We start from the raw sequence: 56285 nt of genomic DNA, 5'->3' as shown, positions 1-56285 counted from the left end.
GTCGACCCAGCGGGTCAGCTCGTACCGGTCCTCGGGCACCTTCGGCGGGGTCCCGTCGGGCGGCTCGGGCCGCCCGTCCCAGTCGGTGACGGCCGCGGCGGCGAACAGGTTCGCGGTGCCCACGTGCGCGGCGAGTTCGGCGAGGGTCCGGTCCTCGTCTCCGTGCTCGATCGGCGCGTCCAGGTCACCGCCGGCCAGGCAGGCGCCGAACGCGTCGAGCTCGCGCCGGAAATGGCGGAGAAACGACGCAGCATCCATACCTCCCAGACTATCCACGAGTGTGACCCGGCGCTCCCTCCAGGTCCCTCGGCTTCGGCCCGACTGCCACCTCCTTTCGGCGCACGGCGTTCACGACCTTCGATGTAATCGGTCAGATTGCTTGGGCCGGAACGGGAACGACGGCTCCGGTGCCGGTGAGTGCGGCCGAGTCGAGGTACCGCACCTCGTAGACGCGCTCGGTGAACTTCCACCCGTTCTCGGTGCGCGCGTACCGATCGTGGTAGATCGCGATGTTCTGGTGCCCGCTGCCGTCGTTCAGCTCCAGCAGCTCCTGGATGTAGGCGCGGCCGTGCGCGGTGTCCCCCTCCAGCACGATCACGCCCGGGTGCGAGGTCTGGATGAAGTACCGCCACTTCGTGGGCGCGAGCCGCCCCCACGCGAGCATCTGCTCGCGCCCTTCGAGCTCGACGGGGATGTTCGGCATCCGGAGCGCGCCGTCCTCGGTGAACAGCGAGGCGAGCCGGTCGTAGTCGCGCATCATGGTGCAGTCGGCGAACTCGGCGCGCAGCGCCTCGATCGCGACGCGGTCCGCGACGGCCTGCATGTCAGTCATCTCAGGGGTCCTTCCGATCAGGTTCACCCCTATGACGGGACAGCCCCCCGAAATGTGACATCCCCGGACTGTCGGACCCGTCACGCACAATTTCCCCATGACCGAGACTCCCGCCGCGGACCCGACCATGGAGGCCATCGGGCAGGCCGTCATGCGCGGCCAGAACGGCGACACCGCAAGCGCCCGAGCCGAACTGCTCGACCTCTGGGCCCGCATCGGCGTCACCGGCGACCCGCTCCACCGCTGCACCCTCGCCCACTCCCTGGCCGACCTCTACGACGACGCCGCCGAGGCCCTCGCCTGGGACGTGCGCGCCCTCGACGCCGCCGACGCCGCCACCGACGAGCGCGTGCAGGCCCACCACGCGGGACTCCAGCTCGCAGGCTTCTACCCGTCGCTCCACCTCAACCTCGCGGACGACTACCGCCGACTCGGCTCCTTCGCAGCGGCGCAAGCGCATATCGACGCCGCCGAGCAGGCCGCCCCGGCGCTTCCCGAAGGCCCCTACGGCGACCTGATCCGCGGTGCCGTCAAGGAAGTCGCGGCGGCCGTTGCCGAGAAGGACACCGCCCCAAGGGTTTCCGCCCCGGGGAGCGGCTGACCTCCGCTACTTGAGGTCGGCGGCCGAGGGGACGACCACGCCGTACGCGTCGGCGATCGTCGCCAGCGCGCTGCGGTGCAGCTGCTCGGCGCTCACCTCGGCGACGGCGCTCGCGAGCGGGCGGGTCGCGCAGACGACATGCAAATTGTGGCGGCCCTCATGTCACCCGTACGGGTAGCGGGAGTTGGTCCCTGTCATACAAAGCATCTATCTTCGTATGTGTGGGCAAACAGGTCGTGCAGGTGAAATTGCTGCCGACGCCGGAGCAGGCGGCGGCGCTGGCCGCGACGCTGCGCGCGGTCAACGAGGCCGCGAACTGGACCTCCGCGACTGCCTTTGCGCACGGGGTGCCGCGCGAGTACGCGCTGCGCCAGCACACCTACACCGAACTGCGCGATTCGGGGGTTCGGCTCGCAGATCGCGCAGCTGGTCATCAAGAAAGCCAGTCACGCCTACGCGACTATCGCGGCGCTCATCAAAGCCGTTCGGCTGCATGGCAAACGCGCTGCGAAGGCGACATCGAAGCCGGTGATCTTCCGGGCCGATGCGGCGCAGGCGTTCGACGACCGGTGCCTGTCCTGGGACCACGGTGCGCGGACGGTGTCGATCTGGACCGTGGCCGGGCGGATGCGCGGCATCGCCTTCACCGGACAGCCCGACCAGTTGCAGGTGTTGAAGGAGCACCGACATGGCGAATCGGATCTGGTCCGCCGCGATGGCACCTGGTACTTGTGCGCCACGGTCGACATCGCCGACGCCGAGGCGAACACCGACCCGATCGACTTCATCGGCGTCGACATGGGCATCGTCAACATCGCGACCACCTCCGACGGCGACAACCACTGCGGTGCCGGGTTGCGGCGTTACCGCAAGCGGATGGCGAAGGTCCGCGCCGAACTCCAGGCGAAGGCCACGAAGTCGGCGAAGAAGAAACTCAAGGCCCGTTCGCGTCGTGAGGCGCGGGCGGTCAAAGACACGAACCATCGGATCGCGAAGCAGCTCGTAGCGTCGGCTGAACGCACCGGGAGGGGTATCAGCATCGAAGACCTTGCCGGTATCCGCGACCGGGTACGGCTCCCAGCCGCCCAGCGAGGCGAGCTCAACTCGTGGTCCTTCCACCAACTCCAGACCTTCATCGCCTACAAGGCGAAACGGGCCGGAGTCCCTGTGGTCGTGATCGACCCACGGAACACCTCTAGGACCTGCCCGCGGTGCGGGCATGTCGCGAAGGCCAACCGGCCGAACCAAGCCTCTTTCGCCTGTCGGCGGTGCGGTCTCGCTGGACCCGCCGACCAGGTAGCCGCGATCAACATCCGCGACCGCGCACGAACTACATGGGCTTTCGTCAATACGCCTAATGTCGCCGACACGCCGCAGCCAGCGACGGACACGAGCGACAAGCCAGCGGCTATGGCCGATGGCAGTTGACCGTGTCGCTGGGCCCGGTGTCGACGACGCGGCGCGTGGAGGTGCTGCGGCACTTCATCACACGGCATCTGGCCGAGCCGCTGACGGTCCCGCAGCTGGCGGCCGAGGCGCACGTGAGCGAGCGGCAGGTGACGCGGATCTTCAAGGCGGAGTTGGGGATGACGCCGCGGGCGTACATCGAGTCGGCGCGGGTGGAGGCGGCCCGCAACAGGCTGGAGACCACGGACGACACGCTGGAGCGGGTGGCGGCGGCGTGCGGGTTCGGCACGACGGACACGCTGGTGCGGGCGTTCCGGCGGATCCTGGACACGACGCCGACGGGCTACCGGAACCGGTTCCGGATCGCGGTGTGAGCGCCGGACCGGCGGAAGGGTCGCAGCCCGTCCGCCGGTCGCGGTGCAAGCGGGTCGCGGCGGGGGAGGCCGCCGCGACCCGGGTCAGGTGGTCGTCAGCAGGCGCTGACGACGCGGATGCTCTCGATCCAGTCGTTGCGGTCCGGCTCGAGGTCGCTCAGGTTGCGGATGTCCACACCCGGGCCGAGGCAGAAGTAGGCGCCGGTGGCGCCGTCGTTCGCGTAGAGGCGGAGGATCTTGTTCGACTCGTTGGAGATCGAGGAGATCTCGTTGTCGCCGTTCCACCAGTCGATCTCGTAGGTGGAGCCGACGGCGCCGACGCGCCAGTTGACCCACTTGTCGCCGCTGTAGCCGGAGTTCTCCCAGCCGCAGACGTAACCCGAGGCGCAGCCGCCGGCCAGGATCTCGGCGTCGGTCTCCGTCTCGGCCTGCGCCGAACCGGCGGTCAGGGTGAGGCCCGCGACCACCGCGACGCCGGCCATGGCGGCGCCGGCCTTGACGCGTCGCTTCATCGATTCGATCTTGCCCATGGTGAGCACCTTTCGCCGTGCGGCGCGGATTCGCGCCGCTTCTCGCATGTTTGGCACGGTTGCACCTGGTTTGGTGCGGTCCGTGCATACAGGAGACGCGTGCGGGTGCTGTGTTGGATGCCCTCCGTGAATCTCCTCCCTTTCCGGGAGTCCGGGCAACCGATTGCGGCGCAAGTGGTTTCGCATTACCCTTGCGCCGCAATGAAACTGGAGGGATTCCTTACAACTTAGCGGACGATGCGCAGGCCCCCGACGCCGCCGTCGACGGCGAGGCTGGTGCCGGTGAGCGATTTGTTCTGGGGGTCGGCGAGGTAGACGATCGCGGCCGCGACCTCCTCGGGGCCGACGAGGCGGCCGGTCGGCTGGCGGGCCTCCAGGCGTGCGCGCTCGGCGGCCGGGTCGTCGGCCTGCTCGAGGAGCCGCTGCACCCACGGCGTGTCGGCCGTGCCGGGGCTGACGCAGTTGACGCGGATGCCCTCGCCGACATGGTCGGCGGCCATCGCGAGGGTGAGCGAGTGGACCGCGCCTTTCGACGCCGAGTACAGGGCGCGGTTGACCAGGCCCGTGAGGGCCGCGATCGAGGTGGTGTTGACGATCGCGGGGGCGGCGGACTCGCGCAGGTGCGGCAGGCACGCGCGCGAGAGGCGGACCATGCCGAGGAGGTTGACGTCGAGGACGCGGAACCACTGCTTGTCGGAGTTGTCCTCCACGGTGCCGACCGCGCCGATCCCGGCGTTGTTCACGACGATGTCGATCCCGCCGAACTCCTCCTTGACGGCGGCGACGGCCAGGCGCACCTGGTTGTCGTCGGCGACGTCGCACTTGTGCGACCAGTGCGCCGGGTTCGCGTTGAGGTCGAGGACGGCGGCGCGCGCGCCGCGCGCGGCGAACGCGTCCGCCGCGGCCGCGCCGATGCCGGAGGCGCCGCCGGAGACGACGACGGTGAGGCCTTCGAAGCCTTGCATCAGTTGCTTCTCCATTCAGGACCGTGCGGGTAGGAGAACCGGACCAGGCTGTCGCGCCGCATCTCCGCGGAGAAGCCCGGCGCGGTCGGGGCCCGGTAGCGGCCGTTCTCGATGACCGTCGGATCGACGAAGTGCTCGTGGAGGTGGTCGACGTACTCGATCACCCTGTCCTCCATGGTCGCACTCACCGAGGTGTAGTCGAACATGGACAGGTGGCAGACGAGTTCGCACAGGCCCACGCCGCCCGCGTGCGGGCAGACGGGGACGCCGAACTTCTTCGCCAGCAGGAGGATCGCGAGGTTCTCGTTGACGCCCGCGACGCGCGCGGCGTCGAGCTGAAGGAAGTCGATCGCCCCGGCCTGGAGCAGCTGCTTGAACACGATCCGGTTCTGGACGTGCTCGCCCGTGGCGACCTTGATCGGGGCCAGGCGTTCGCGGATCGCGGCGTGCCCGAGCACGTCGTCGGGGCTCGTGGGCTCCTCGATCCACCACGGGTCGAACTCGGCGAGGGCCTTCACCCAGTCGACGGCCTGGTCGACGTCCCAGCGCTGGTTCGCGTCGACCGCGATCCGGATCCCGGGGCCGACGGCCGCGCGGGCGGCGGCGAAGCGGCGGCGGTCGTCCTCGAGGTCGGCCCCGACCTTGAGCTTGATCTGCGTGTACCCCTCGGCGACGGCCTCGCGGGCGAGGCGCACGACCTTCGCGTCGTCGTAGCCGAGCCAGCCCGGGGAGGTCGTGTACGCCGGGTAGCCGTCGCGTTCGATCGCCGCGATCCGGTCGGCCTTCCCGTCCTCGCCTTCGCGCAGGATCGCAAGGGCCTCTTCGGGGGTGAGCGCGTCGGAGAGGTACCGCCAGTCGATGCAGGCGACGACCTCCTCGGGGGCGAGCCCGGTGAGGTACTTCCACAGCGGCAGCCCGGCGCGGCGTGCGGCGAGGTCCCACGCGGCGTTCACGAGCGCGGCCGCCGCGAGGTGCATGACGCCCTTCTCCGGGCCGAGCCAGCGGATCTGCGAGTCGTGCGTGAGCCGCCTGTACAGCTCGCCGAGCGCGGCCGGGCCGTCCACATCGAACCCGATCACGTACTCGCTGAGCGTCTCGATGGCGGCGCAGCAGATGTCGTTGCCCCTGCCGATCGTGAACGTGAACCCGTGGCCCTCATGGCCGTCGTCGGCGTGGAGGACGACGTACGCGGCCGAGTAGTCCGGGTCGGGGTTCATCGCGTCGGAGCCGTCGAGGCTGCGCGAGGTCGGGAAGCGGACGTCGAGCACGTCCACCGCGGTGACGGTCATTTCGCGTCGACCACGGGGTTCGCGGTGGCGCCCAATCCGTCGATGCCGACCTCGCTGACGTCCCCGGCGCGCAGGTACGGGAAGCGGCCGGAGAGCGCGACGCCCTCGGGGGTGCCGGTGAGCAGCAGGTCGCCCGGGTCGAACGCCATGAACTGCGACATGTGGAACACGATGTGCGCCAAGGAGAAGATCATGTCGGCGGTGCTGGAGTCCTGGCGGGCCTCGCCGTTGACCTTCGACCACAGGCGCAGGGCCTGCGGGTCGGCGACCTCGTCGAGCGTCGTCAGGTACGGGCCCATCGGCGTGAACGTGGGGCAGGCCTTGCCCTTCGAGAACTGGCCGCCCGAGCGCTCGATCTGGAAGTCGCGCTCGGAGACGTCGTTGACGACGACGAGCCCGGCGAGGCAGTCGAGCGCCTCGGCCTCCGACTCGAGGTAGGACGCGGGCTTGGCGAAGACCGCGCCGAGCTCGACCTCCCAGTCGGTCTTCACCGACCCGCGCGGGACCTGCAGTTCGTCGTTCGGGCCGACGACCGTGTTGGGGTGCTTGTAGAACACGACGGGCTCGGCCGGGGGCGTCGCGCCCGACTCGGCGCAGTGCGCGGCGTAGTTCATACCGATGCACACGACCGCGCCCGGCCTGGCGATCGGCGCGCCGACGCGGCGGCCCGCGATGTCGATCTCGGGCAGGCCCTCGACGCTCGCGAGGCCTTGCGCGAGGAACGCGCCGTCGATGTCGCCGGTCACGCCGGAGAGGTCGTAGTACTTCCCGTCGGAGAGGGCGACGGGGGTCTCGGATCCGGGTTCGCCGATGCGCAGGTACTTCATGACTCTCCTAGCTGGTAGGTCCGGGCGGCTGTGCCGCCGAAGACGTCGGGATCGGTGCGCCCCAGGACTTCGGTGAGGGCGTCCTTGACACGGGTGTAGGTGGCGGCCAGTTCGCAGACGGGCCAGTCGGAGCCGAACATGAGCCGGTCCGGTCCGAACAGTTCGAGGGCGGTCTGGACGAACGGCCGCAGGTCGTTCGGAGTCCAGCGCTTGTGGTCGGCTTCGGTGACGAGCCCGGAGAGCTTCGCGGTCACGTTGGGCCGCTTCGCGAGCGGGGCGACGAGTTCGCGCCAGGCCTTGAGCCCGGCGTCGCCGTCGCGCACCTGCGGCTTGCCGAGGTGGTCGAGCACGAACCGCAGGTCGGGCACGGCCGCGGCGGCCTCGGCGGCGGCCGGGAGCTGGTCGACCCGCACGATGAGGTCGAACGTCGGCACCGTCCCGGCCACGGTCTTCAGCGCCGCGATCACCTCCGGCCGGGCCAGGAAGCCCGGGTCGGGGCGGTTCTGGACCTGGTCGCGCAGGCCCACGAGGAAGCGGGCGCGCGGATGGTTCTCGTAGCGCGCCAGCGTGTGCTGGAGGTGCGGGTCGAGGAGGTCGATGAAGCCGACGACCCCGGCGATCTCCTCCACGGCCCCGGCGAGGTGCAGGAACTCGACGGTCTCCGAGGGGTGGCCCCAGTCGGCCTCGACGAGGACGGTGCGGTCGACCCCGGCGGCCCGCAGGTTGGCGCGCAGGTCGGCGACGCCGTAGTCGCGGCGGATCGGCTCCAGCTCGGGACTGCTCGCGAGCCAGGGGTAGTCGGCGGTCCACAGGTGGTGGTGCGCGTCGATAACGAGGGTCATGACGGTACGGGTGCCTCCTCGGCCAGCAGCCCGGCCCGCTTGAGGTCGTGCCACAGCGCGCCGGGGATCGGATGGGCGTACATGGCGAGGGCGTCGTCGACCTCGGCTGGGGTGCGCGCGCCGACGAGGACCGACGCGACGGCGGGGTGGGCGGCGGGGAACTGCAGTGCGGCGGCCCGCAGCGGCGTGCCGTGCCGCTCGCAGACCGCGCTGATGGCCTGGGCGCGTTCGAGGAGCCCGCGGTCGGCCTCCGCGTAGTTGAAGTGCGCGCCGGGCTTCGGGTCCGCGAGGATCCCGGAGTTGAACACGCCCGCGGCGATCACCGACACGCCGCGCTCGACGCAGAGCGGGTAGAGCCGGTCCAGGGCCGACTGGTCGAGCAGCGTGTACCGCCCGGCGATGAGCGCCACGTCGAACTCGGCCCGCGAGAGCAGGTCGGCGGCGGCCCCGGTCGAGTTCATGCCGACCCCGACCGCGCCGATGCGGCCCGCGGCCTTGAGCTCCGTCAGGGCCCGGTGGGTCCCGGCGAGGGCCTCGTCCCGGTGGTCGTCGGCGTCGTGGATGAGGCCGATCTCGACCCGGTCGGTGCCCAGGCGTTCGAGGCTGCCCTGGTAGGCCTCGTGCGCGCCCCGGTAGGAGAAGTCGAAGACGGCGGCCTTCCCGTTCGGCTCGCCCCAGATGTCCCACGGGCCCTCGTGGTCGACGAGGACGCGGCCCATCTTGGTGGACAAGGCGAACGCCTCGCGCGGACGCCCGGCGAGAGCGCTCCCGAGGCGTTCTTCCGAGAGCCCGGCGCCGTAGTGCGGGGCGGTGTCGAAGTGCCTGACGCCGCCGTTCCACGCCGCGTCCACGGTGGCGGCGGCGACGAGCGGGTCGACGGGCGCGAACAGCCCGGCGAGCGGCGCGCAGCCGAGGCCGACTGCCGTGACGGTCACGTCGGTGCCGCCGAGCGTGCGGGTGGGGAGCGCTTGCCGGTCGTCCACGGGGCCTCCAATGGGAGCGAAAGGGGCGTCGCGGCGGTCCGTACCGAGCTCGGCCGCCCCGTCGCGACATTATCCTATAGGATCGAGCGCATGACGGCTACATCAGCGACCCCGGAGAAGCGCACGCTCGCGGACGACGCGTACACGGAGCTCAAGTCCCGGGTCATGCGCTCCGAGCTGGTCCCCGGCGCGAAGCTGAGCATCGACGGGCTCGCCAAGCAGCTCGGCTTCTCGCAGACGCCGATCCGGGAGGCCTTGGCGCGCTTGGAGTCCGAGGGCCTGCTGGCGCGGCGGCCCCTGAGCGGGTACACCGTCGAGCCGCTCCTCTCCGCCGCCGAGTTCGACGACCTCTTCGAGATCCGCGAGATGCTCGAACCGAGGGCCGCGCGCCGGGCCGCCGAACGCGGCCTCGCCGTCCCGACCGGCGCCGAGGCCAACGCGCTGCTCGCCGCCGCGCGCACCCCTGACGCGGGCGCGGACAAGCTCGTGTTCACCGAGGCCGACGCCCGCTTCCACGACGAGGTCGCGGCCCTCAGCGGCAGCGCCCAGCTCGCCAAGGCGATCCGCCGCCTCGACGCCCACCTGCACCTCCACCGCGCCTACATCGAGCCCGAGTCGATCGGGGAGACCGAGGTCGAGCACCTCGCCGTCGCGGACGCTATCATTGCCCAGCAACCGCTTGCCGCCGAGGAGGCCATGCGCCGCCACCTCGAACGCTCCCGCATCCGGCACCGCGCCGCCTTCGAAGCGGCCCGCACCACCGTACCGGCCCCGAAACCCAAGCGAGCCAAGGCCACCCGATGACCAGACAGCGACCCGACCGAGCCCGCCGCCCCGAAGGCGAGGCCCCGCCATGCCGCGCGTAGCCCTCTTCATCACCTGCGTCAACGACGCGCTCTTCCCCGAGACCCCCAAAGCCGTCGTCCGCATCCTCGAACGCCTCGGCTACGACGTCGACTTCCCCGCCGCCCAGACCTGCTGCGGCCAGATGCACGCCAACTCCGGGTACAAGAAGGACGCGACGAAGCTCGCCCGCTCCTTCGAAGCCGTCTTCGGCGACTACGACCACGTCGTCACCCCCTCCGGCTCCTGCGCCGCCATGACCCGCGACCAGTACCCCCACCTCACCGGCTCGTCCATAGGGCAGCGGGTCCACGAGCTCTCCGAGTTCCTCCTCGACGTCGCGGGCGTCGAGGACGTCGGCGCCCGCTTCCCCCACACCGTCACCTACCACCCCACCTGCCACGGCACCCGCGCACTCGGCCTGGGCGACAAGCCCATGCGCCTCCTGCGCGCCGTCCGCGACATCGAACTGGTCGACCTCCCCGCCGCCGACCAGTGCTGCGGCTTCGGCGGCACCTTCGCCCTCAAGAACAGCGAGGTCTCCACCGCGATGCTCGCCGACAAATGCCGCCACGCCGCAGACACCGGCGCCGAATACCTCGCCGCCGCAGACAACTCGTGCCTCACCCACATCGGCGGCGGCATCAGCCGGTCCGGCGGCCCCCGCCCGATCCACTACGCCGAGATCCTCGCGAGCACCGCATGAGCACCGACCTCGTCCCGGCCGCCTCCCTCATCCCCGCCGACGCGCCGTTCCCCAAGGCCGCCAAGGTCGCCCTCGGCATGCCCCAGCTGCGCAAGAACCTCGCCCACGCCACCGGCACCATCCGCGCCAAGCGCGCCAACGTCGCCGGAGAACTCGACGACTGGGAGCAATTGCGGGACGCCGCCGCCGCGATCAAAGCCGACGTGCAGCACCGCCTCCCCGAACTCGCCGTCGAGTTCGAACGCAACGCCACCGCCGCCGGAGCCACCGTGCACTGGGCACGGGACGCGAACGAGGCCAACCAGATCGCCGCCCGGCTCGTGCGCGAGGCCGGGGCCGAGGAGGTCGTCAAGGTCAAGTCCATGGCGACCCAAGAGATCGAGCTCAACGAGTACTTCGAGGCCAACGGCCTCAAGGCTTTCGAGACCGACCTCGCCGAACTCATCGTCCAGCTCGCCGAGGACAAGCCCAGCCACATCCTCGTGCCCGCGATCCACTACAACCGCACCCAGATCCGCGACATCTTCGACCAGCGAATGGGCGACGCGCCTTCCGGACTGACAGACGAACCGGCCGCGCTGGCCGAAGCCGCGCGCCAGCACCTGCGCCGCCGCTTCCTGTCCGCGAAGGTCGCCGTCTCGGGCGCGAACTTCGCCGTCGCCGAGACCGGTTCGCTGGTCGTGGTCGAGTCGGAGGGCAACGGCCGCATGTGCCTGACGATGCCCGAGACCCTGATCAGCATCGTCGGCATCGAGAAGCTGCTCCCGAGCTTCACGGACCTCGAAGTCTTCATGCAGCTCCTCCCGCGTTCGTCCACAGGGGAGCGCATGAACCCGTACACCTCGGTGTGGACGGGTTCGCGCGAGGGCGACGGGCCGCAGGACGTGCACATCATCCTCCTCGACAACGGCCGCACCGGCGTCCTCGCCGACGAGGTCGGCCGCCAGGCGCTCTCGTGCATCCGCTGCTCGGCCTGCCTCAACGTGTGCCCGGTATACGAGCGCACCGGCGGGCACGCGTACGGCCACGTCTACCCGGGCCCGATCGGGGCGATCCTCGCGCCGCAGCTGGAACCGGGCAGGCACGACGATCTTCCTTACGCCTCAAGCCTGTGCGGGGCCTGCTACGAGGTCTGCCCGGTCAAGATCAACATTCCGGAAGTGCTCGTGCACCTGCGCCAGCAGGGCCCGCACGAGGCGGGCGAGCAGGCCGCGATGGGCGCGGCGCAGGCCGTGATGGCGCGGCCGGGGCTGTGGCGGGCCGCGTTGCGGGTCGCGCGGCTCGGGTCGATGCCGTGGCGCCGCAAGGGTTTCCTGCGCAGGCTCCCGTGGCCGGGCTCGCGCTGGACGGTGAGCCGGGACCTGCCGGTGCCGCCGAAGGAGGACTTCCGGTCCTGGTGGAAGGAGCGGCAGTGAGCGCACGCGACGAGATCCTGGCGCGGATGCGCCGGGCCCTGGACGGCGCCGGTGAGGCCCCGGTGCCGCCGCGCGACTACCGACGCGAGCTTGACGCAGGCACCGACATCACGGCGATGCTGGTCGACCGACTCGTCGACTACAAGGCAAATGTCCACTACGGACTCGAAGAGATCGCGTCGGCCTTGGGAGGCGTGAAGCGCGTCGTCGTGCCCGCCGACCTCCCGCAGGACTGGCGGCTCGGCGGAGCCGAGTTCGTCCCCGACGCAGACCTGTCCACGGCCGACCTCGACGGCATGGACGCGGTCCTCACCGGCTGCGCCGCCGCCGTCGCCGTATCGGGCACGATCATGCTCGACACCGGTGCGGCCCAAGGCCGGAGGGCGATCACGCTGGTGCCGGACCACCATGTCGTGGTGGTCCGGCCGGACCAGATCGTCGGCCACCTCGCGGAGGCGCTGCCGATGCTCGACCAGACTGCCCCGCAGACCTGGATCTCGGGACCGTCGGCGACGAGCGACATCGAGCTGCAGCGCGTCGAGGGCGTCCACGGCCCCCGCCGCCTCGACGTCGTCCTGCTCTGAGCTCGCGTCCGCCAGGCGACCGGTCACGCTCGGCAGAGAAGGTATGAACGCCCCGTAGTGGTGTGAGGCGGGCATAATCGCGCCATGCTCCTCACGAGGCCCGGTGTGCTGCTGGGCAACCGATATCTTCTGCACCAACGGATCGGGGCGGGAGGGATGGGCGAGGTCTGGCGGGCCGAGGACACCATGCTGCGCAGGCCCGTCGCCCTCAAGGTCCTGCATCCGGCGCTGTCGGACGACGACAGCTTCCGGCGGCGCTTCGTCGAGGAGGCCCGCACCGTGGCGGCGCTCCGCGCGCGGGGCGTGGTCGAGATCTTCGACATCCGCGCCGAGCGCGACGAGAACGGCGAGGCCATGACCTACCTGGTCATGCAGTTCCTCGAGGGCCAGTCGCTGCACGCGCTCATCGAGCGGCAGGCGCCGATGCCCGCGCAGCGGGTGCTGCCGCTGCTCGCGCAGGTCGCCGACGCGCTCGACGTGGCGCACCGGGCCGGGATCGTCCACCGGGACATCAAGCCCGCCAACATCATCGTCGACGCCAGGGGCGTGCCGACGATCCTCGACTTCGGGATCGCGCTGCGGCGCGACCAGACCGCGCTCACCGCCACCGGCACGGTGCTGGGCACGGTCGGGTACGCCTCGCCCGAGCAGCTGCGCGGCGAGGAGCTGACCGGCGCGTCGGACCTGTACTCGCTCGGGGTCATCGCCTACGAGTGCCTGAGCGGGTCGATCCCGTTCGACCGGAACTCGCCCGCCGCCGTGATCACGGGGCACCTGCACGAGAACCCGCCGCCGCTGCCGCCGAGCGTCCCTTCTGTGGCCGCCGAACTCGTCGACTGGGCGATGGCGAAGCACCCTTCGGACCGCCCGGCCAGCGCGGGGATGTTCGCGCAGGAGTGCAGGGTGGCCGCGCCGCACGCGGCGACGCCGCCGTCCCAGGTCCGTCCCGAACCCAATCGCACCACAGTGGACCTTCTGGTGTCGTCGTCTCCGCCGCCGCCCCGCGCGACCGCGCCGATGCCCGCCGCCGAGGAGCCGGAGCCGCCGAAGCGGAAGCGCGGCAAAGGTGTCCTTATCGGATTGGCGGCGGTGGTCGCGGCGGTCGGGCTGACGATCGGCGTCATGCAGTTCCTCGACCAGGACGAGGACCCGGGAGACCAGGGCGCCCAGGAGGACCCGGCCGCCACCGGAGACGCTTCGTCCTCGGGCGAGGCGAGCGAGTCGGCCACGACGCCCGCCGAGGAGGCCGCGACCGAACCCGAGGTTCCCGAGTCGTCGGTCCTGGTGAGCGCCTTGAGCGGCGCTTGCCTGATCGGCTACTTCGACACGGCGCCGCCGAGCGTCCGCATGGACCCGTGCGACGTCAACGGCGTCGATGAGTTCGCCTTCGTCGACGCGGGCGACGGCGTGCGCTTGGAGTACACGTTCGAGGAGTCGGACGGTGTGGACGCCACGAGATGCGTCGACTGGGACGGCGAGTTCCTGAACTTCAGCGAGGCCTGCGAGACGACGTGGGTGTTCGAGTACCTGCGCACCGACGAGGGCGAAGCGGCCGACTTCTGGCAGGTCCGCGCCTCGGGCGACGGGAACTACTGCCTGGACGTACCGGAGGAGCCCAACGTCGAGGACAGGCACTCCGGGGAACTGGAGACCTCGCCGGTCCTCAGCCCGTGCACCGAGGGCGACGCGGGCCAGGAGTGGCGGACGACCGCGTCCTGACTCCGGGATGCTCCTCGGTCAGCGGCGGCTGCGGCGCACGCGTTCGCGGCCGAGGAGCCACAGGGCCTGGACGCCGTCGGTCCAGGTGATCTTCTTGCCCTCTTCGCGGCTGCGCGCCGTGTAGGAGATCGGCACCTCGTAGGGGCGGATGCCGCGCTTGAGGAGCTTCGCGGTCAGCTCGGCCTCCATGCCGAAGCCGCCCGAACGGATGTTCAAGTCGAGGTACATCTGGCGCGGGAGCAGCTTGTAGCAGGTCTCCAGGTCCGAGATGTAGGAGTTGAACAGGATGTTCGCGGCGAGGGTGATCCCCTTGTTGCCCATGACGTACCAGAACGAGTACGCCGAGTGGGAGCCGAAGGAGCGGGACCCGTAGACGACCTCGGCCTTGCCGTCGAGGACCGGCGTGAACAGCCGGGGGAGGTCGGCGGCGTCGTACTCGCCGTCCGCGTCGAACACGACGACGTAGTCGCCGTGGGCGGCCTTGACGGCGGTGCGGATCGCGGCGCCCTTGCCGCGGTTGCGGTCGTGGCGGATGAGCCGCACCCGCGGATTGTCCTCAAAGGTCTGGAGGACCTCCCAGGAGCGATCGCGGGAGCCGTCGTCGACGGCAACGATCTCGGTCTCGCAGGGGAACTCCACTGCGAGCAGCTCTTTCAACGTTCCGGCAGCGAGGCGTTCCTCATTGAAGACCGGAACGAGAATCGACAACAGCATTGCTGCTCCATCCCCGCGGATCGAACAAGATTGCACAACCATAACGCGCTCATGCCAGGACGGCATCGGCCGGACGGGTCGTGTTGAATGCAGGGTGTTGAATAGACCGGTGCTGCTCGTCCTGTGGCTCCTGCTTCTGCTTCCGGCGCTCGCCTACGCCCTCCGCCCCCGCGACGGGGCCGTCCTGGCTCCTGCGCGGCTCGCCGTCGTGCGGGCATCGGTCCTGTTGGGGGCGTACGCGATCGGCGTCGTCGAGGTCGCCTCGGCCTTCACCGCGCTCAATGCGGCCGCGATCCTGATCGCGTGGCTCCTGGCCACCGCCGCGGTCGTCGCCGCCGTCCTCGTGCGCTGCGTACGAGACGTAACCCCAGCTGACAGCGCCGGGACGCTCGACGCGCTCCGCGAGGAGCTGCGCTCCCGCCGCGGCGCCACCCGCCGCACTTGGCGGCGCACCAAGTCGGCCGCCGCCGCGGCCCCCGCCTGGCAGTGGGTACTCGGCTGCGTCGTCGCGATCCTCGCCGTCAGCGTCGCCGTCCTGGCGATCGGCTCGTCCCCCAACAACTTCGACTCCCAGACCTACCACCTGCCGCGCATCGAGCACTGGGTGCAGAACGGCAGCGTCGCCGCCTACGCCACCGACATCCACCGCCAGATCGACATCGGCCCCGGCTCGGAGTACCTCCTCACCCACCTGCGGCTCCTCTCCGGCACCGACAGCGCGTACAACCTGCTGCAGTACCTCGCCGCGATCGGCTGCGCCCTCGCCGCGTCCCGGATCGCCGCCCAGCTCGGCGGCGGCCCGATCGCCCAGCTCGCGACCGTCTTCGTCCTCGCGACCACCCCCGAGGTGCTCCTCCAGGCGTCCAGCACCCAGGTCGACCTCGTCGCCGCCGCCTGGGTCGCGTGCCTCGCCACGATCGTGCTGGACGAGTTCACCCGCCCCGGTGACGCGGGCGGCGTCCTCCGCGTCGCCGCGCCCCGCTCCGACGCGGTCTACCTCGGACTCGCGTTGGGGCTCATAGCGGTCACCAAGAGCACCGGGCTCCTCGCCGCCGCGCCGCTCCTGCTCGTCTGGGGCATCGGACGGCTCGTGCGCGACGGCCGTCGCCGCCGCCCCTGCCTGTGCGGGCGCAGCCCCGGCCGGTGCTCCCGCGCCGACGCCTCGCGCGCCGCCCACGCCCGTGCGGCCACGATCGTCGCGTCCCTCGCCGTCCTCGCCATCGCCGTGGTCCTGGTGGGGCCCTTCATGCTTCGCATGCAGCAGACCTTCGGCCACCCCCTCGGCCCCGAGGTGCTGCGCGACTCCATCGGCGTCCAGACCGCCGACCCGCGGCTGCTGCTCATCAACGGCCTGCGGATCGCCCAGACCAACCTCGACACGCCCCTGTTCTTCCTCTCCGACGCGTTCGCCGCCGCGATCAACGGCCTCGCCAACCTCATGGGCGTCGACGTCAACGACCCCCGGATCACCTTCGGCTCCACGCAGTTCCCCGTCCCCGCCTGGTACCCCGACGAGGACCGCGCCGCCTTCCCCGTCACCGGCCTCGCCGCCGTAGCCGGGCTCACCTGGTTCGCCGTCAAGGGCCCGGCGCTGCGCCGCGCCTACGCCGCCGCCCTCGCCGTCGCCTTCATCGGCGTCGTCTGCACCGTCTCCTGGCAGCCCTGGGTCAACCGGCTCGTCATGTTCCTCGTCGTCCTCGGCGCACCCGCCGCCGGACTCCTCGCCGCCGGGCTCGTCAAGGGCTTCGCCGCCACCGCACGCGACCGCACCCGGCGGCGGGCCGCGATCACGCTCGTGGCGGTGGTCGCCGTCGTCGCGTCCCTCGCGGGCCTGCTCACCGTGGCTTACGGCTACCCGCGCCGCCTCGCCGGGACCTGGTCCGTCTTCAGCCTCACCGACCTCGAAGAACGCTTCGTCAGGCGCCAGGAGTGGCTGCCGCAGTACGAGGAGGCCGCTGCGGCCGTCGCAGCCGTCGAGCCCGAACGCGTCGGCCTCGTCCAGAGCAACGACTCGTGGGAGTACCCGTGGTGGATCCTGCTGCCCGACGGGACCGAGATCTACGCGCTCCAGTCGATCGTCCCCGGCGAGACCCCGCCCGACCCGGCGACCATGGACGCCATCGTCTGCGCCGAAGACCTCGAAGAATGCGCGATGCTCGTCCCCGACGACTGGGAGTACCACGACCTCGGCACCGTCGCCTACGCGATCCCGCCCAGCGGATCGTGAGTCTTCCCCGCACGGCAGGGCCCCTTGAGCTGCGCCTACAGGCCTGCCACTAACCTGGGCGCATGCTGCTTAGCGACCGCGACATCCTCGATGCCGTCAAGAACGACCGCCTCGGCATCCAGCCGTTCGAAGACGAACTCGTGCAGCCCTCCAGCATCGACGTCCGCCTCGACCGGCGCTTCCGGGTGTTCAACAACCAGAAGTACACCCACATCGACCCCTCCAAGCAGCAGGACGACCTCACCTCCGCCGTCGAGGTCGCCGACGACGAGCCGTTCGTCCTCCACCCCGGCGAGTTCGTCCTCGCCTCCACCCTCGAGGTCATCACCCTCCCCGCCGACCTCGCCGCGCGCCTCGAAGGCAAGTCCAGCCTCGGCCGCCTCGGCCTGCTCACCCACTCCACCGCCGGGTTCATCGACCCCGGCTTCTCCGGGCACGTCACCCTGGAGCTCTCCAACGTCGCCAACCTCCCCATCACCCTGTGGCCGGGAATGAAGATAGGGCAGCTGTGCGTCTTCCGGCTCACCAGCCCCGCCGACAACCCGTACGGCGCGGGCGCGAACTTCTCCCGCTACCAGGACCAGCGCGGCCCCACGCCGTCGAAGTCGTGGATGCACTGGCGCACCTGGCCGACGTAGGCCCCTGGCGTCCCCGCCGTCCCGTTCTAGTTACAACGGTGTCGGTGTTTATCGCGCAAAGCGCCTGAATAAGGACGGTATCCGTCCTAACCTGCGGGGATGGACATCTCGCAGAGCTTCCAGAACATGATGAACAACATCATGGAGTTCCTGCCGCGTGCGCTGGCGTTCATCGCCATTCTCGTCATCGGCTGGTTCGTCAGCAAATGGATCGGCAAACTCGTCGGCAAACTCCTGAACAAGGTCGGCCTCGACAGGGTCGGCGAGAAATCCGGGCTGCGCCGCTACACCGGCAAGTTCGAGCTGAGCGACCTGCTCGGCAGGGTCGTCTACTTCATGCTGCTGCTGTTCACGCTGCAGCTCGCGTTCGGGGCGTTCGGGAACAACCCGGTCTCGACGCTGCTCAACCAGATCGTGGCGTGGCTGCCGCAGCTGTTCATCGCGCTCGTGATCGTCGTGGTCGCCTTCGCGATCGCGAACGCCGTCTACGGACTGGTCGGCGGCACGCTCAGCGGCACCAGCTACGGCAACACCGTGGCGCGGATCTGCCAGGTCGCGATCGTGTTCTTCGGTGCGGTCGCCGCGTTCGGCCAGGTCGGGATCGCCACGACCGTGACCACGCCGATCATGTGGACCGTGCTCGCCATGGTCGCGGGCGTCGTCATCGTCGGCGTCGGCGGCGGGCTGGTCGGCCCGATGCGCGCGCGCTGGGAGCGGATGCTCGACAGCGCCGAGCACGAGGCCTCCAAGATGAAGGGCGGCACGGGCATGGGCGGGGACGCCACCTCGTCGATGTCGCAGACCTACAGCTCGGACCGGTACGGTACGGCCGCCGACACCCAGGCCCCGACGGCGGGCACGATGGGGGAGGCGGGCGCCATGGGCGGCGCGATGCCCGAGGGCGCCCGGCCGCACGGGACGAGCGCCGGCGCGGGCATCGAGTCCGAGCGCCCGATGCCGCCGAACGAGCCGTGAGGGCCGCGCCGGGAGACGATGTGTCCGGTCTCCCGTAGCGGTTCCCATGCACGGCAAGGCGAGGCGCCGCCTCGGAGCACCGCCACTTCACGCTCGACACGCCGGCCGCACTTCCTTCGGGGGGTGCGGCCGGGCCTCGTTCCGGCGCGATGCACCACCTGCACACCCTGCGAAAGTGGGCTTTTGCTCCCTGCTCGCACGGGTACGCCCGAGTAACCTCATCGGGGTGGAGATGAATGGCGATAACAGGGGCGGTTCCAAGCGCCGCCGCGAGATCCTCGACGTGGCCGTCAGACTGCTCGCCAAACACGGGTACCACGGCGTGTCGATGGACGACATCGGCGCGGCCGCCTCCATCACCGGGCCGGCGCTCTACCACCACTTCAAGGGCGGCAAGGAGCAGATGCTCGCCGACGCCCTCATCCCCGTCTCCGAGCGGCTCCTGTCGGGCGGGCGGCACTGGGCGTCGCTGCACTCGGAGGACCCGCAGGCCGCGCTCGAGGCGCTGGTGGACTTCCACCTCGAGGTCGTCATCGACTCGCCGGAGATCGTCATCCTCCACCTGCACGAGCTGGACCGCCTCCCCGAGGAGCCGCGCCGCCAGGTGCGCAAGCTGCAGCGCGTGTACGTCGAGGAGTGGGTGGGCGTCCTGTGCCGCCTGCGCCCGGGCCTCCAACCCGAACAGGCCCGCGTCCTCGCCCACGGCGCCTTCGGCCTCATGAACTCCACCCCGTACCTCTCGTTGGGTGAAGAGGTCAGCGCCGCCGAGACCGCAGCCCTGCTCAGAGCAGCAGCCCTAAGAGCCCTCGACCCGGGCTGACCGCCCCGAGGCTCCAGCGCTCGCAGCTCCACGCACCCGGCGCGCACCCCGCCACCGCTGCGCGCGACCGCCCCAAGGCCCCGCGCGCTCGGCGCCCGCCCGCCCGATCGGCGCGGCCGCACTGGGACCCTTCCCCTTCTCCCGCCCCACCCACCCCACCCGCCGCTCACCGCCCTCGTGGACGCGGACGTTCGTTGTGGTTGCCGAACACGGGTGCCCCGTCGGGGCGGTGCGCGCTTGCCCGCCTGGGAGTTCGGGCATGCCGGTCGGTGAGCCTGGCCGTGGCGAGGGTGTTCCGGCCTCGCTCCGGCCCGTTCAGGCCTGCGGTGCGCCGGTCGGCGGGTGCTGGGATTGCTTTTCGTGTCGGCGGCCCGTCCCGTATTTCGGGATCGCGGGTTAGCATGGGCTGTGGGCCGCAACGGGTCGCGGTCCGGGGAGGCGGAGTGATGCTGCACCAGCCTGATCGGGTCTCGCTGCGCGAGGTCGCCCCGCGCGACGGCCTGCAGAACGAGCCTCCCGTCCCGACCGCGGACAAGATCCGGCTGATCGACGCGCTGTCGCGCACTGGCTTGTCGCGCATCGAGGCCGTGAGCTTCGTCAGCCCGAAGGCCGTGCCGCAGATGGCCGACGCCGCCGAGGTGTGGGCGGCCGTCGAGAAGCACTCCGGCATCCGATACAGCGCCCTCGCCCCCAACCGCCGCGGCGTGCAGCGGGCCCTCGACGCCGGGTTCTCCGCCGTCGAAGTGGTCGTCTCGGCCTCGGAGACCCACAACCGCGCCAACATCGGGCGCAGCGTCGCCGAGTCGCTCGCCGAGCTGCCCGACATCTGCGACCTGGCGCGCGAGCACCTGGCCTCGGTCGAGGTCATCATCGCCACGAGCTTCGGCTGCCCCTTCGAAGGCGACGTCGCGCCAGCGAAGGTCGCCCGGATCGTGGAGGCCGCCGAGGCCGCCGGGGCCGGTCGAGTCGCGTTCGGCGACACCACCGGGATGGGGACCCCTCGCCGCGTCACGGAACTGCTCGACGCCGTCGACACTTCGCTGCCGATGCTCATGCACTTCCACGACACCCGGGGGACCGCCCTGGCCAACCTCCTCACTGCGCTCGATAGGGGCGTCGTGGAGTTCGACGCCAGTGTGGGCGGGATCGGCGGCTGCCCGTTCGCTCCGGGTGCTTCCGGCAATGTGGCGACCGAAGAAGTGGTCCACATGCTCCACGACATGGGTGTGGAGACCGGTGTGGACCTCGATGCCCTCATCCGCACTGCCGAACTCGCCCAGGAGATCGTGGGCCGTCCGCTCGAGTCCGGCGTCCTTCGCGCCGGACCCAGGACCAGTCTGACGCCGAAACCTTAAGCCACGCTGAAGCGACCTGAAGGCGGCTTCAGGGTCGCGGGAGGGCATGGGCGTGGGCCCCGGCCCGGACATGGTGAAGGCCCCGGGGTCTCGAACCTCCCCGGGGCCTTCTTCCGGACACCGCCACAGGACGGCCGGTGCCCGCGTGCCGGGTAAAACCTCCGAATACCCGGACGACTCGATGGTGACATCCGAACCTCAGAGTTCCCAGCGGTATAAGGGAAACTCTGTCGAACCTCACGTCACATTTCTTTAACGCGCGTGCATCATCCGGGACATTTTCCGCGAACTTCCACGCCGCCAGGACCGCCGCGACCACCACGAGGCCGAACACGCCCCGCCAGCCGTACAGCGGCACCGCGAACAGCGCGCCGACGCCCGCCGCGATCCCCGCCAGGAGCGCCCCAGCCGACAGCGCCACGGACCCGTTGCCGTCGCCGACCTCGAACGCCGCCAGCACCCGCCCCGACAGCGCGATCGCGAACCCGGCGGCCGTCCCGAACGCTCCGGCCGCCGCCACCGCGAAGCCGAAGCCGGGCGAGAGCGCCACCGCGAGCGACCCGAGTGCCAACGCCCCCAAGGCGATCGCCCCGGTGTACCGGGCGTTGCCGAGCGTTCCGGTGCGGCGCGTCGCGTTCGCCGCGACGACCAGGCCGACCGCGAACGCCCCGAGCGGCCACAGCCGCGTCCCCGGCGAAGCGCCGAAAGCGGAGGCGATGTCGGTGACCAGGAACGCGGTCACGGCGGCGGCCGCGAACGCCACTGCCTGCGCGTACGCCGCCCAGAGCGCCGGCGCCCAGCGGAGCGTGGTCCGCTTCGGCGCCGCGCCCCTCGGCGTCTGGATCTCTGTAGGTGCGGTCATGCCGTCGAAGTTATGGCCGTTCGCGCGCACGCGCCCCGGTCGGACGACTGGGACCGGCGACTGGGACCGAAACCCGGTAAGGGCGCGCGTTCGACCAGGTGGCGGGCGCCCCAGTCGACCCCAGTCGAATGACAGATGCGAGCCCGCCGCCCCCGTGGCTACCCTGGAGGGGTCCCCGGTCGTCCTGAGGATGGAGCCGCCGTGAATCCCATTGCCGACACCACGCGCGCGCGCCAGGACGCCGCCATGCTGCCGGAGGAGACCGCCCGCCCCGTCCTGTACGGCCGCGACCCCGAACTCGACTCGATCCAGGCGCTCCTGGACGGCGCCCGCGTCGGCCACGGCGGCGCGCTCGTCGTCCGCGGCGAGCCCGGGATCGGCAAATCCGCGATCGTCGACGCCGTCATCCCCCGCGCCGAGGGCTTCACCGTCCTGCGCACCCTCGGCGTCGAAGCCGAGCACACCTGGTCGTACGCAGGGCTCCAGATGCTGCTGCACCCGCTGCTCGACCGCATCGACCGCCTCCCCGCCGCCCAGGCCGAGGCCCTGCGCACCGCCCTCGGCATGGGCGACGGCACCGGCCGCGCCCACTCGCTCCAGGTCGGCCTCGCGCTCCTGAACCTCCTCGTCGACGCCTCCGCGAAGCAGCCCGTGTACGTCGTCATCGACGACGCCCACTGGCTCGACCGCGACTCCACCAACGCGCTCCTGTTCGCCGCCCGCCGCCTCACGACCGAGTCGATCACGATGGTCCTGGTCGTGCGCGACGGCTTCGCCCCCGACTTCCCCGCCCCCGGCATCCCGGAGCTGACGCTCGGCCCGCTCGACCTCGACGCCTCGCAGGCGATCCTCGACATGCGCGCCGACGAGATCCCCTTCACCAGCCGCGACTGGATCCTCCGCATGGCCGAAGGAAACCCGTTGGCGCTCTTGGAGCTCCCGGCCGCCGACAACGAGGAGTCGCTGCTGCGCGCCGACACCTCCAACAGCCGCTACTCCACGACCTCCCGCATCAAGCAGGCGTTCACCGAGCGCATCATCGCCCTCCCCGAGGGCACCCGCACGATCATGCTGCTCGCCGCCGCCGAGGAGACCGGCGAGACCGCCGTGATCGCCGAGGCCGCCGCGAAACTCGACGCGAGCCTCGCCGACCTCGAACCGGCCGAAGTGGACGATCTGCTGCGGTACCACCGCGGCCGCATCGAGTTCGTCCACCCCCTGATCCGCTCCACCGCCTACCACTCCGCGCCCAGAGCCCGCCGCATCGAAGCCCACCGGGCCCTGTCCGAGGCGTTCGGCGACGGCGACATCCGCGCCGCCCGCCACCTCGCCGCCGCCACCACCGGCCTCGACGAGAAGGCCGCCGCCGCACTCGAAGCCATCGCCTCCTACGAGGCCGAACGCGGCGGCTGCGTCGCCGAGATGGCCGCCCTCGAACGCGCCGCCAGCTTCACCCCCGACCCGTGCCGCCGCGGCCGCCGCCTCGTCGAAGCCGCCCAATGCGCTTACGCCGCAGGCATGACCGGCAAGGCCCTCGAACTCGCCGAAGCCGCCGAGCGCCTCACCGACGACCACGTCCTCCTCGCCCGGGCCGCGCTCATCCGCGCCACGATCCTCTCCTGGGCCGGCCACTCCAAAGGCTTCGACGTGTGGATGGAGTCGGCCGAGCACTACGCCGCCACCGGCCACGAGAACACCGGCTACCCGCTGCTGCGCGGCGTCTGGAACGCCTGGGAGACAGGGGACTTCGCCAAGGTCAAGTACGCGTCCGGGCTCGCCTCCAAGTACGGCGGCTCCAACAACGCCTGGGTGCGCCGCCTCGCCCGCGCCGCCGCCGGGCTCAACCGCCAGCCCGACGACACCGCCGGGGAAGCGGTCGACGCGCTGCGCTCCCTCTACGACTACTACCAGCCGCTCCACGAGGACTTCCAGGCGTTCGACCAGGTCCTGGCCGCGCGCTGGCGGTTCCTCGCCGGGGACGTGCCCGCCGCGCACCAGGCGGCGGCCGAGCAGGTGCGGGCCTGCCGCGAACGCGGCGCGCTGAGCCCGCTCGTGCAGGCCCTGCTCGTCCAGGCGCAGACGCAGTACCACTATGGACGGTACGCGGACGCGCAGGCGTCGGCGTCCAGCGCGATCGAGCTGGCGCACGAGCAGAACGACCGCCGGGCCCTCATGCAGGGCCGCATCTGGGTGCTGCTGCCGATCGCCGCGATCCGCGGCGAGGAGCGGCGCTGCCGCGAGCTCGTGGCCGCCGCGATCCAGGACGCCCCCGAGGACTCGGTCATCCCGGCCGACACCGCCTTGGGGCTCTTGGAACTCGGCCTCGGACGCTACGAGGCCGCGTTCGACCGGTTGCTGCGCATCGCCGAGGGCGGCACGCCCATGGAGGTGCTCATGCAGGTCCCCACCTTGGTGGAGGCCGCGTTCCGCTCCGGGCGGCTCGCCGAGGTCAAGGAGGCGTTCGACTGGTTCGCCGACTGGGCCGACGCGACGGGCCGCTCCTACTGGGAGGCGCTCGTGGAGCGCTGCCGGGCGCTGTTCGCGACCGAGGCCGAGGCCGGGACGCACTTCGCGCGGGCCGTCGAGCTGCACCGCGCCGACGACATCGACCCGTTCGAGCGGGCCCGCACGGAGCTCCTGTACGGCGAGTGGCTGCGGCGGGTGCGCCGCATCAACGAGGCGCGGGCGCACCTGCGCGAGGCCACCGAGGTGTTCGAGCGGCTCGGCACGGTGCCGTGGACGCAACGCGCCCAAGGGGAACTGCGCGCCGCGGGCGACTCGACGGCCGTCGAGTCCAAGCCCGACCTGGCCGAACTCCTGACGCCGCAAGAACTCCAGGTCGTGCGCCTCGCCGCCGACGGGCTCACCAACCGCCAGATCGGCGAGCAGCTGTTCGTCAGCCCCAGGACGGTGGGCTACCACCTGTACAACGCCTACCCGAAGCTCGGCGTCTCCTCCCGCACGGAACTCGCGAAGCTCGACCTGTAGACCGACACGGAACGGCCCGCCCCGGAAGGGGCGGGCCGTTCCGCGCGTCACGCCGCGGCCGGGACCGGGGCCCTCCACGGCTTCGTCGTCGCCTGCAGGGCGGCGCCCAGGAGCAGCAGCGCCGCCACGGTCCAAGCCGACAGCCGGTAGCCGTCCACGGCCGTCGCCCCCAGGCCCCACGCCAGCGCCGCCAGCACCGGCCCCAGCGACGACCCGATCGTCCGCGTCGTCGCCATGAACGCGCCCGCCGTGCCCGACTGCTCCGCCGGGGCCGACGCCAGCAGGTACGCGTTCATCGGGCTGTTGAACAACCCGAACGCCAAGCCCAGCAACGCGATCCGAGCCCCGAGCCCGATCAGCCCCGTCCCCGCGTCCACGAACAGCAGCGGCACCACCGCCGCGACCACGACACCCGCGCCCGCCAGCGACACCCGCCCCGAACCGAACCGGTCCGCGAGCCACCCCGACACCGGCGTCATCACCGCGACACCGCCGATGAACGCCAGCATCACCGTCGACACCAGCTCCGGCCGCACCTCCTGCACGTCCGTGAGCAGGAACGGCAGGCTGAAGTTCAGCAGCCCCGTCACTCCCGACAGCAGCGTCAGACTCAGCAGTGCCCCCGCCACCTGCGGCGACCGCAGCAGCGCCACCGTCGGACCCGACGACTTCTGCCGCACCCACAGCGTGCCCAGGACGACGCTCGACGCCAACGCGCCCACCGCGATCAGCGGATCGGTGTCGACGTACTCGAACGTCAAGAGGAACGCCGCGATCGCGCCGCCCGACGTCGCCACGTCGACCAGCAGCGCCCGGTCCGGCCTGGGCAGGCCCGTCCCGTTGCTCGGCACCGTCACCGCCACGGCCGCCAAAGCGACCGCAGCCATCACCGCGAGGACCCAGAACAGGCCCCGCCAGTCGAACACGGCGATGAGGAACCCGCCCGCGCCGACCATGCCCATGCCGCCCACGGTCATCATGAGCGCGATCGCCGACATCGCGCGGCCGCGCTGCGTCTGCGCCGCCGAGACGACGATGATCCGGCCGGTCATCCCGAACAGGAGCCCGCCGAGCAGCCCGGCGAGCGCCCGGGCGGCCAGCAGCAGCCCGAACGTCGGCGCGAGCGCGGCCGCGACCGACCCGACGGTCAACGCGGCCATGGCGAACACGGCCACGGCCCGCAGGTCGGCGCGGTCGGCGAGGCGCCCGGCGGCGATCGCGACCGCGCCCACGGGGAGGGCGTAGGAGAGGAGCACCCAGGCCGTCGCGGCCTCGGTCACCGCGAAGTCGGTGCGGATCGCCGGGAGGGCCACGGCGAGGGTGGACATGCCGCCGGCGACAACGAGCTGTGCGAACCCGACGGCGAGGATCGCTCCCCAGCGGGTGGCGGCGGCCTCCGGGGCCGCGCTGGTTTCCGTTGCAGTGGTCATGGCGGCCACGCTAAGAGCAGAGCGACCTGGGGCGCATCTGTCATGCGACCGTTGACGCCTACTGCACGTCGCGACCAGTCGCGGCCCAGTCGGTCGACGGATGTGCCCCCGGTCGTTCCGTCCGTAGCTTCGTCATCGCAAGCCGGAGCTACGAAGGAACGGAAACACCATGAGCGACAGACTGCGCCTCGGCGTCATCATCGGGTCGACCCGCGAGGGCCGTTGGGCCCCCGCCCCCGCCAAGTGGATCGCGGGGGTCGCCGAGCAGCACGGCGGCTTCGACGTCGACCTGATCGACCTGCTCGACGCCGACCTGCCCCAGCACCTGGTCGAGGACGACATGTGGTCGACCGAGGCCGACCCGTCCGCGCCCGTCGCGGCCCTCTCCGAGCGGCTCCACCGCGCCGACGCGTTCGTGGTCGTCTCGGGGGAGTACAACATGTCGATCCCCGCGTCCCTGAAGCACGCGATCGACTACTACATGAACGAGTGGGCGGCCAAGCCCGTCGCGATGGTCACCTACGGCGGCAAGATCACCGGCGGCCAGAACGCGGCCCAGCACCTGCGGCAGATCTTCCCCGAGCTGCGCACCATGACGATCCGCAACTCGATCGCGTTCCCGCGCTTCTACCAGGACTTCGACGAGCGCGGGGAGTTCACGAAGTTCGGCGAGTCCGAGCGGGCCGCGAAGACCCTCCTCGACGAGCTGCACTGGTGGGCGCTGGCGCTCGCCAACGCCCGCAAGGCGACTCCGCTGCCGAGCCCGTTCTAGCGGGGTCGGACCGGGTCTAGGCCTTTCGTCCTAGGACCCGGTCCGGGGCCTTATCGGAGCGCGTCCGCGCCGGTACCGTTGAAGCGTGTTGTACGGACGCGAGACCGAGACCGCCGCCCTCGAGGGCCGCCTGGCCGCCGCCCGCGAGGGCCGCGGTTCGGCGCTGGTGGTGCGCGGGGAGGCCGGGATCGGGAAGTCGAGCCTGGTGGCCGCCGCCGCTGAGGCCGCCGCCGATGCGACCGTGCTGCGCTGCACGGGTGTGGAGTCGGAGCACGCGTGGTCGTTCGCGGGCCTGCAGGCGCTGCTGCTGCCGCTCGCGGGGCATCTGGAGGCGATCCCCGAGCACCACGCGTGCGTGCTGTCGCGCGTGCTGGGCCTGGAGGCCGCGCCGGACAAGGACGCGCCCCCGGGGGACCTGCGGTTCACCGTCGGTCTGGCGGCGTTGAGCCTGCTCACGGAGGCGGCCGGGCACCGGCCGGTGTTCTGCGTGGTCGAGGACGCGCACTGGCTGGACCCGGACTCGGCCGACGTCCTCCTCTTCATGGCGAAACGCCTTGCGGCCGAAGCGGCCCTGATGGTGTTCACCGTCCGGGAGGGGTACGCGCCGGACTTCCCGACGCCCGGTCTCGACGAGCTGCGGCTGGGTCCGCTCGACGACGAGGCCGCCGCGTCGATCCTCGCCGACCGGTTGGGCCCCAACGCGTTCGCCGACCGGACCCAGTTGCTGCACTCGGCCGAGGGGAACCCGCTCGCGCTCCTGGAGCTGCCGCTGGTCGACTCCGAGGTGCGCCTGGCCTCGGACTGGACGGGGCAGCGGTCCACGACGGGCCGCCTCAAGCAGGTGTTCGGGGACCGCATCGAGCGGCTGCCGGAGCCGACCCGGACGCTGCTGCTGGTGATCGCCGCCGACGACACGGCCGACACCGGCCTCGTCGTGGAGGTCGCCGGGAAGCTCGGGGCGCAGCTCACCGACCTGGCCCCGGCCGAGGCGGACGACCTGGTGCGCTTCGGCGGGGACCGGTTCACGTTCGGGCACCCGCTCATCCGCACGGCCGCCTACCAGGGCGCGCCGCTGTTCCGCCGCATCGAGGCGCACCGCGTCTACGCGGAGGTCATCGGCGCCGAGGACTACCGGCGCGCGTTCCACCTGTCGGCCGCCGCCACGGGCCCGGACGAGGAGGTCGCGGCCGCGCTCGAGGCGTCCGCGCAGTGCATCGGCACCTGCGGCGGGCACGGCGTGGAGATGACGGTGCTCGAACGCGCCGCGTCGTTCACGCCCGACCCGGTCGAGCGGGGCCGCAGGCTCCTGAGGGCCGCCGAGGCCGCGATGTCGGCGGGCAACGGCCCCAAGGTGAAAGCGCTGTACGGGCAGGTGCTGCGGTACACGGACGACCGCGCGGTGCTGGCCCGCGCGACCCAGATCGTCGCCCTGGTGACGGCGTGGGACAACGACGTGCGCGAGTCCTACCGGCTGTACATGGAGGCCGCCGAGCACTTCCAGGCCGCGGGCAACAACTCGACCGGGTATCCGCTGTTCCGCGCCGTCGAACTCGCCTGGCAGGCAGGGGACTTCTCGCGGGCCGAGGTCGCCGCCGAGCACGCCGAGCGGCTCGGCATCGAGCACGCCTGGCTCGTGCGGGACCTCGCCAGCGCCACGGCCGGGTTCAACCGGTCGTGCACGGTCACGGTGGGAGAGGCGGTCGCGGCCCTGCGCCGCCTCATCGACGTCCACAAAGAACACGACGACGCGATGACGCCGGAGAACCGCGGCATGGTCGCGTGGTGGCAGGTGCTCGTCGGCGACATCGACGGCGCCGAGCAGACCGCGTCGGACACCGTGCGCCTCGCCCGCCAGCGCGGCGCGGCCGGGGCCTTGCCGCGGGCGCTGGTCCTCAACGGCATCACCGAGTTCCGGCGCGGCCGGTGGCGCGACGCCGAGGCGCTCGCCGAGCACGCGATGGACCTCTCGATCGAGCTGGGGCACCGGATCGGGCCGGTCAAGGCCCGCGCGCACGTGCTGGCGATGACGGCCGCGTACCGGGGCGAGGAGGAGCGGACGCGCGCGATCGTGGAAGCGGCCGAGGCGGACTCGCCCGGAGACACCGTGGTCGCGATCGACTCGCCGCTGGCGCTCCTCGACTTCTCCCTGGGCCGCAACGAGGAGGCGCTCGACCGGCTCATGTCTCATCTGGACTCGAACGCGCCGGGTGAGGCGCTGACGCTCGTCCCGGTCGCCGTCGAGGCGGCGGTGCGCGCGGGCGAGCCGGAGCGGGTCCTGGGCGCCTTCGACTGGTTCACGCAGTGGGCCGAGGCGAGCGGGCAGTCGCACCTGATGGCGCAGGTCGAGCGCTGCCGGGGCCTCCTCGCGGGGGACCAGGACGCCGGGGAGCACCTACTGCGCGCCGCCGAGCTGCACAAGGCCGACGAGGGATTCCCGTTCGAGACGGCCCGCACCGACCTGATCCTCGGCGAGTGGCTGCGCCGCGCCCGGCGGGTCACCGAGGCGAAGACCCGGTTGCGTTCGGCCGCAGCGGTGTTCGAGCGGCTCGGGGCCGAGCCTTGGAGCGAACGGGTGCGCCGGGAGCTGCGCGCGGCGGGCGACGCGGGCCCGATCGAGGCCGCCCCGGACCTCGCGAACAAGCTCACTCCGCAAGAGCTGCAGGTCGTCAGGCTCGCGGCCGTGGGCCTGAGCAACCGCGAGATCGGCGAGCAGCTGTTCCTGAGCCCCCGCACGGCCGGGTACCACCTGTACAAGGCCTACCCGAAGCTCGGCGTGGCGTCCCGGAACGAACTCGCGAAACTCGGCCTCTAGCAAGCGAAGCCGGAGGCGCTGCCCGGCGGCGCCTGAGCGGTCGGCTCGTCAGACCCAGAACTCGTCGCGGAAGTTGCAGCAGGGGCCTTCGCACTTGACGTGGTTCGGATCCTGCTCCGGATCGTCGTAGTACGGGTTGATCTCGCGCAGGATCCGGTAGGCCTCGTCCCGGACGGAGTAGGCCTCGGCGGGGGTGTCGGCGTCTTCCGGATCGGCCGCTTCCATACGCCGATGGTATTCCGGCGGCGCAAGCCCGAGAGGGCGGCGACGCGGGGCGGCTTCTGGACGCCGCCCCGGTCCCGATTGGGCCGCTTAGAGACCATGGCGTCCCAGGAAGTCCAGGACGAGGCCGTGCCAGGCGTCGGCCTGCTCGGCCATGAGCACGTGCCCGGCCGCGACCTCCGCGTACTCGGCGCCCGGGATCCGCTCGGCGAGGAACCGGTGGTTCGCCGGGTCGACAAGCAGGTCCCGGCTCGCGCCGACCACCAGCGTCGGGACGGCGACACCGGCCAGGTCGGCGGTCGTGTCCACCTCCTGGATCAGGGCCGCCTGCGCGGCCGTGCCGCCGGGGATGTTCGCGGCGAACTGCGCGACCGCCGCAGTCAAGTCCTCATCGGACAGACTGTTGACGAAGCCGGGGCTGAACGCCGTCGTGAGCACGAAGCGCGCGAACGAGTCCCGGTCGCCCGCCGCGAGCAGGTTCCGCCACAGGTCGAGCGCGAGCCGGAGCCGGTTGTCGGCGCGGGCGATCCCGGCCGCGAGCACGAGCCCCTGGACGCGCTCGGGGTGGCGGGCGGCGGCCCTGACCGCGACCGCCGTGCCGAGCGAGAACCCGATGACCGTGAACCGCTCGCTGGCGGCCTCGGCGACCAGCGCGTCGGCGAGCGAGTCGAGGTCCAGGACCGTGTCGTCCGCCGGATACGAGGACGCGGTCACCTTGTGGCCCTTGGCGAGCAGCGGAATGAGCGACCCGAAGTTGGACTCGATGCCGCCGCCCCCGCCGTGGGCGAGGACGATGCCGGGGCCGGAGCCGCGGACTTCGGTGGCGAGCTTGGGGAACTGAGCGGAAATGTTCGTCATGCCCGCGACGTTATGACTTCACATCAGTGTGAAGGCCACACACTTGTGTCGGAGGTCACGATGCTTATCGGTGAGCTGTCGCGCCTGACCGGGGTCAGCACCCGGCTCCTGCGCTACTACGAAGAGCAGGAACTGCTCCTGCCCGGACGCGACTCGCACGGCTACCGCTCCTACCCCGAGGACGCCCCCGCCCGCGTCGAGCAGATCCGCAAGCTCCTCGAAGCAGGCGTCTCCACCCGCGAGATCAAACACCTCATCCCCTGCGCCACCAACGAGGGCCTGCTGCACTGCGACCACTCCCACGCGGTCATGCGCGACGCCCTCGCACGCCTCGACGACCAGCTCGCCGACCTCGCGCACAAACGCGAACTCCTCGCGGGCCAGACCCGGGCCGTGACCGACCGGCCCTACGACCCGGTCGGGCCCCGCCCCGAATAGCCGGGTTCAGGACCCCGGCGGCGGCGCGTCGTAGCGGACCGTGCCCGCCTCCGCGCCCGGACCGCCCGGCACGAAACCGGCTTTCTCCAGGACCCGCACCGAAGCCGGATTCGACGGCTCCACGTGCGCGAACACCGCCTCCACCGCAGGGGACGTGAACGCGTGCGCCGTCAGCGCCAGCACCGCCTCCGGCGCGTAACCGCGCCCGCGACGCGACGGCGCGACACCGTACCCGAGCTCCACCGCGCCGTCCGCGGGCGGCCAGAACAGACCGAGCGAACCGACCACGAGCCCGCTCGCACGCTCCACGATCAACCGGTGCCCGAACGGCCCCAGCCATGCGGGCTCCGCCGCGATCAGCGGTGCGATCACCTTGTCGCCCGCATCGGGGAAGTCCTCGGCCCAGTCGTCCAGACGGCCGCCCTCGGCCACGGTCGCCGCCTCGACGGCGGTCCACACCCGCAGCAGCAGCCGCTCGGTCCGCAGATCGGCCACCGCCGCACCGGCATCAGAAGCATCAGTCACAACCGCCACCGTAGAACGCGGAACCCTTGCAGGGCAACCCGGTTGCGCACCCGAGAACACGCCCCCGCCTGCATCGCGGGCCCCCGGTCACAAGGGTGGAGCCCCCGGCAGGTCATCACCCACGCCGCGCCCACGTGCGCGCCGCCGCCTGCTTCGCGTCGATGATCGTCTCCACCTCCACGACCTCGATACCCCGGTGCCGCTCCGCGACCGACCCCTTCGGCACGATCGCCGTCTTGAACCCGAGCCGCGCCGCCTCGCCGATCCGCCTGTCCGCGTTCACCGTCCGCCGCACCTGCCCCGTCAGACTCACCTCGCCGATCGCCACCAGGTCCGCGCTCACCGCGATCTCCTGGTCCGCGCTCACCAGCGCCAGCGCCAGCGCCAGATCCGAAGCGGGCTCGCGCACACGAATCCCCCCGATCGTCGTCGCGTACACCTCCCGGTCCAGCAGCCGCATCCCCCCGCGCCGCGTCAGCACCGCCAGGACCATGTTCAACCGCGCCTGGTCCAGACCCGACACCGTGTGCCGCGGCACCGCACCGTCCTTCACCGACTTCCCCAGCAGCGCCTGCACCTCCACCGGCACCGCCCGGCGGCCCTCCATCGTCACCGTCACGCACGTCCCCGGCGTCGGCTCCGTCGGCGCGTCGTCGAGGAACAGACCCGAAGGGTCGGCCAGCGACACGATCCCGTCCTCGGTCATCTCGAAGCACCCGACCTCGTCCGCCGGACCGAAGCGGTTCTTCACACCGCGCAGCAGCCGCAGCATCGAGTGCCGGTCCCCTTCGAAGTGGACGACCGTGTCGACCAGGTGCTCCAGGGCGCGCGGCCCCGCGATCCCGCCGTCCTTCGTGACGTGGCCGACGAGGATCACGGCCATGTTGCGCGCCTTGGCCTCCGCGGTGATCGCGCTGGCGACGGCCTTGACCTGGGTGACGCCGCCGGGGACGCCGTCGGTGTCGGGGGCGATGACGGTCTGGACGGAGTCGAGGATGAGCAGGGACGGCTTGACGTCCTCGATGTGGCCGAGGACCGCGCCGAGGTCGGTCTCGGCGGCGAGGTAGAGCTCCTCGGAGAGGCAGCCGGTGCGGTCGGCGCGGCGGCGGACCTGCGCGGCCGACTCCTCGCCGGTGGCGACGAGCGCCTTGCCGTACCCGGCCTCGCCGAAGCGGTGCGCGACTTCGAGGAGCAGAGTGGACTTGCCGACGCCGGGCTCGCCGGAGATGAGGGTGACACCGCCGGGGACGAGGCCGCCGCCCATGACGCGGTCGAACTCGCCGATGCCGGTGGGCAGGCTCGCGGCCTGCGCGGCCGAGACGGTGCCGATGCGCATCGCGGGCTTGGCGGGCCGCCGCGCGGAGGGCAGGGCCGAGGCGATCGAGCCGCTGCCGCTCTGGCGCGGCGGGGCCGCGGTCTCCTCCATCGAGCCCCACTCGCCGCAGTCGGGGCACTGCCCGACCCATTTGGGGACCCTGGCCCCGCACGCGCCGCAGGCGTAGGCGATTCGCTGGCTCTTCGACATGGCGCCAGCCTACGTTCCGGTCCCGACACGGCGCTGTTCGAACATGCCCGGCCTGCGCGTCGTGCCACAAGCGGTCGAAACGGGTTTGCCCCGCTGTCTATGCTTGCGGCATGAACGCAGCGGAGCCGCTTCAAGGCTCACCGGCACTCTCGCTCGAACCGGTCGCGGCACGGTCGTCAGACGGCACGGCGCGCCCCGGCGCGGCCTTCTTCGACCTCGACAAGACCGTGATCGCCAAGGCCAGCACCCTCGCCTTCTCCCGGCCGCTCTACCAGGGCGGGCTCCTCGCCCGGCGCGACGTCCTCAAGGTCGCCTACTCCCACCTCCTCTTCCGCCTCGGCGGCTCCGCCGACGAGGTCCAGATGGCGCGCACCCGCGACTACGTCGCCGAGCTCTCGCGCGGCTGGCCCGCCGAGGAGGTCAAGTCGATCGTGAACGAGACGCTCGACGAGCTCATCGCGCCCGCCGTGTACGCCGAGGCGGCCGCCCTCATCGAGGCCCACCGCTCGGCGGGCAGAGCGGTCGTCCTCGTGAGCGCGTCGGGCGAGGAGATGGTCGCCCCCATCGGACGGATGCTCGGCGCGACCGACGTCATCGCCTCCCGCATGGTCGTCGGCGACGACGGCCGGTACACCGGCGAGATCGACTTCTACGCGGCCGGACCCGCGAAGGCCGACGCGATCAAGGAGTTCGCGTCCGCGCGCGGGGTCGACCTCGACGCGTCCTTCGCCTACTCCGACTCCATCACCGACGAGCCGATGCTGCGCACCGTGGGCTACCCGAGGGCGGTCAACCCCGACCGCGGCCTGCGCCGCCTCGCCCAGGAGGAGGGCTGGCCGCAGCTGACGTTCCGGCGCCCGGTGGCCCTGCGTCCGCCCTTGTCGAAGCCCAGTCCGCTCAAGGTCGCGGCCGTCGGCGTCGGCGTTGCGGCTGTGGCGTATGTGGTCTGGCGAGTGTGGAGGGATCGGCGTTTCCGGACCGCTTGAGCAGCGCTTTCCGCAGATGGGTAGCCTCAGCGAGATGGAACGCAAACAACCGGCCCGACTGGCCGATGTCGCCCGAGCCGCCGGCGTCTCGGTGGCCACCGCCTCTCGCGTGCTCAACGGCTCGCCCCACCGGGTGAGCGACCAGCTGAGCGAGCGGGTGCGCGAGGCGGCACGCCGGTTGCGATACGCCCCCAACGTCGGCGCGCAGGTCCTCGCCCGCGCGACCTCCCAGACTGTGGCCCTGCTCCTGCACGACGTGACGGACCCGTACTTCGGGCAGATCGCCGGCGGCGTCCTCGCCGAGGCCGCCCGCCGGAACGTGCGCGTGCTCATCGCCGACACCGGCATCGACCCCGACTCCGAGGTGCAGCACCTGGACTCGCTGCGCGGCTACCGCCCGCGCGCGGTGATCGTCGCCGGTTCGCGGACGACGGACAAGGCCGCTGAACAGCGCCTCGCTGAGCATTTGTCCGACCTGCTGGAACTGGGTGCGACCGTGGTCAGCGTGGGCCAGCCGGGCCTGCCCGGTCGCGTGGTGCGCCCGGCGAACCGCGAGGGCGCGGCCGCCCTCGCGCGGTTCCTGACGCAGTTGGGCCACCGCCGTTTCGCCGTGGTCGCCGGGCCCGAGCAGCTGCAGGTGGTCCGCGAGCGCCGCGAGGGCTTCCTCTCGGCGCTGCCGGAGGACGCCGAGGTCGTGCACGTCGCGGCCGAGTTCAGCCGCGACGGCGGCTACCAGGCCGGGCGGGCGCTCCTGGACGGCGAGCGGCTGCCCACGGCCGTGTTCGTCACCAGCGACGTGCAGGCCACGGGCCTGTGCACGGCGCTGCGCGAGGGCGGCGTGAGCATCCCCGACCAGGTCTCGGTCGCCGGTTTCGACGACATCCCGATCGTGCGCGACCTCACCCCTTCGCTCACCACGGTGGCCCTGCCGCTGCACGACATGGGCGTGCGGGCCCTGGAGGCGGCCCTGGTCGAGGACGCCGAGTACCCCGACGAGCTCATGGTCGACGCCGAGCTCATCGAGCGCGCCTCGACCGCCCGGCCGCGCCCCTGAGCGGACCGGGACGCGAGCGAACGCGGGGCGGGGCCGGACGGCCCCGCCCTTCGCGCGTATGTGCGCTTTCTCAAGCCTATGTAACGAGCCTGAAACAGAAGAAGCGCGCGCGACTGGCGGATTCGCGCTACCCTCGGAATCAGGATGTTCTATATATTGGGACGTCGATCCGAAATAATCACGTGAACCGGCTCTCAATCACGAGACGGCAACCGCTTAAATATTGGTAGATTTAGATATAACTCCAGGTAGTGCGACATTAACTGAATAACCGCCGCTGTGGCCTGCAAACTGATCTTGTGTCAACGGTAGATCCGCTGGCGAGGCAGGCGTAATCTCGGCGGTGGATCCGGTCAGGGACTTGGTGCGGCCCGAGCGAGATCCGTAGGAACCGAAACCCTTTGCGAGCCGGAAGCGTCGTCGTTACCGCCCGGCCACAACGCGGGGGCATATTCAGGGTTGGAACTGGATTAATGGCAGTGCGGCCGAATCCGGTACCGACTGGAACCATCCGGAAGGAACACGATCATGGTGCGAGTCACCGTCGAGGCCGAGACGCCCGTCTCGCCGGTCAGCGGCGAAACGCTTTCCAAATCCGACGCCGAACGAATCGCGGGTGTCCTCAAAGCACTCGCCGATCCGAACCGTCTCCAGCTCATCAGCCTCATCCAGGCCGCTCCCGAGCAGGAGGCCTGCGTGGCCGAGCTGACCGAGCCGCTGGGCCTCTCCCAGCCCACGGTCAGCCACCACCTGCGCATCCTGGCCGAGGCCGGGGTCGTCGAGCGCGACAAGCGCGGCGTGTGGGCCTACTTCCGCCTCGTCCCCGAGACGATGCGGATCGTCGCCGACCTGCTCACCCCGCCGAAGCGCCGCCCGCGGCGCCGCTGAAGAGGTACCGACGCGCACGGCCGGCCCGCCGCCGGCTCCGACCATCGGCGGGCCGGGTCGGCCGCGAGCGTCGCTGGAAGCGCTGCGCCCGTGCGGCACTGACGCTCGATAACACACGGTCCTCTTGCGATAACTGAAAAACGCGACCTCGACTGGGTTTGCGCCAGGTCATACACTCGTCACATGACCGGTGTGCATCGCAGGCGCGGCCGCCTCTCGAAAGAGGGCCGCCGCCTCCTCGGCGGGCTCGCGCTGCTCGCCGTCTTCACCCCGGTCACCGCGTACACCCTCAACGCCGCCATCGCCCACGTCCAGTCCTGCGGGACGGAAGTGGCGCTCCACGTCGCCGCCGCCCCCGAACTGGCCGCGGCCCTCGAGGACTTCGTCGCCGCAGGCGGCGGCGCCCCCTCCCGCGGCTCGGACGTGTGCGCCGACATCACCGTCGAAGCCGTCTCCGGCAACGCCCTCGGCGAGACCGACGCCGACGTGTGGATCCCCGAGACCCAGCTCTGGCGCAACCTCCCCGACGCCGGGCTCCACGAGCAGTGGGAGGTCCTCCAGGACTCCACCGCCAGCTCCGCAGTCGGCCTGGCCCTCCCCGCGGGCGAGAGCGCCGACGCCGTGCTCCCCGACGAGGCCGACGTCGCGCTCCAGGACCCGCGCCAGCACGCCGCCAGTCTCATGTGGATCATCATGTTCGGCGTCGACGAGCACACCGCCCAGGGCGGCGACGGCACCGCCGTCATGTCCGCGACTGAAGCCGCCGGGAACCCGGACCTCCAGGCCCCTACGGGCGCGGCCCAGGTCGGCCAGTTCGAGTACCCGATGCTCGCGCGCGCCGACCTCGGCGAGGACGAGCGCGAGGCCGCCCAGAACCTCCTGCGCTCCTACAAGGGCGAGTCGTACGGCCGCGTGCTCGCCGAGCACGGTCTGGGGACGGCGATCTCGCAGTCCGCGCCGACCTCGCCGGAGATCATCGCGTCGGCCCTGCAGAGCTGGGACGCCCGCGAGGACGCCTGACCGCTACGCGGACTTCGCCAGCGCCTGGCTGAGGACGTCGTTGAACACGTGCCAGCCCTCGTCCTCGCGTTCGACGGCGATGTCGGCGGTCGCCCACGCCTGGAACGTGCCGTCGCCGTCGGTCACGAACACGCTCAGCGAGCCGCGCCAGCGCCCGTACACCTGGTCGCGCTCGCTGTAGGCGACCTCGCCCGCCATCTCCTGCAGCGGCTGGTAGGGGAGGGCCTCGCGCATCGCCTTGCGGGCCGCGCGGGGGCAGTCGCCCTCGCAGGGGAGCCAGCCGACGGTGAGGGTCGACTCGCCGTCGTCGGCGGTGCAGACGGCGGTGTCGCCGTCCTCGCCCTCGGTGCACTCGAACTCGTCGGGGACCTTGAACGCGAAGGGCCAGTTGGCGGCGGCGAACGTGGCGGTCGCGGCGTCCTCGGAAAAGGCGCTGCCGCCGACGCGTTCGGCGGGGGCCTCGGCGTCCCATTGGGGCACTTCGTTTCCGGCGGCCTCGGTGGGTTCGGCGGCGGGGGCCTGGGAGACGCCGTCGACGGCGGCGGTGGTGGGCGGTTCGGCGGAGCCGTCGGAGTCGTCGCCGCCGGGGCGGGAGAGGACGGCCCAGACGCCGATGAGGAGGGCGAGGACGACGACGACGGAGCCGATCCCGATGAGGATCGGCTTGAGCTGCGAGGGTTTCTTGGGCGCGGCGATGATGACGACGGGCGGGGACATCGGCGGCGGCGGTGACGGCGGGCCGGAGACCCCGGCCGGGGAGGCCGGTGCGGCGGAGCGCTGGGCGGCGGCCAGCTGATGCGCGGCGCGCTGGGCCGCGGCGGCGGGGCCGACGGGGAGCGGGCCGGTGGCGGGGCCCATGGACAGGAGGCGGTCCATGATGCGGTCGGCGCCGCGCAGGCGGGCGTCGCGCAGGACCACGACGTAGGGCTGCTCGGCTTCGAGGTCGGCGACGAGGATGGGGGCGTCCTCGGGTCCGGCGGTGGCGTAGGCCCAGGCGACGGTGTCGGAGAGGAGGCCCCGCCGGGCGGGGTCCTTGGAGGAGGTGGTGCCGAGGGTGAGGATCTGCACGGGCCGGGCGTTCTCGTCGAGGCCTTCGCAGAGCTCGTAGGCGCCTTCGACGCGCGCGGTCGTGACATCGGTGTACGGCCCGACCGTGCGACTCATCGAAGCCCCCCTCAACTCTGCTCCGCGTGCGCTGAACGGTCCGTCACCGGGCGTGTGGTCCGAAGGAAGCGCGGAATTACCACTAAGTATGGCCCGGCTCCGCACGCGTGGCGACACCTGGCCGAGGGCAGTCGGGCGAAGGGCCGCCGGGCGCGGGGAGCCATCGGTCAGATGACCGAGGCGGGGCCGAAAGTGAGCCGGTTACGCTGGCGGCGTGACCAACTTCCTCAGCCAGGGCCTGGCGATGGCCACCGCGTCCAGTGAGATACCCACCGGTGAAGGGCAGGGCGACTTCATCAAGTGGGTGCTGGGCCTCATGGAGGACTTCGGCGAGGTCGGCGTGGGGCTGGCCCTCGCGATCGAGTCGGTGTTCCCGCCTATCCCCTCGGAGCTGATCCTGCCGGTGGCGGGGTACCTCGCGTGGGACGACAAGATGAACTTCTGGCTGGTGATGCTGTGTGCGGCGATCGGCTCGATGATCGGCGCGTACATCCTCTACTACGTCGGCTACGCGTTCGGGCGCGAGCGGACGCGGTGGATCTTCGAGAAGTTCCCGCTGCTGGAGCTCAAGGACTTCGAGCGTTCGGAGAAGGTGTTCGCCCGGTGGGGCGGCATCGCGGTCCTGGCGGGCCGGTGCCTGCCGCTGGTGCGCAGCGCGATCTCGGTCCCGGCGGGGATCGAGAAGATGCCGTTCTGGAAGTTCACGGGCTACACCCTGGTGGGCTCGGTGATCTGGAACGCGATCTGGGTGGGCCTGGGCTTCGCGTTCGGGCCGACGATCCAGCCGATCATCGACCAGTACTCGGGGCTGCTGAGCAAGCTCGTCCTCGGCGTCATCGGGCTCCTGCTCCTGTGGTTCGTCGTGGCGCGCTCGATCAAGCTCATCAGGAAGAAGCGCGGCGGCGACGGCGAGAACGGGAACGCCGGGCACACGGACACGATGATCCTGCCCCGCGTGCGCTAAGCCTTTCTGCTTGCGGCCCTTCACCTTTCGGTGAGGGGCCGTTTTCGTTGCCACTCGGGCATATGAGTCATCCACGCATTTGGTGGACGCAACGTCGCAATGTTTTCGAATTTCTTCGCGTCTGGGCGTAACCGCACCCGAGCCTCTCCAGTTAGTCAGTGTGGCCGTGTCACAGCGGCCGGGCCGCAGTGTCACCGGCCCGATGGACAGCGAGCGCGGTCCTCGACCCGCCGGCGATCCAGCCGGCCAGGTCGCGGCTGAGGTCCGCAGTCGGCAGGAGCGACCGCCCCGCGGCGACCGCGCTGCCTCGAACGCTGGTCAACCACTGACAATTCAGCGATCTTGCACCGCTCGGCGGTCGATCCGCGCTGCTTCCCCAGCCGTTCGACCCTCGTCCGTGCGGTACGGAGAAAGGCAACAAAGCAGATGGAAATGCGCACTGTGCGTACGGCCGGCCTCATCGGAGGACTGGCCACGGGGGCTCTGCTGCTCGCCGGAACGGCGGCCCAGGCCGCTGACACCGAGGTCCCGGAATCGACCGGCGACCTCGTGATGGCGACGCCGGAAGCCCTCGGGGGGCTCCCGGTCTCTCCCGACGCCGTGACCGGCCTGGCCGGCGACGTCACCGACAAGGTTCCCGGAATGGGCGCGCTGACCGCCGTCCCCGGCGTGGGCGCCCTGGTGCCTGCCGGCCCCGACGCGGAGGCCAAGGACGACAACGTCGCGGACAAGACCGCCGACAAGGTCAAGGACCAGACCGACGCCGGTCCGCTCGACGGACTCCCGGTGGGCGACCTGCTCTCGGGCCTCGGCGGCGGCCTGCCGGTCCCGCTGCCCTTCTAAGGCTGAACACCCCGCGGCGCGCGCTTCCGCCAGGCGCGCCGCGGAACCAGGTCGATGGGGCCCGTCAGGGCCCGACGCGAACGCTCCGGCGGGTCCGCGGTGGTGCACCGCCGCGGCTCCCGGACCGTGCGCACGGCGTTCCAGCGCCGCAAGGCCCGGGCGGCCCCACCGACCGAGCAAGGAAACAGCAAGACCAGCAAGGAAAACTCTCCCGGTTTCAAAGCACCTCGTCCGACTGCGGGACCCAGCCCGCCCGGACGGAACAAGCTTTCGAGACCACGGAGCTTCACGGGGGATACGTGATGGAACAGCAAGAACCATTTCCCTGAAAGGTGAGACTTCGTGAATAACTCATGGGCACGCAAGACCGCGCAGGCCAGCCTCGTCGCGACGGGGGTCGCCCTCGTCGCCGGTGCCGGCACCGCCCAGGCCACCGGCCCTGACGTCACCACGCAGGACCAGGTCGGAGCGGTGAACGGCAACCAGGTGGTCGCGCCGATCCAGGCGCCCATCAACATCTGCGGGGTGGCCGCGGCCGTCCTCGGCACCGCCTCCGCGGGCTGCGAAGGCGGCGCGACCGCCGACTACGACGGCGCGGGCGACCTGACCACGCAGAACAACACCGGCCTCGGCAACGGCAACCAGGCGTTCGCCCCGGTGCAGGCCCCCACCGACATCAGCGGCATCGCCGCCGCCGTCGGCGGTGTGGCGTCCGGCTGGTCCACCGGCGGCTCGCACGCCGACGTCGAGTCCGGCGGCCACGAGGAGTCCGGCAAGGCCGAGTCCGACACGCTCTCGCAGTTCAACTACGGCGCGCTGTCCGGCAACCAGCTGCTCGCGCCGATCCAGGCCCCGATCAACGCCTGCGGCAACGCGCTCGCCGTCGGCGGCGCGTCCGACGCCTGGTGCGACGGCGGCGCCGACGCCGACTACTCCGGCGCTGGCAACCTGACCACCCAGGACAACGTGGGCCTCGGCAACGGCAACCAGCTGTTCGCCCCGATCCAGGCCCCGATCAACGTGTGCGGCAACGCCATCGCGATCCTCGGCTCCGCCAGCGCCTCGTGCGAGGGCGGCTCGGACGCCGAGGTCCCCGGCGGGCACGACCACCACGACAGCCACAAGGAGCTCTCGGCCAACGAGGCCTCCAACGTGGACGTCAACGAAGAGCAGCTCCCGGCCGTTCCCGGCCTGGACGCGGTGAGCGGCGCGACCGGCGGCCTGCCGGTCGTCGGCGGCCTCGTCGGCAACACCACCTCCGAAGGTGTTGCGGACTCGGTCGCGGGCGTCACCGAGCTCGCGGGCGCGGGCGTCCTCTAAGCAAGACGATCGGCCCGCGCCGTCGCAGCGCGGGCCGCTCTTTCCGAATCAAGGGGTTGTCACCGGCGGTCCGCTTTCGAGCGGGCCGCCGTCTCATTCGCCGACGAGCTTGAGACGCCCTTCGAGGGCGCTGTTCATCGACGCGAAGCCCTGCTCGGTGTCGGCGAGCGCGGACTTCATGAGCGGCACGAGCACGCCGGTGAACCGCTCCCCGTGGGTGAGCACCGTGGTGCCGTCCGTCTGCGGCTCGAGCACGAAGTAGTGCTCGCCGTCGAACAGCCCGCCGGGGCCGAGCTTCCCGAGCCAGCGGATCTGCCGGGCGGGGGAGACGCGCAGGACGCGCGGCTTGAACCGCATGGTCTTCCCGTTGCCCTGCAGGAAGAGCACGTCGAGGCGCTCGTCCTCGGCGAGGAGCCCGGAGATCTCGGTGATGAACGGGTTCCACTCGCCGTACGCGGGGAAGTCGGTGAGGACCGCCCACACCTCGTTCGCGCGCGCGTCGAGGTGCACCGTCGTCTCGATCCGGTGCTCCTTGCCGAGCGCCCACAGGCTGTACGCGGTGGCGGCGGCGATGATCGCGGCCGCGATGATGAAGAAGATCAATTCCCCAGACTCCAGAATCGGATAGTGCCCTCGTCGTCGCCGGTGACCGCGAACTGGCGGCCTTCGACCGTGACCTGCACCAGTTCGGTCGGCGTCCCGGACGGGAGTTCGAACGCAACGGTAGCCGACGATGATCCGACGCTCGTGGCCTGAGCGACGCCGTCCTGGCCGATCGACAGCAGCGAGACCCCGTTCGTCGTGTCGACCAGTTCGAAGTGGTACTCGGCACCGATGTCGTCATAGGGAGTCGGGGTGAACGCGGTCTCCTGGGAGTCGAGGTCCCACAGGTGCAGCAACCCGTCGTCGCCGTAGGCCATCGCGTGCGGCGTGCCCGCATAGTTCACGACGCCGAAGGCCTGGACGGTGTTGCCCTCCCAGTCGTCCGAGCTGAACGGCACGTCCGCGGCGGTGCCGCTGTACATGTCGATGTCGTCCAGCCGCTGGGCGCTGTCGACCGCGACGATGTTCGTGTAGCCGGCGTTGCCGGAGGTGTAGAAGCGCTGCCAGTCGTAGCCCTCGGGGATCGGATAGCGGGCGACCGTGAACTCGCCCTCGAGGTCGTAGACCTCGTACTCGGTGTCGTTCACCAGGGTCAGCAGCGGTGCGACGCCGTCGGTGCCGGGGCGGAAGTAGGCGATCTCCGCTCCCTCCTCGACCATTTCGGGCGTCCCTGCCGGGGAGAACTCCTGCAGGTCCGGCGTCCACACGTACGGCTCGTCTTCCGCGCCGATCGCGATCATGATCCCTTCGCCGGACGAGCTCTGCGCGGCCCACAGCTCGCTGACGTTGGAATCGAGCCAGTACTCGTCGACGAGGTCGCCCGTGTCCAGGTCCCACAGCTCGACGGAGCCGTCGGCGCCGTTGGAGAACAGCAGCGGGCCGTTCCTGCCTTCGAGGAAGGCCAGCGACTCGACGGTGCCCTCGTGCGTGCCCTCGATACTGGCGAGCAGCGTGCCCGCCTCGGACTCGGACCAGTCGGTCTGGAACCAGCTGACCGCGGGGACGCGGCTGTCGAAGTCGTCGACCGGCGGTTCCTCCTGGCCGAAGTACCAGACGAGCCCGGCGATGACGAGGATGTCGACGAGGACGAACGCGACGATGCCGCGGAGGCTGATCTTCTTGGCGCGCTTGCGTTCCGCCTCGGTGCGGGGCGGTTCGGGCCGGTCGTCGTCGCTGTCGACCGACACCGGCGGGGTGAACTGCGGGGAGCGGGTCTGCGGCGGCAGGTTGCGCGGGGCGGGGCTCGGTTCCGGTTGCGGCGCAGCGGGAGCGGTGACCTCCTGCGGGGAGGGCAGGGGCTGGTAGGTCGGGGCGGTCTGCGGCGGGGCCTGGTAGGAGGGCGCGGTCTGCGGGGAGGGCGGCGCGAGGTGCAGGACTCCCGGGGTGTGCGGCGCGGCGGGGAACCCGGCCTGCTGGGGCGTGCGGTGGATCGGGAACGTGGTGGTGTGCTGCCCGGCGCGCGTCCACAGGACGCTGCCTTCGGCGACGACGACCTCGGGCTGGTCGAGCACGGTGGGGGCGACGCCGAGCGCGCGGTGGAGCATGGTGCCCACCAAGGGCATCCGGCTCGCGCCGCCGACGAGGAACACGCCCGCGCTGGAGGCGACGTCGAGTCCGGCGGCGCGGATGACGGCCTGGGTGACGCGGATGGTCTGCTCGAGGTGCGGGTGGGCGATCTGCTCGAGCTCGGTGCGGGTGAGGTGGGCCTCGACGTCGAGGAGCGGTATCGCGATGTCGGACTGCTGGTGGCGCGAGAGGCGCTCCTTCGCGCCGCGCACCTCCTCCTGGAACTCCCGGAAGTACCGCCTTTCCTCCACAGTGGAGGGCTTGACGAGGCGCTTCCAGCCGTCGCGGTCGCCGTAGACCGACCCGAGGTGCTCGATGAGGGCCGCGTCGATGTCGAGGCCGCCCAGGTCGCCCCGTCCGTCGAGCGCGACGGTCTCGAAGCCGTGCTCGCCGCGGCGCACGACGCTCGCGTCGAAGGTGCCCGCGCCGAGGTCGTACACGACGATGGAGGCGCCGACGGCCATGCGGTGCTTGAGCGCCTCGGCGTAGTAGGTCGCGGCGGCCACGGGCTCGGGCACGAGCTGCACCTGGCCGAGCCCGGCGCGGGCGGCCGCGTCCTCGACGACCTGGCGGCGGGCCGGGCCCCATTCGGCCGGCACGGTGAGTGTGACGCGCGCGGGGCTGCCGACGACGCGGCGGCATTCGGCGGCGACGGCGTCCAGGACGGCCGCGATGAGGTCGGCGACGGGGTACTCGCGGGCGCCGAGCAGCGTCGAGGGGCGGTCGATGAGGCGCTTGGGGTTGGGCTCGAAGCGCTCGGGGTGGCGGCGGCCCGCGTGGACGGCGTCGCGGCCCACCAGGAGTCCGCCGTCGGCGTCCGCGCACACCGCCGAGGGCATCAGCGGCGCGCCGTCGAACAGGAGGGGGCGCAAGCTCCCGTCGGCGCGGCGGACCACCGCGATGGTGTGCGAGGTGCCGAAGTCGACGCCGAGCGAAGTTCCTTGGGGGCCGGGGCTCATGAGAGGAATCGTAACGAACGGGGGAGGGACGGGTCGCCCAAGCGTTCGCGGACCCTGCCGGGATACCCGCTTGAATTAGTCGGGTCATACGTCGTAATGTCGTAGTGACTGACTCCGACCGATAGGACGAGCATGACCGCTCCCGTGTACCTCGACCCGACCAGGCCCGTCGCCGAACGCGTGGAGGCGATCCTCGCCCTCATGACGGACGAGCAGAAGCTCGCGTGCCTCAACCGCGTGCCCGAGACCGTCCTCGCCGACGGCTACACCCTCCCCGGCCTGACCAACGAGTTCAACGAGGTCCTCCACTCCTCCGGCAAGAAGCCGGACGCGACGTTCTTCCCCCAGGCCATCGGCCTCGGCGCGACCTGGGACACCGAGCTCCTGGAGGCGATCGGCGCGGCCGTCGCCCACGAGGTGCGCGCCCGCGACACCGACGTGTACGCCTCGTTCGGCCCCGTTGCCGACATCCGCTCCAACCCCCTCGCCGGGCGCTTCGAAGAGGGCTTCGGCGAGGACCCGCTCCATGTCGGCGCCATGACCACCGCGTACGCCTGGGGCCTGCGCGGGCGCCACCCCGAGTACGTCAAGACCTTCACGCAGATGAAGCACTTCCTCGGCTACAACCACGAGTGGCACCGCTCGCAGAGCTCCGCCTCCATGGGCGTGCGCGCCTACCACGAGTATCAGGTCGTGCCCTACCGGATGCCCGTCGAGGCGGGCGCGGTCATGGGCGCGATGACCGCGTACAACAACGTCAACGGCGTGCCGTCCATCATCAACCCGCTCCTGCAGACCCTCCGCGACGAGTGGACGAAGGACGGCGTCTTCTTCTTCCTCCCCGACGGCTGGGACGGCGTCAACCTCCACACCACCAAGGGCCAGCCCTGGGACACCTGGGAGGTCGACCCGCGCGGCGACGTGCCCTACCCGACCGCGCTCGCCGCCGAGGAAGGCCGCGAGATCGGCGAGGACGAGAACGGCGTCTACGCCTCCGCGCTCATGCTCACCGCGGGCGTCTCCCACTTCCACGACGGCTCCGACCTGCCGTTCGTGCCCAACGCGGGCAGGGCCGTCGAACGCGGCCTCCTCGGCGCCGACATGTCCCATGTGGAGCGGGTGGTGCGCGACTGGCTGCACTTCCTCGTCCGCACCGGCAAACTCGACGGGGACGCCTGCGAGTACAACCTGATCCCCGCCGACCCGCACCCGCAGGACCGGCCCGAGCACATCGAACTCGCGCGCCAGGCCGCCCGCGAGCAGCTCGTGCTCCTCAAGAACGAGCAGGCCGCCCTGCCGCTCCCCGAGACCGCGAGCATCGCCGTCCTCGGCCCGCTCGCCGACCTCAACCTCCGCGACTTCTACAGCCCCCTCGTCCCCGCCGAGCGCCGCCCCAGCCCCCTCCAGGCCCTGCGCGAGCGCTTCGGGAACGTGGTCCACCACAGCGGCAACGACACCGTCGCGCTGCAGACCGCGGGCCGCTACCTCAACGTCGCCGCCAACGGCGTGGTCACCGCCGCCGGGGACGCCCTCGGCGACACCGAGACCTTCGAGGTCTGGGACTGGGCGCACGAGCAGCACATGTTCCGCCACAACGCCACCGGCAAGTTCCTCAAGGCGAACCTGCTGCAGCAGAACGACGGACCGGCCAGCTTCGAGAACCAGATCGGCGCCGCGGGCGGCGGCGGGCCGCTCCTGGTCGCCCAGGACGACGTGATGGAAGACGGCGACGCCTGGTTCACCCACCAGAACTTCCACTACCTCCGGGGCGTCGGCGGCAACGTGGAGCTGTTCGGCGTCAACCACGTCCCCGCCGAAGCCGACGGCCCGTACCACCTGCGCCTCGCCGAGGACGGCTCCCTGCCGCTCGCCAAGGGCGGCGACGCCCTCGACCTCACCGAGACGATCGTCGAGAACGGCCCCGAAGCCGCGGCCGCCCTTGCGGCCGAAGCGGACTGGGCCGTCGTCTTCGTCGGCAACCACCCGATGGTCAACGCCCGCGAATGCTTCGACCGCCCCGGCCTCGACCTCGCCCCGCGCCAGGCCGACCTCGTCCGCGAAGTCGCCGCCGCCAAGCCCGGCCGCACCGTCGTCGTCGTGGTCTCGGCCTACCCGCTCGCGATCGGCGACATCGCCGACAACCCCGGCGTGGCCGCGATCCTCTACACCTCCCACGCCGGACAGGCCGCGGGCGCCGCGATCGCCGAGGCCCTCACGGGCGACTACGCCCCGGCCGGACGCCTCACCTCGACCTGGCTCGCCGACACGTCCTCCCTCCCGAAGGCGGGCCCCCGGTCCGAGGCGTACCGCGTCAGCGACGTCGACATGCTCGAATACGACGTCATCAGCGCCGGACTCACCTACCAGTACTCGACGGCCGAACCGGTCTACGGCTTCGGCCACGGCCTGACCTACACCGAGTTCGCCTACGGCGCACTCGAACTGCCCGCCTCCGCCGACGCCGACTCGCCGTTCACCGTCGAACTCGACGTCACCAACACCGGCGGCCGCGCCTCCGACGAGGTCGTGCTCCTCTTCGCGACCGCCCTCGAATCCGCCTACGGCGACCGCACCGCCAAGCGCCGCCTCGCTGGCTTCACCCGCGCCAAGGACATCGCGCCCGGCGAGACCCGCCGCGTCGCGATCGAGGTCGACCCGCGGCACCTCTTCGTCTGGGACGTCGTGAGCGGCAAGCGCATCGTCGAGACCGGCGCCTACCGCTTCACCGCCGGAGCCCAGGAGGCCCAGATCCGCATCCAAGGCGAGACCATCGGTGCGCTCGACCTCTCCACGACCGCCAACGTCTGGGAGAAGGCCACGATCGCCGAGGGCCTCACCTACTGGGAGGTGTCCAAGCTCCACACCCTCAAGCGCGAAGGCGGCTACCACTCGACCGGTTCGCGCCGCGCGGGCAGCCACGTCGGCTTCACCAACGCGATCCTCGACGGCGCCAAGGGCATCGAACTGCGCACCGCCACCACCACCGCCGACTGGACCGACCTCGCCGACCCGGTGATCGAAGTCCGCGCGGGCGCAGCCGACGGCCCCCTCCTCGCCGAGATCGAAGTCCCCAAGACGGCGGGCTTCCAGTCCTTCGCCGACACCACCGCCCCCCTCACCGGAGCCGAAGGCACCCAAGACCTCTACCTGGTCTTCCGCACCGGAGGCATCTACATCGACACCATCCGCCTGACCCGCTAGGCGCAAGCGAAAGGGGGTGCCGGGCCGATAGGCCCGGCACCCCCTGCAAGCTTTTCGACTACTCCTCGAACAGGCCAGCCGCCGAACCGGACGCGATGAACTTCGTGATCCAGGCTTCGAGCTCTTGCCGGTCGGTCGAGGCCTCGATGCGCTGGCGCTGCTCGGCCGTGATGCCCGTCTGGGTGGCTTCGAGCATGCTGACGAGGATGCGGCGCGATTGCATGAGGGCGCCTTCCTCGCGGCCTTCCTCGCGGCCTTCGAAACGCAGCCGGTCGCTGTACTCGGAGTGGTAAGGGCGGGTCGTCGTGCGCATGAGGTCCTCCAGCATCTGGGCGGGCTCGTCTTCCAGGATCGTGAGCAGTTGCATGATGTAGTCGGCGGCTCGCCCTGGTTCGATGGTACCGAGGCGGCGGTCGAGTGTCGAGACGAACAGTTCGGCTTTGCGCCCTTTCGGGGGCTTGCTGATGACGGCGGTGACCACTGCAGCAGCCGCCGTGGGGAGCTCCGAGCTGTTGACCATTTCCGGGAAGTCCGAGGGACCGAGCGCGCGGACCTTGATGTTGTTCTCCGGCCCGATCTGGATACCGTCCCAGAATCTGCTGGCCAGGGTGTCGGTGGAGCAGATGATCACCAGCTCGACCGGTAGCTGGTAATCCTCGAACGCGCGGGCCATGTAACCCGGTAGCCGGTAGTACTTCTCGATCTTCCATTCGTTCTGGACTTCGATGATGATGATCCGGTCGCCCTCTTTTTTGAACGACAGTTTCACTACGGCGTCTGCACGGCGCTCGGTTCTTCCGGGCGAGCCGAATGAGGTCGACCGGGTTTCGGCCGCCGTGCAGCGCTCGAACTGTTGGCAGCCGACAGTGTCCATCAGCCAGGCCACGGTGAGGGGTTCATCCTCAATGGCCTTAATGATGAGTTCGTGCGCGTCTCCTGGCATCGGGGGGAGTCCCTTCGTTTCGTGGTACTCCTGTGAAACGAGTGGGTGACACCCGAAGACGTGCGATTGTCGGAAAACCGACAGATCGTTCGAGAAGCGCTAGTCGTGGTGCTCGGTCGCGACCACTCGGCCCTCATGGGTGTGGAAGACGACGAAGGCGCCCTTCTCCAAAGGGCCCACCGGGATCTGGGTGCCGAGGCGGCCGGAGGCGTAGGCGATCATCTCGTCGATGTGCTCGCCGTGGCCGCACACCACCGCGGGCTCACCGGACTCCAAGATCTCGTCGAGTCGCGCACTGGCGGCGGCGGGCTTGCTGGTGCCGAGGGTGAACTCGGGCAGGCCGGAGACGGCGACGCCCTCGGCGGCGCAGTACGGCAGCAGGGTCTCCAGGCAGCGCGCGCTCGTCGCGCTGTAAGCCCGGCCAGCCGGGTACGCCGACAGGAGCACTTCGAGCTGCTGGGCCCGTTCACGACCGCGCTGGTTCAGGGGCCGCAGCTCGTCCTGGTCGAACCAGTCCGCTTTGGACATCGCCACGGCGTGGCGCACGAACACCAGCGGGACCGTAGCGCGCGCTACCTCCCGGGAGAAGTCGGCCAGCACCGGCTGGTCGCGCTCGTAGGTGAGCCGGTCCGAGACCAGCGGCAGCGGCACCCACTCCAGGTCGTCGACCTCGCGCGGGTCGACCGCCTCGTCGACCACGTCCTCGTCGGAAGCCGGTGTCGCACACCAGTAGTCGACCCGCTTGAGCTTGCCTTCCTTGTCGTAGAAGGAGGGCGCGAGCGGGCGGCCGAGCACCGGGCGGATGCCGGTCTCCTCGAAGACCTCGCGCTGCGCGGCGGCGAGCAGGTGCTCACCGCGCTTCAGCTTGCCCTTCGGGAACGTCCAGTCCCCGTACTTGGGCCGGTGGATGAGGGCCAGCTCGGGCCCGGCCTCGCCGTCGCGCCACAGCACGGCGCCGGCGGCGAAGATCTCTGGTTGGGTCAACGGTGCTCCTGCATGAGTTGTTCCTGGAGGTCGCCGCCGCTGCGCTGGCGGGTCCACAGCCCCAGCGGGCCGAGCCTCCAGGTCCGGATGTCGGCGTCCATGCCGCGGTCGAGCAGCGAGGTCAGCTGCGCGCGGTGGGCGTCCCCCTCGACGCGCACGAGCACTTCGACCCGGCGGTCGAGGTTGCGGTGCATGAGGTCCGCGCTGCCCAACCATACTTCCGGATCGCCGCCGTTCTCGAACACGTACACCCGGGAGTGTTCCAGGAAGCGCCCCAGGACGCTCCTGACACGGATGGTCTCCGACAGGCCGGGCACGCCGGGGCGAAGCGCGCAGATGCCGCGGATGAACAGGTCGACGGGGACGCCCGCGCGGGACGCCCGGTACAGGGCGTCGATGATGCCCTCATCGGTGAGCGAGTTGCACTTGAACCGCAGCCGCGCGGGCAGGCCCTTGCGGTGGTTCTCGATCTCGCGCTCGATCCGCTCGATCAGCCCGGGCCGCAGCGAGTGCGGGGCCACGAGCAGCCGGTGGAAGTCCTCGTCGCGGGAGAACCCGGTGAGGTGGTTGAACACGGCGTTGACGTCCTCGCCGACCTCGGGGTCGGTGGTGAGGATGCCGACGTCCTCGTACAGCCGCGCGGTCGTCGGGTGGTAGTTCCCGGTTCCGACATGGCTGTAGCGCAGCAGGGTCCCGTCCGCCTCCTGCCGCACGACGAGGGCGAGTTTGCAGTGGGTCTTGAGGCCGACGATGCCGTACATGACGTGGCACCCGGCCTGCTCGAGCTTCTGCGCCCAGTCGATGTTGGCCTGCTCGTCGAAGCGGGCCTTGATCTCCACGACGACGACGACCTGCTTGCCGGCGTCGGCGGCGCTGATGAGCGCGTCGACGATGGGGGACTTGCCGCTGGTGCGGTAGAGGGTCTGCTTGATCGCCAGGACCTTCGGGTCGGCGGCGGCCTCCTCGATGAGCCGCTCGACCGAGGCGGTGAAGGAGTCGTAGGGGTGGTGGACGAGCACGTCGCGGTCGCGCATGACCGCGAAGAGGTCGGCGTCGGGCGGCAGGGTCTTCTCCGAGGGCCGGAAGCGCGGGTACTTCATCTCACTGCGGTCGAGGTTCGCGATCGCGTCGAGCCCGGCGAGGTCGAGCGGGCCGGGGAGCTTGTAGACGACCTGCTCGTCGACGCCGAGCTCGGCGATGAGCCGGTTGAGGACGACCTCGTCGATCGAGTCCTCGACCTCGAGGCGCACGACGGGCCCGAAGCGGCGGCGCAGCAGCTCGCGCTCGAGGGTCTGGAGGAGGTTCTCGGTGATGTCCTCGTCGATCTCGAGGTCCTGGTTGCGGGTGACGCGGAACGTGTGGTGCCCGAGGACGTCCATGCCGGGGAACAGCTGCGCGAGGTGCGCGGCGATGACGTCCTCGAGCGGCGTGAACCGGCCGGGAGCGACGGCCATGAACCGCGAGAGCAGCGGCGGGACCTTGACGCGCGCGAAGCGGGTGGTGCCGTTGCGGGGGTCGTGGACCTGAACGGCGAGGTTGAGGGACTTGCCGGAGATGTACGGGAACGGGTGCGCGGGGTCGACGACGAGCGGGGTGAGGACGGGGTAGATGCGGGTGCGGAACAGCTCGTGCATGCGGGCCTGCTCGGCGTCCTCGAGGTCGGCCCAGCGGACGATCGCGATGTCCTCCTTGGCCAGGAGGGGGGCGATCTCGTCGCGGAAGTACTCGGCGTGCTCGACGCTGAGCTCGTGGGCGAGGCGCGCGATGCGGGTGAGGACGGCGTGGGGCGAGCGGCCCGAGGAGGTGCGCACGGGCAGGCCGGTGGCGAGGCGGCGGATGAGCCCGGCGACGCGGACCATGAAGAACTCGTCGAGGTTGTTGGAGAAGATCGAGAGGAAGCGGACCCGTTCGAGCAGCGGCAGTTCGGGGGACTGGGCGAGGCGCAGCACCCGCCCGTTGAACCGCAGCCAGCTCTCTTCCCGGTCGAGGAACCGGTCGGGCGGCAAACCGGTGTCAACGAGGGGAACAGGGTCACTATTCGTCATACATCACAAGGTTAACGAAGAAAATGAACCCACGGTGAACGCGCCTTGAAATTCACTCGCGATCATCCGTTCACCATCCTGGGCCACAGTGGATCGGGTAGGCCCGGGAACGGCCCCGCCCAGCTCGGGGCGGCCGCGGGGGCTCCGCAGACCAGGTTGGCGCCAAGGTGTCCGCCAGGTTGCGGCGGGCCGAAACCCGCCCGAACCGCGCGCGACCGGGCATGCCCCGGGAGGCGCCAGCCCAAACCTCCTCGGGGGCACGAAGCCGAGCACACGAAAAAGCCCGCCGACGGATCGGCGGGCTTTCCTAATTGCGGTCCCGACGGGATTTGAACCCGCGACCTCCACCTTGACAGGGTGGCGAGCACTCCTAGCTGCTCTACGGGACCTTGGTCGAACACTTTCGTGTCCTACAAGGTCGCAAGACCTCTTTATTTATACCAGGCGCGTTCCGTGTGACCGGCGCCGCGTCTGGGCTGTACCCCCAACGGGATTCGAACCCGTGTTACCGCCTTGAAAGGGCGGCGTCCTAGGCCCCTAGACGATGGGGGCGCTCAGTGATCCTGGCACGCGGCTCTACGAGTCGCATTCCGATTTCCCTGGGCTGACCACCGCGGAATTCCGCTTGGGCTCGACAAGCATACGGGACCGCGGGAAGTCCGTCCACGGCGGGTCTCCTATGAGACCGCCGTCTCATCCGTGAGGGCGTCTCAGGGATGACGGCACGGCCGAAGCCGCAGCTCGCGGCCCCTGCCCGGCCGCGCTTGCTAGCGTTGGCCCATGGAGTTCGCCTATCTCGGGCCGCGCGGGACCTTCACCGAGGCCGCGCTCCGGCGCCTGCCCGCCGCCAAGACCGCCGCCGCCGCACCGATGTCCTCGATCTTCGAGGTCCTCGACGCCGTGCGCCGCGGCGAGGTGGACGCGGGCTTCGTGCCGATCGAGAACTCCCAGGAGGGCACCGTCACGGTCACCGTGGACGAGCTCGTGGACGGCGACCCGCTCGTCATCGTCGGCGAGGTGATCCTCCCGATCACGTTCGTGCTCGCCTCCGCGAAGCCCGTCGGCGAGATCGCCACCGTCGCCTCGATGCCCGTCGCGCTCGCCCAGGTCCGCAAGTACCTGCGCCGCGAGCTCCCGAACGCGGTCGTCCACCAGGCCCTCTCGACCGCGCAGGCCGCCCAGCGCGCCGCCGACGGCGAGTTCGACGCCGCCGTGTGCCCGCCGTTCGCCGCCGAGGCCGTCGGACTCCCCGTGCAGGCCTTCGACATCGGCGACAACCCGAACGCCGCCACCCGCTTCGTCCACGTCGTGCGGCCCACGGCCCCGCCGGAGCCCACCGGGAACGACATCACTTCGCTGGTCGTCTACATCGACTACGACCGGGTCGGCGCGCTCCTGGGCGTGCTCACCGAGTTCGCCATCCGCGGCATCAACCTCACCCGCATCGAGTCCCGCCCCACGGGCGAGGGCCTGGGCCGGTACGCGTTCTTCCTCGACTGCACCGGCCACCTCGCCGACGCCCGCATGGGCGAGGCCCTCATGGGCCTGCGCCGCATCTGCGCCGACGTCCGCTACCTCGGCTCCTACCCGAGGGACCACTCTGACCGGCCCGTCCCGCCGCCCGCCGGGCTGAGCGACGCGGACTTCGCCGACGCCGCCTCCTGGCTCGACCGCCTCCGCTCCGGGGGCGCGTGAGTCCGGCGGCCCGGCCCTAAGCTGGAGGGCATGACCTCCCTCGTCGAAGAACTCCTCCTGCTCGCCTACGACGACGCCACGGGACGCGACCGCTCCGGCGGCTTCCTGGAGATCGGACTCGGCGGCGCGGTCGTCCTCGAACTGACCATGGCCGGACGCCTCGACGTCGTCGACAAGCGCGTCAAGGTCGTCGACGGCGCACCGCTGGGCGACCCGCTCCTCGACGACCGCCTCGCCGCGATCGGCGCCGACAAGCCCCGCGCGCCAAGGGCCGTCGTCGAGCGGACCGCGAAGAAGCTCAAGCCGCTCGTCCTCGACCGGCTCGTCGGCGACGGCGTGCTCCGGCACGAGCGCGACAAGGCCCTCGGCCTCTTCCCGTTCAACCGCTACCTGCCGAACGACCCGGCTGCCGAGGCCGAAGCCCGCGCCCGGCTCGCCGCGGCCGTCGACGCCGGACGCGCCGAGGACGCCCGCACGGCCGCGCTCGCGGCGCTCGCCTACGCCATGCGGCTCGAGAAGACGGTCTTCCCGGACCGTAAGCCCGGGCCGACCCGCAAGGCGCTCAAGGCGATCGCCGAAGGCTCGTGGGCCGGGGACGCGACCCGGCAGGCCGTCGAGGCGGCCCAGGCGGCCGTCATGGCGGCCGTCACCGCCGCAACCGCCGCCGCCGCGGCCGGGTCGAGCTGACGGGAAGGCGTCCTCGCCGCAGCGCCTCACGGGACGTGGTTAGCTTGAGCCATGTCTGAAACACCTGCTTCAGAGCCTGCGATAGGCGGCGAGGGCGACCGCGAGGTCCCCCGCCCGCCGGTCCCGCCGGTCCCGCCGCGGCCTCCGGCGCCGCCGCGCCCGCCGCTGTCCAAGATGGACCAGGAGCGGATCAGCGACCCGGAGCGGATGAAGGCCCTCGCCCACCCGGCGCGCATGGCCGTGTTCGACTTCCTGGGCACGCGCCGCATTGAGGGAGCCGACGGCGCGACGGCGACCGAGATCGCCGAGGTCGCGGGCATGACCCCGAGCGCGATGAGCTACCACCTGCGGACCCTCGCCAAGGCCGGGTTCATCGAGGAGGCGCCCAGCCGCGGGGACGCGCGCGAGCGGGTGTGGCGGCTGCGCCTGCACAGCTTCGAGATCAGCGCCGAGCCCGACGCGCCCGAGAGCGCGCACATCGTCGAGGGCGAGATGGTGGAGGCGTTCGCGAAGGAGCACGAGCGGGCGTTCGAGCGGTGGCTGCGGGTCCGGCGCGAGATCGATCCGGGCGTGAAGGACCTGTCGACGATGGCGAGCGGCCGGTTCCGGCTGAAGCCCGAGGAGCTGAAGGAGTTCCGGTCGCGGTTCTTCGAGCTGATGGACGAGTACGTGCAGCTCAGCAACGAGTACACGGAGAAGGGCGACGGGGACGACGGGACGATGATCTTCCGGTACATGCTCCGGCTGTTCCCGAACGTGTGAAGGCGGCCCGGCATGGTGCCGGGTCCCGTTGGGCGGCTGCGGCTTCGGCTCGCCGCCAGGATCTGAAAGAAAAACTTCAAAAAATCTGAAAAACCTCTTTCGCATCTCGATGTGAAAGAGTAGTTTCGAAATATGTCTTTCACATCCTTCCTCGACGGGACCCGCTGGTCCGACGTCTACACCGCCGCGACCTGCGCGTTCCTTGCCGGAACCGCCATGTTCACGGCCGACTTCGCCCTCACCCTCCGCCTCCAGACCGAAGGGTTCGGCGGCTTCGCCATCGCCGCGCTCATCATCTGCGCGACCCTGCCCCTGGTCCTCCTCGCGCCCGTCACCGGGCGCATGGCCGACCGCTTCGACAGCCGCGCCCTCATGGCGGTCTCCGGCCTCGTCCAGACCGCCGCAATCATCGCGATGGCGTTCACCGACAACCTGTACGGGCTGTACGCGCTCGTGATCGTGAACGCGGCCGGGACGGCTGTGCTGCAACCGGTCGTGAGCGCGCTCGTCCCGGCCATGGCCCGCCGCGAGGACCTGCCGCACGCGGTCGCGCTCGTCCAGACCGGCACGCTCGTCGGCCTCGCCGCCGGGCCCGCCGCCGCCGGGTTCCTCATCGGCGCGGGCGGGGTCGGCGCGGCCCTCGCGCTCGCGGCGGGGTGCGCGGTGGCCCGCGTGCTGCTGTGCTGCGACATCCGCACGCGCCGCGGCGGCGTGCGGCGCGACCTCGACGCGCACACGGCCAGCGCCGCGGCCGGGTGGCGGCTGGGCGGCGACCGGCTCCTGACGGCGATGGTGCTCGGACTGAGCGCGGTGATCGCGGCGATGTGCGCGGTGAACGTGCTCAGCGTGTTCCTGGTGCGGGAGGTGTACGGCGCGACCGAGTCGCTGTACGGGCTCATCAAGGCGTGCTGGACGCTCGGGATGGTCGGCGGCGCGTGGATCGCGGCGGCGGTGATCCGGCGGCTCGACCGCGACGTGCAGCTCGCTTGGATGCTCATGGCGTGCCTCGCCGGGGTCGGGCTCGTGTGCTTCGGGCAGGGCATGCCGCTGTTCACGGTGCTGCTTCTGGTGCCGCTCAACCTGATCGGCGGGATCTTCAACGCGGGGGAGAACTCGGCCCTCGGCATCGCGGTGGCCCGGCGGGTCCCCGAGGCGTTCCGGGGCCGCGCGAACGCGGCGGTCGGCGGGCGGGTCAACGCGGCGCAGCTCATCGGGTTCCTGCTCGGCGGCGGGCTCTCGGTGGTGATGGACGTGCAGGCGGCGTTCGCCGCGGTCGGGATCGTGTCGATCGCGATCGTCCTGGTCTGCCTCCCGGTGATCAACCGCGCGGCCCGCGACGAGGCGGCCGGCCCGCGACCGGCCCCCGCGCCGGGCCCGGTGTTGGAGGGGGCGGCCGCGTTAACGCCGCTCGGGGTATCCATCCCTAACTGTTCTGTCCGGGGAGGTTGTGAACACCGCATTGGGTGAGACGGGCTGATACGAGGCGAGGGCCTTCTGGTTCGGTGTGAATCGCTACAAGACAC

Annotated in this window: 49 protein-coding genes, 2 tRNA genes and 2 pseudogenes (1 of these 53 running past the window's edge); 29 read left to right on the top strand and 24 right to left on the bottom strand. The window is 71.2% G+C overall.

Annotation, left to right across the window (positions count from 1 at the left end; genetic code table 11):
* A protein-coding gene (locus tag ACGGCP_RS00265; RefSeq protein ID WP_392958892.1) for a maleylpyruvate isomerase N-terminal domain-containing protein crosses the window boundary here: on the bottom strand, window positions 1–258 show its 5' end (the start). 483 nt of this gene lie to the left of the window's left edge; only the first 258 of its 741 coding nucleotides appear in the window; its start codon is at window positions 256–258; the stop codon falls past the left edge of the window.
* A 112-nt stretch (window positions 259–370) separates the two neighbouring features.
* Complete coding sequence (locus tag ACGGCP_RS00260) at window positions 371–832, bottom strand: nuclear transport factor 2 family protein (protein WP_392958889.1); 462 nt, start codon at window positions 830–832, stop codon at window positions 371–373.
* Between the two features lie 97 nt (window positions 833–929).
* On the opposite strand from ACGGCP_RS00260, the gene ACGGCP_RS00255 reads away from it, so the two are divergent.
* Complete coding sequence (locus tag ACGGCP_RS00255; RefSeq protein WP_392958887.1) at window positions 930–1433, top strand: hypothetical protein; 504 nt, start codon at window positions 930–932, stop codon at window positions 1431–1433.
* A gap of 6 nt (window positions 1434–1439) precedes the next feature.
* On the opposite strand, the pseudogene ACGGCP_RS00250 reads toward ACGGCP_RS00255, so the two are convergent.
* Window positions 1440–1565 (bottom strand): annotated as a pseudogene (locus ACGGCP_RS00250) (cysteine hydrolase); the annotation flags it as partial.
* A 204-nt stretch (window positions 1566–1769) separates the two neighbouring features.
* On the opposite strand from ACGGCP_RS00250, the gene ACGGCP_RS00245 reads away from it, so the two are divergent.
* Window positions 1770–2861: an RNA-guided endonuclease InsQ/TnpB family protein gene (locus ACGGCP_RS00245; RefSeq protein ID WP_392958885.1), complete on the top strand. Its 1092-nt coding sequence runs from the start codon at window positions 1770–1772 to the stop codon at window positions 2859–2861.
* Window positions 2846–3214: pseudogene (locus ACGGCP_RS00240) on the top strand (helix-turn-helix domain-containing protein); the annotation flags it as partial. The gene ACGGCP_RS00245 and the pseudogene ACGGCP_RS00240, both read left to right, overlap by 16 nt.
* Before the next feature lie 95 nt (window positions 3215–3309).
* Here the strand turns inward: ACGGCP_RS00240 and ACGGCP_RS00235 are convergent.
* The 6 genes from ACGGCP_RS00235 to ACGGCP_RS00210 form a co-directional block, all read right to left on the bottom strand.
* On the bottom strand, window positions 3310–3744 hold the full coding sequence (locus ACGGCP_RS00235) for a peptidase inhibitor family I36 protein (protein WP_392958882.1): 435 nt from the start codon (window positions 3742–3744) through the stop codon (window positions 3310–3312).
* Window positions 3745–3971: 227 nt separating this feature from the next.
* Entirely contained in the window at window positions 3972–4709 is a 738-nt protein-coding gene (locus ACGGCP_RS00230; protein ID WP_392958879.1) for an SDR family NAD(P)-dependent oxidoreductase, read from the bottom strand.
* A complete protein-coding gene (locus tag ACGGCP_RS00225) occupies window positions 4709–5998 on the bottom strand; it encodes an enolase C-terminal domain-like protein (protein ID WP_392958877.1) in 1290 nt (429 codons plus the stop codon). The genes ACGGCP_RS00230 and ACGGCP_RS00225 overlap by 1 nt, the downstream gene beginning before the upstream one ends.
* On the bottom strand, window positions 5995–6825 hold the full coding sequence (locus ACGGCP_RS00220) for a fumarylacetoacetate hydrolase family protein (RefSeq protein WP_392958874.1): 831 nt from the start codon (window positions 6823–6825) through the stop codon (window positions 5995–5997). Before ACGGCP_RS00220 ends, ACGGCP_RS00225 begins: the two co-directional genes overlap by 4 nt.
* Window positions 6822–7667: an amidohydrolase family protein gene (locus ACGGCP_RS00215; RefSeq protein WP_392958871.1), complete on the bottom strand. Its 846-nt coding sequence runs from the start codon at window positions 7665–7667 to the stop codon at window positions 6822–6824. The genes ACGGCP_RS00220 and ACGGCP_RS00215 overlap by 4 nt, the downstream gene beginning before the upstream one ends.
* The gene (locus ACGGCP_RS00210) at window positions 7664–8650 is read right to left on the bottom strand and encodes an aldo/keto reductase (protein ID WP_392958869.1); all 987 of its coding nucleotides are present in this window, start codon (window positions 8648–8650) and stop codon (window positions 7664–7666) included. Before ACGGCP_RS00210 ends, ACGGCP_RS00215 begins: the two co-directional genes overlap by 4 nt.
* Before the next feature lie 90 nt (window positions 8651–8740).
* Here ACGGCP_RS00210 and ACGGCP_RS00205 point away from each other — a divergent pair, with 90 nt between their 5' ends.
* From ACGGCP_RS00205 to ACGGCP_RS00185, 5 genes are all read left to right on the top strand, one after another.
* On the top strand, window positions 8741–9454 hold the full coding sequence (locus ACGGCP_RS00205) for a GntR family transcriptional regulator (RefSeq protein ID WP_392958866.1): 714 nt from the start codon (window positions 8741–8743) through the stop codon (window positions 9452–9454).
* Between the two features lie 49 nt (window positions 9455–9503).
* On the top strand, window positions 9504–10199 hold the full coding sequence (locus tag ACGGCP_RS00200; RefSeq protein ID WP_392958863.1) for a (Fe-S)-binding protein: 696 nt from the start codon (window positions 9504–9506) through the stop codon (window positions 10197–10199).
* On the top strand, window positions 10196–11614 hold the full coding sequence (locus tag ACGGCP_RS00195; RefSeq protein ID WP_392958861.1) for a LutB/LldF family L-lactate oxidation iron-sulfur protein: 1419 nt from the start codon (window positions 10196–10198) through the stop codon (window positions 11612–11614). Before ACGGCP_RS00200 ends, ACGGCP_RS00195 begins: the two co-directional genes overlap by 4 nt.
* Complete coding sequence (locus ACGGCP_RS00190) at window positions 11611–12198, top strand: lactate utilization protein C (protein ID WP_392958859.1); 588 nt, start codon at window positions 11611–11613, stop codon at window positions 12196–12198. The genes ACGGCP_RS00195 and ACGGCP_RS00190 overlap by 4 nt, the downstream gene beginning before the upstream one ends.
* A gap of 84 nt (window positions 12199–12282) precedes the next feature.
* Window positions 12283–13917, top strand: coding sequence for a protein kinase (locus tag ACGGCP_RS00185; RefSeq protein ID WP_392958857.1), 1635 nt, complete (start codon window positions 12283–12285; stop codon window positions 13915–13917).
* Window positions 13918–13935: 18 nt separating this feature from the next.
* On the opposite strand, the gene ACGGCP_RS00180 is transcribed toward ACGGCP_RS00185, so the two are convergent.
* Window positions 13936–14631, bottom strand: a complete 696-nt coding sequence (locus ACGGCP_RS00180; RefSeq protein ID WP_392958854.1) for a glycosyltransferase family 2 protein — start codon at window positions 14629–14631, stop codon at window positions 13936–13938.
* 109 nt (window positions 14632–14740) lie between these two features.
* On the opposite strand from ACGGCP_RS00180, the gene ACGGCP_RS00175 reads away from it, so the two are divergent.
* From ACGGCP_RS00175 to ACGGCP_RS00155, 5 genes are all read left to right on the top strand, one after another.
* Window positions 14741–16858, top strand: a complete 2118-nt coding sequence (locus ACGGCP_RS00175) for a hypothetical protein (RefSeq protein ID WP_392958851.1) — start codon at window positions 14741–14743, stop codon at window positions 16856–16858.
* Window positions 16859–16920: 62 nt separating this feature from the next.
* Window positions 16921–17496: a dCTP deaminase gene (gene dcd / locus ACGGCP_RS00170; protein ID WP_392958849.1), complete on the top strand. Its 576-nt coding sequence runs from the start codon at window positions 16921–16923 to the stop codon at window positions 17494–17496.
* A gap of 99 nt (window positions 17497–17595) precedes the next feature.
* Window positions 17596–18471, top strand: coding sequence for a hypothetical protein (locus ACGGCP_RS00165; protein WP_392958846.1), 876 nt, complete (start codon window positions 17596–17598; stop codon window positions 18469–18471).
* 232 nt (window positions 18472–18703) lie between these two features.
* Window positions 18704–19291 (top strand): TetR/AcrR family transcriptional regulator, encoded by a 588-nt coding sequence (locus ACGGCP_RS00160; RefSeq protein ID WP_392960391.1) that lies wholly within the window; start codon window positions 18704–18706, stop codon window positions 19289–19291.
* Window positions 19292–19737: 446 nt separating this feature from the next.
* Entirely contained in the window at window positions 19738–20646 is a 909-nt protein-coding gene (locus ACGGCP_RS00155; RefSeq protein ID WP_392958843.1) for a hydroxymethylglutaryl-CoA lyase, read from the top strand.
* A gap of 28 nt (window positions 20647–20674) precedes the next feature.
* On the opposite strand, the gene ACGGCP_RS00150 is transcribed toward ACGGCP_RS00155, so the two are convergent.
* Window positions 20675–21538, bottom strand: a complete 864-nt coding sequence (locus tag ACGGCP_RS00150; protein ID WP_392958840.1) for a hypothetical protein — start codon at window positions 21536–21538, stop codon at window positions 20675–20677.
* Window positions 21539–21709: 171 nt separating this feature from the next.
* On the opposite strand from ACGGCP_RS00150, the gene ACGGCP_RS00145 reads away from it, so the two are divergent.
* The gene (locus ACGGCP_RS00145; RefSeq protein ID WP_392958837.1) at window positions 21710–24496 is read left to right on the top strand and encodes an AAA family ATPase; all 2787 of its coding nucleotides are present in this window, start codon (window positions 21710–21712) and stop codon (window positions 24494–24496) included.
* Window positions 24497–24543: 47 nt separating this feature from the next.
* Here ACGGCP_RS00145 and ACGGCP_RS00140 read toward each other — a convergent pair whose 3' ends face one another.
* A complete protein-coding gene (locus ACGGCP_RS00140) occupies window positions 24544–25926 on the bottom strand; it encodes an MFS transporter (RefSeq protein WP_392958834.1) in 1383 nt (460 codons plus the stop codon).
* Window positions 25927–26095: 169 nt separating this feature from the next.
* Between ACGGCP_RS00140 and ACGGCP_RS00135 the strand changes: the two genes are divergently transcribed.
* Together ACGGCP_RS00135 and ACGGCP_RS00130 are read left to right on the top strand one after the other, a co-directional pair.
* A complete protein-coding gene (locus ACGGCP_RS00135; RefSeq protein WP_392958832.1) occupies window positions 26096–26698 on the top strand; it encodes an NADPH-dependent FMN reductase in 603 nt (200 codons plus the stop codon).
* 85 nt (window positions 26699–26783) lie between these two features.
* Window positions 26784–29510 carry an ATP-binding protein gene (locus tag ACGGCP_RS00130; RefSeq protein ID WP_392958829.1) on the top strand — a complete coding sequence of 909 codons (2727 nt, stop codon included), beginning with the start codon at window positions 26784–26786 and terminating at the stop codon, window positions 29508–29510.
* A gap of 48 nt (window positions 29511–29558) precedes the next feature.
* Here the strand turns inward: ACGGCP_RS00130 and ACGGCP_RS00125 are convergent, their stop codons facing one another.
* Both ACGGCP_RS00125 and ACGGCP_RS00120 read right to left on the bottom strand, forming a co-directional pair.
* Entirely contained in the window at window positions 29559–29735 is a 177-nt protein-coding gene (locus ACGGCP_RS00125) for a hypothetical protein (protein WP_392958827.1), read from the bottom strand.
* Between the two features lie 87 nt (window positions 29736–29822).
* Window positions 29823–30590, bottom strand: coding sequence for an alpha/beta fold hydrolase (locus ACGGCP_RS00120; RefSeq protein ID WP_392958824.1), 768 nt, complete (start codon window positions 30588–30590; stop codon window positions 29823–29825).
* 60 nt (window positions 30591–30650) lie between these two features.
* Between ACGGCP_RS00120 and ACGGCP_RS00115 the strand changes: the two genes are divergently transcribed.
* A complete protein-coding gene (locus ACGGCP_RS00115) occupies window positions 30651–31028 on the top strand; it encodes a MerR family transcriptional regulator (RefSeq protein WP_392958821.1) in 378 nt (125 codons plus the stop codon).
* Between the two features lie 6 nt (window positions 31029–31034).
* Here ACGGCP_RS00115 and ACGGCP_RS00110 read toward each other — a convergent pair whose 3' ends face one another.
* Both ACGGCP_RS00110 and radA read right to left on the bottom strand, forming a co-directional pair.
* Window positions 31035–31553 (bottom strand): GNAT family N-acetyltransferase, encoded by a 519-nt coding sequence (locus tag ACGGCP_RS00110; RefSeq protein ID WP_392958819.1) that lies wholly within the window; start codon window positions 31551–31553, stop codon window positions 31035–31037.
* 115 nt (window positions 31554–31668) lie between these two features.
* Window positions 31669–33078: a DNA repair protein RadA gene (radA, locus tag ACGGCP_RS00105; protein ID WP_392958816.1), complete on the bottom strand. Its 1410-nt coding sequence runs from the start codon at window positions 33076–33078 to the stop codon at window positions 31669–31671.
* A 110-nt stretch (window positions 33079–33188) separates the two neighbouring features.
* On the opposite strand from radA, the gene ACGGCP_RS00100 reads away from it, so the two are divergent.
* From ACGGCP_RS00100 to ACGGCP_RS00085, 4 genes are all read left to right on the top strand, one after another.
* Window positions 33189–34064 (top strand): HAD family hydrolase, encoded by an 876-nt coding sequence (locus ACGGCP_RS00100; protein ID WP_392958813.1) that lies wholly within the window; start codon window positions 33189–33191, stop codon window positions 34062–34064.
* A gap of 34 nt (window positions 34065–34098) precedes the next feature.
* Window positions 34099–35118: a LacI family DNA-binding transcriptional regulator gene (locus ACGGCP_RS00095; RefSeq protein WP_392958810.1), complete on the top strand. Its 1020-nt coding sequence runs from the start codon at window positions 34099–34101 to the stop codon at window positions 35116–35118.
* Window positions 35119–35646: 528 nt separating this feature from the next.
* The gene (locus tag ACGGCP_RS00090) at window positions 35647–36006 is read left to right on the top strand and encodes a helix-turn-helix transcriptional regulator (RefSeq protein ID WP_208497819.1); all 360 of its coding nucleotides are present in this window, start codon (window positions 35647–35649) and stop codon (window positions 36004–36006) included.
* A 183-nt stretch (window positions 36007–36189) separates the two neighbouring features.
* Window positions 36190–37026, top strand: a complete 837-nt coding sequence (locus tag ACGGCP_RS00085) for a hypothetical protein (RefSeq protein WP_392958808.1) — start codon at window positions 36190–36192, stop codon at window positions 37024–37026.
* Window positions 37027–37029: 3 nt separating this feature from the next.
* Here ACGGCP_RS00085 and ACGGCP_RS00080 read toward each other — a convergent pair whose 3' ends face one another.
* A complete protein-coding gene (locus ACGGCP_RS00080) occupies window positions 37030–38190 on the bottom strand; it encodes a hypothetical protein (RefSeq protein ID WP_392958805.1) in 1161 nt (386 codons plus the stop codon).
* A gap of 214 nt (window positions 38191–38404) precedes the next feature.
* Between ACGGCP_RS00080 and ACGGCP_RS00075 the strand changes: the two genes are divergently transcribed.
* The 3 genes from ACGGCP_RS00075 to ACGGCP_RS00065 all read left to right on the top strand — a co-directional run bounded on the left by ACGGCP_RS00075 (window position 38405) and on the right by ACGGCP_RS00065 (window position 41317).
* The gene (locus ACGGCP_RS00075) at window positions 38405–39154 is read left to right on the top strand and encodes a DedA family protein (protein ID WP_392958803.1); all 750 of its coding nucleotides are present in this window, start codon (window positions 38405–38407) and stop codon (window positions 39152–39154) included.
* A gap of 432 nt (window positions 39155–39586) precedes the next feature.
* Entirely contained in the window at window positions 39587–39997 is a 411-nt protein-coding gene (locus tag ACGGCP_RS00070) for a hypothetical protein (RefSeq protein ID WP_392958801.1), read from the top strand.
* A gap of 342 nt (window positions 39998–40339) precedes the next feature.
* Window positions 40340–41317, top strand: a complete 978-nt coding sequence (locus ACGGCP_RS00065) for a chaplin family protein (RefSeq protein WP_392958798.1) — start codon at window positions 40340–40342, stop codon at window positions 41315–41317.
* A gap of 93 nt (window positions 41318–41410) precedes the next feature.
* On the opposite strand, the gene ACGGCP_RS00060 is transcribed toward ACGGCP_RS00065, so the two are convergent.
* Both ACGGCP_RS00060 and ACGGCP_RS00055 read right to left on the bottom strand, forming a co-directional pair.
* Window positions 41411–41920 (bottom strand): SRPBCC family protein, encoded by a 510-nt coding sequence (locus ACGGCP_RS00060; protein WP_392958795.1) that lies wholly within the window; start codon window positions 41918–41920, stop codon window positions 41411–41413.
* The gene (locus tag ACGGCP_RS00055; RefSeq protein WP_392958793.1) at window positions 41917–44445 is read right to left on the bottom strand and encodes an Hsp70 family protein; all 2529 of its coding nucleotides are present in this window, start codon (window positions 44443–44445) and stop codon (window positions 41917–41919) included. The genes ACGGCP_RS00060 and ACGGCP_RS00055 overlap by 4 nt, the downstream gene beginning before the upstream one ends.
* A gap of 132 nt (window positions 44446–44577) precedes the next feature.
* On the opposite strand from ACGGCP_RS00055, the gene ACGGCP_RS00050 reads away from it, so the two are divergent.
* Window positions 44578–47646: a glycoside hydrolase family 3 C-terminal domain-containing protein gene (locus tag ACGGCP_RS00050; protein WP_392958790.1), complete on the top strand. Its 3069-nt coding sequence runs from the start codon at window positions 44578–44580 to the stop codon at window positions 47644–47646.
* A 58-nt stretch (window positions 47647–47704) separates the two neighbouring features.
* Here ACGGCP_RS00050 and ACGGCP_RS00045 read toward each other — a convergent pair whose 3' ends face one another.
* The 5 genes from ACGGCP_RS00045 to ACGGCP_RS00025 all read right to left on the bottom strand — a co-directional run bounded on the left by ACGGCP_RS00045 (window position 47705) and on the right by ACGGCP_RS00025 (window position 52170).
* Entirely contained in the window at window positions 47705–48589 is an 885-nt protein-coding gene (locus ACGGCP_RS00045; protein ID WP_392958787.1) for a hypothetical protein, read from the bottom strand.
* Between the two features lie 99 nt (window positions 48590–48688).
* The gene (locus tag ACGGCP_RS00040) at window positions 48689–49573 is read right to left on the bottom strand and encodes an NUDIX domain-containing protein (protein WP_392958785.1); all 885 of its coding nucleotides are present in this window, start codon (window positions 49571–49573) and stop codon (window positions 48689–48691) included.
* Window positions 49570–51618, bottom strand: a complete 2049-nt coding sequence (locus ACGGCP_RS00035) for an RNA degradosome polyphosphate kinase (RefSeq protein WP_392958782.1) — start codon at window positions 51616–51618, stop codon at window positions 49570–49572. Before ACGGCP_RS00035 ends, ACGGCP_RS00040 begins: the two co-directional genes overlap by 4 nt.
* A 314-nt stretch (window positions 51619–51932) precedes the next feature.
* Window positions 51933–52007: transfer RNA gene (locus tag ACGGCP_RS00030), tRNA-Asp, on the bottom strand.
* Between the two features lie 90 nt (window positions 52008–52097).
* Window positions 52098–52170: transfer RNA gene (locus ACGGCP_RS00025), tRNA-Glu, on the bottom strand.
* 228 nt (window positions 52171–52398) lie between these two features.
* Between ACGGCP_RS00025 and pheA the strand changes: the two genes are divergently transcribed.
* The 4 genes from pheA (at window position 52399) to ACGGCP_RS00005 (ending at window position 56229) form a co-directional block, all read left to right on the top strand.
* Window positions 52399–53313 (top strand): prephenate dehydratase, encoded by a 915-nt coding sequence (pheA, locus tag ACGGCP_RS00020; protein ID WP_392958780.1) that lies wholly within the window; start codon window positions 52399–52401, stop codon window positions 53311–53313.
* 30 nt (window positions 53314–53343) lie between these two features.
* Window positions 53344–54000, top strand: a complete 657-nt coding sequence (locus ACGGCP_RS00015; RefSeq protein ID WP_392958777.1) for a GPP34 family phosphoprotein — start codon at window positions 53344–53346, stop codon at window positions 53998–54000.
* 51 nt (window positions 54001–54051) lie between these two features.
* On the top strand, window positions 54052–54762 hold the full coding sequence (locus tag ACGGCP_RS00010) for a helix-turn-helix domain-containing protein (protein ID WP_392958775.1): 711 nt from the start codon (window positions 54052–54054) through the stop codon (window positions 54760–54762).
* Between the two features lie 132 nt (window positions 54763–54894).
* On the top strand, window positions 54895–56229 hold the full coding sequence (locus ACGGCP_RS00005; RefSeq protein ID WP_392958772.1) for an MFS transporter: 1335 nt from the start codon (window positions 54895–54897) through the stop codon (window positions 56227–56229).
* Window positions 56230–56285: the final 56 nt, after the last annotated feature.

Source organism: Glycomyces sp. NPDC048151 (assembly GCF_043202775.1).
In the GTDB taxonomy this organism is placed as follows: domain Bacteria; phylum Actinomycetota; class Actinomycetes; order Mycobacteriales; family Micromonosporaceae; genus Glycomyces.
Note: the sequence above shows the minus strand (reverse complement) of the source record. Positions and strands in the feature narration are given on the sequence as shown.

Coding starts and splice junctions, on each gene's coding strand:
- ACGGCP_RS00260 (WP_392958889.1), bottom strand. CDS start 832: ATGACTGACATGCAGGCCGTCGCGGACCGCGTCGCGATCGAGGCGCTG.
- ACGGCP_RS00255 (WP_392958887.1), top strand. CDS start 930: ATGACCGAGACTCCCGCCGCGGACCCGACCATGGAGGCCATCGGGCAG.
- ACGGCP_RS00235 (WP_392958882.1), bottom strand. CDS start 3,744: ATGGGCAAGATCGAATCGATGAAGCGACGCGTCAAGGCCGGCGCCGCC.
- ACGGCP_RS00230 (WP_392958879.1), bottom strand. CDS start 4,709: ATGCAAGGCTTCGAAGGCCTCACCGTCGTCGTCTCCGGCGGCGCCTCC.
- ACGGCP_RS00225 (WP_392958877.1), bottom strand. CDS start 5,998: ATGACCGTCACCGCGGTGGACGTGCTCGACGTCCGCTTCCCGACCTCG.
- ACGGCP_RS00220 (WP_392958874.1), bottom strand. CDS start 6,825: ATGAAGTACCTGCGCATCGGCGAACCCGGATCCGAGACCCCCGTCGCC.
- ACGGCP_RS00215 (WP_392958871.1), bottom strand. CDS start 7,667: ATGACCCTCGTTATCGACGCGCACCACCACCTGTGGACCGCCGACTAC.
- ACGGCP_RS00205 (WP_392958866.1), top strand. CDS start 8,741: ATGACGGCTACATCAGCGACCCCGGAGAAGCGCACGCTCGCGGACGAC.
- ACGGCP_RS00200 (WP_392958863.1), top strand. CDS start 9,504: ATGCCGCGCGTAGCCCTCTTCATCACCTGCGTCAACGACGCGCTCTTC.
- ACGGCP_RS00195 (WP_392958861.1), top strand. CDS start 10,196: ATGAGCACCGACCTCGTCCCGGCCGCCTCCCTCATCCCCGCCGACGCG.
- ACGGCP_RS00185 (WP_392958857.1), top strand. CDS start 12,283: ATGCTCCTCACGAGGCCCGGTGTGCTGCTGGGCAACCGATATCTTCTG.
- ACGGCP_RS00180 (WP_392958854.1), bottom strand. CDS start 14,631: ATGCTGTTGTCGATTCTCGTTCCGGTCTTCAATGAGGAACGCCTCGCT.
- dcd (WP_392958849.1), top strand. CDS start 16,921: ATGCTGCTTAGCGACCGCGACATCCTCGATGCCGTCAAGAACGACCGC.
- ACGGCP_RS00165 (WP_392958846.1), top strand. CDS start 17,596: ATGGACATCTCGCAGAGCTTCCAGAACATGATGAACAACATCATGGAG.
- ACGGCP_RS00160 (WP_392960391.1), top strand. CDS start 18,704: ATGAATGGCGATAACAGGGGCGGTTCCAAGCGCCGCCGCGAGATCCTC.
- ACGGCP_RS00155 (WP_392958843.1), top strand. CDS start 19,738: ATGCTGCACCAGCCTGATCGGGTCTCGCTGCGCGAGGTCGCCCCGCGC.
- ACGGCP_RS00140 (WP_392958834.1), bottom strand. CDS start 25,926: ATGACCACTGCAACGGAAACCAGCGCGGCCCCGGAGGCCGCCGCCACC.
- ACGGCP_RS00135 (WP_392958832.1), top strand. CDS start 26,096: ATGAGCGACAGACTGCGCCTCGGCGTCATCATCGGGTCGACCCGCGAG.
- ACGGCP_RS00125 (WP_392958827.1), bottom strand. CDS start 29,735: ATGGAAGCGGCCGATCCGGAAGACGCCGACACCCCCGCCGAGGCCTAC.
- ACGGCP_RS00120 (WP_392958824.1), bottom strand. CDS start 30,590: ATGACGAACATTTCCGCTCAGTTCCCCAAGCTCGCCACCGAAGTCCGC.
- ACGGCP_RS00115 (WP_392958821.1), top strand. CDS start 30,651: ATGCTTATCGGTGAGCTGTCGCGCCTGACCGGGGTCAGCACCCGGCTC.
- radA (WP_392958816.1), bottom strand. CDS start 33,078: ATGTCGAAGAGCCAGCGAATCGCCTACGCCTGCGGCGCGTGCGGGGCC.
- ACGGCP_RS00100 (WP_392958813.1), top strand. CDS start 33,189: ATGAACGCAGCGGAGCCGCTTCAAGGCTCACCGGCACTCTCGCTCGAA.
- ACGGCP_RS00095 (WP_392958810.1), top strand. CDS start 34,099: ATGGAACGCAAACAACCGGCCCGACTGGCCGATGTCGCCCGAGCCGCC.
- ACGGCP_RS00090 (WP_208497819.1), top strand. CDS start 35,647: ATGGTGCGAGTCACCGTCGAGGCCGAGACGCCCGTCTCGCCGGTCAGC.
- ACGGCP_RS00085 (WP_392958808.1), top strand. CDS start 36,190: ATGACCGGTGTGCATCGCAGGCGCGGCCGCCTCTCGAAAGAGGGCCGC.
- ACGGCP_RS00080 (WP_392958805.1), bottom strand. CDS start 38,190: ATGAGTCGCACGGTCGGGCCGTACACCGATGTCACGACCGCGCGCGTC.
- ACGGCP_RS00070 (WP_392958801.1), top strand. CDS start 39,587: ATGCGCACTGTGCGTACGGCCGGCCTCATCGGAGGACTGGCCACGGGG.
- ACGGCP_RS00055 (WP_392958793.1), bottom strand. CDS start 44,445: ATGAGCCCCGGCCCCCAAGGAACTTCGCTCGGCGTCGACTTCGGCACC.
- ACGGCP_RS00050 (WP_392958790.1), top strand. CDS start 44,578: ATGACCGCTCCCGTGTACCTCGACCCGACCAGGCCCGTCGCCGAACGC.
- ACGGCP_RS00045 (WP_392958787.1), bottom strand. CDS start 48,589: ATGCCAGGAGACGCGCACGAACTCATCATTAAGGCCATTGAGGATGAA.
- ACGGCP_RS00035 (WP_392958782.1), bottom strand. CDS start 51,618: ATGACGAATAGTGACCCTGTTCCCCTCGTTGACACCGGTTTGCCGCCC.
- pheA (WP_392958780.1), top strand. CDS start 52,399: ATGGAGTTCGCCTATCTCGGGCCGCGCGGGACCTTCACCGAGGCCGCG.
- ACGGCP_RS00015 (WP_392958777.1), top strand. CDS start 53,344: ATGACCTCCCTCGTCGAAGAACTCCTCCTGCTCGCCTACGACGACGCC.
- ACGGCP_RS00010 (WP_392958775.1), top strand. CDS start 54,052: ATGTCTGAAACACCTGCTTCAGAGCCTGCGATAGGCGGCGAGGGCGAC.
- ACGGCP_RS00005 (WP_392958772.1), top strand. CDS start 54,895: ATGTCTTTCACATCCTTCCTCGACGGGACCCGCTGGTCCGACGTCTAC.